General features: G+C 69.1%; 54 protein-coding genes (2 of these 54 only partly in view). 29 read left to right on the top strand and 25 right to left on the bottom strand.

Going from position 1 to position 55,683, the window contains the following annotated elements; all coding sequences use genetic code 11:
* The 5 genes in view from ACQW02_RS16060 to fabG are tightly spaced (at most 4 nt apart) and all read left to right on the top strand, a layout consistent with a single transcriptional unit that may run on beyond the window.
* A protein-coding gene (locus ACQW02_RS16060; protein ID WP_431280924.1) for an MMPL family transporter crosses the window boundary here: on the top strand, positions 1-622 show its final stretch. 1,718 nt of this gene lie to the left of the window's left edge; only the last 622 of its 2,340 coding nucleotides appear in the window; the start codon falls outside the window, past its left edge; its stop codon occupies positions 620-622.
* 4 nt (positions 623-626) lie between these two features.
* Complete coding sequence (locus ACQW02_RS16055; protein WP_431280923.1) at positions 627-1,811, top strand: beta-ketoacyl-[acyl-carrier-protein] synthase family protein; 1,185 nt, start codon at positions 627-629, stop codon at positions 1,809-1,811.
* The gene (locus ACQW02_RS16050; RefSeq protein ID WP_431280922.1) at positions 1,808-2,596 is read left to right on the top strand and encodes a beta-ketoacyl synthase chain length factor; all 789 of its coding nucleotides are present in this window, start codon (positions 1,808-1,810) and stop codon (positions 2,594-2,596) included. Before ACQW02_RS16055 ends, ACQW02_RS16050 begins: the two co-directional genes overlap by 4 nt.
* Positions 2,584-3,030 (top strand): phosphotransferase, encoded by a 447-nt coding sequence (locus ACQW02_RS16045; RefSeq protein WP_431280921.1) that lies wholly within the window; start codon positions 2,584-2,586, stop codon positions 3,028-3,030. Before ACQW02_RS16050 ends, ACQW02_RS16045 begins: the two co-directional genes overlap by 13 nt.
* On the top strand, positions 3,027-3,752 hold the full coding sequence (fabG, locus tag ACQW02_RS16040) for a 3-oxoacyl-ACP reductase FabG (RefSeq protein ID WP_431280920.1): 726 nt from the start codon (positions 3,027-3,029) through the stop codon (positions 3,750-3,752). Before ACQW02_RS16045 ends, fabG begins: the two co-directional genes overlap by 4 nt.
* 2 nt (positions 3,753-3,754) lie before the next feature.
* Here the strand turns inward: fabG and ACQW02_RS16035 are convergent, their stop codons facing one another.
* The 5 genes from ACQW02_RS16035 to ACQW02_RS16015 all read right to left on the bottom strand — a co-directional run bounded on the left by ACQW02_RS16035 (position 3,755) and on the right by ACQW02_RS16015 (position 8,459).
* Positions 3,755-3,961: a hypothetical protein gene (locus ACQW02_RS16035; protein ID WP_431280919.1), complete on the bottom strand. Its 207-nt coding sequence runs from the start codon at positions 3,959-3,961 to the stop codon at positions 3,755-3,757.
* A gap of 44 nt (positions 3,962-4,005) precedes the next feature.
* Positions 4,006-5,397: an FAD-dependent oxidoreductase gene (locus tag ACQW02_RS16030; RefSeq protein ID WP_431280918.1), complete on the bottom strand. Its 1,392-nt coding sequence runs from the start codon at positions 5,395-5,397 to the stop codon at positions 4,006-4,008.
* Between the two features lie 23 nt (positions 5,398-5,420).
* Entirely contained in the window at positions 5,421-6,491 is a 1,071-nt protein-coding gene (locus tag ACQW02_RS16025) for an NAD/NADP octopine/nopaline dehydrogenase family protein (protein WP_431280917.1), read from the bottom strand.
* Entirely contained in the window at positions 6,488-7,447 is a 960-nt protein-coding gene (locus ACQW02_RS16020) for a Bug family tripartite tricarboxylate transporter substrate binding protein (protein ID WP_431280916.1), read from the bottom strand. Before ACQW02_RS16020 ends, ACQW02_RS16025 begins: the two co-directional genes overlap by 4 nt.
* A 100-nt stretch (positions 7,448-7,547) precedes the next feature.
* A complete protein-coding gene (locus ACQW02_RS16015; RefSeq protein ID WP_431280915.1) occupies positions 7,548-8,459 on the bottom strand; it encodes a cation diffusion facilitator family transporter in 912 nt (303 codons plus the stop codon).
* 349 nt (positions 8,460-8,808) lie between these two features.
* Between ACQW02_RS16015 and ACQW02_RS16010 the strand changes: the two genes are divergently transcribed.
* The gene (locus ACQW02_RS16010; RefSeq protein WP_431280914.1) at positions 8,809-9,732 is read left to right on the top strand and encodes a dihydrodipicolinate synthase family protein; all 924 of its coding nucleotides are present in this window, start codon (positions 8,809-8,811) and stop codon (positions 9,730-9,732) included.
* 83 nt (positions 9,733-9,815) lie between these two features.
* On the top strand, positions 9,816-10,490 hold the full coding sequence (locus ACQW02_RS16005) for a TetR/AcrR family transcriptional regulator (protein ID WP_431280913.1): 675 nt from the start codon (positions 9,816-9,818) through the stop codon (positions 10,488-10,490).
* Here the strand turns inward: ACQW02_RS16005 and ACQW02_RS16000 are convergent.
* Genes ACQW02_RS16000 through ACQW02_RS15990 form a run of 3 tightly spaced genes read right to left on the bottom strand, consistent with a single transcriptional unit; the run spans position 10,487 to position 13,054 of the window.
* Entirely contained in the window at positions 10,487-11,584 is a 1,098-nt protein-coding gene (locus tag ACQW02_RS16000) for a Gfo/Idh/MocA family protein (protein WP_431280912.1), read from the bottom strand. The genes ACQW02_RS16005 and ACQW02_RS16000 overlap by 4 nt on opposite strands.
* A 13-nt stretch (positions 11,585-11,597) precedes the next feature.
* Positions 11,598-12,587, bottom strand: coding sequence for a Bug family tripartite tricarboxylate transporter substrate binding protein (locus ACQW02_RS15995; protein ID WP_431280911.1), 990 nt, complete (start codon positions 12,585-12,587; stop codon positions 11,598-11,600).
* A gap of 35 nt (positions 12,588-12,622) precedes the next feature.
* Complete coding sequence (locus ACQW02_RS15990; protein WP_431280910.1) at positions 12,623-13,054, bottom strand: hypothetical protein; 432 nt, start codon at positions 13,052-13,054, stop codon at positions 12,623-12,625.
* Between the two features lie 106 nt (positions 13,055-13,160).
* On the opposite strand from ACQW02_RS15990, the gene ACQW02_RS15985 reads away from it, so the two are divergent.
* Both ACQW02_RS15985 and ACQW02_RS15980 read left to right on the top strand, forming a co-directional pair.
* A complete protein-coding gene (locus tag ACQW02_RS15985; RefSeq protein ID WP_431280909.1) occupies positions 13,161-14,384 on the top strand; it encodes an FAD binding domain-containing protein in 1,224 nt (407 codons plus the stop codon).
* Positions 14,385-14,413: 29 nt separating this feature from the next.
* Positions 14,414-15,448 (top strand): Gfo/Idh/MocA family protein, encoded by a 1,035-nt coding sequence (locus ACQW02_RS15980; RefSeq protein ID WP_431280908.1) that lies wholly within the window; start codon positions 14,414-14,416, stop codon positions 15,446-15,448.
* 138 nt (positions 15,449-15,586) lie between these two features.
* Here ACQW02_RS15980 and ACQW02_RS15975 read toward each other — a convergent pair whose 3' ends face one another.
* Complete coding sequence (locus ACQW02_RS15975; protein ID WP_431280907.1) at positions 15,587-16,345, bottom strand: IclR family transcriptional regulator; 759 nt, start codon at positions 16,343-16,345, stop codon at positions 15,587-15,589.
* A 119-nt stretch (positions 16,346-16,464) separates the two neighbouring features.
* Here ACQW02_RS15975 and ACQW02_RS15970 point away from each other — a divergent pair, with 119 nt between their 5' ends.
* Genes ACQW02_RS15970 through ACQW02_RS15955 form a run of 4 tightly spaced genes read left to right on the top strand, consistent with a single transcriptional unit; the run spans position 16,465 to position 20,412 of the window.
* The gene (locus ACQW02_RS15970; protein WP_431280906.1) at positions 16,465-17,457 is read left to right on the top strand and encodes a Bug family tripartite tricarboxylate transporter substrate binding protein; all 993 of its coding nucleotides are present in this window, start codon (positions 16,465-16,467) and stop codon (positions 17,455-17,457) included.
* Positions 17,454-18,329, top strand: coding sequence for an FAS1-like dehydratase domain-containing protein (locus tag ACQW02_RS15965; RefSeq protein ID WP_431280905.1), 876 nt, complete (start codon positions 17,454-17,456; stop codon positions 18,327-18,329). The genes ACQW02_RS15970 and ACQW02_RS15965 overlap by 4 nt, the downstream gene beginning before the upstream one ends.
* Positions 18,326-19,540: a CaiB/BaiF CoA transferase family protein gene (locus ACQW02_RS15960; protein ID WP_431280904.1), complete on the top strand. Its 1,215-nt coding sequence runs from the start codon at positions 18,326-18,328 to the stop codon at positions 19,538-19,540. Before ACQW02_RS15965 ends, ACQW02_RS15960 begins: the two co-directional genes overlap by 4 nt.
* Positions 19,537-20,412 carry an HpcH/HpaI aldolase/citrate lyase family protein gene (locus tag ACQW02_RS15955; protein WP_431280903.1) on the top strand — a complete coding sequence of 292 codons (876 nt, stop codon included), beginning with the start codon at positions 19,537-19,539 and terminating at the stop codon, positions 20,410-20,412. Before ACQW02_RS15960 ends, ACQW02_RS15955 begins: the two co-directional genes overlap by 4 nt.
* A 3-nt stretch (positions 20,413-20,415) precedes the next feature.
* Here the strand turns inward: ACQW02_RS15955 and ACQW02_RS15950 are convergent, their stop codons facing one another.
* From ACQW02_RS15950 to ACQW02_RS15930, 5 genes are all read right to left on the bottom strand, one after another.
* Entirely contained in the window at positions 20,416-21,747 is a 1,332-nt protein-coding gene (locus tag ACQW02_RS15950) for an LLM class flavin-dependent oxidoreductase (RefSeq protein WP_431280902.1), read from the bottom strand.
* Positions 21,744-23,090 (bottom strand): LLM class flavin-dependent oxidoreductase, encoded by a 1,347-nt coding sequence (locus ACQW02_RS15945; RefSeq protein ID WP_431280901.1) that lies wholly within the window; start codon positions 23,088-23,090, stop codon positions 21,744-21,746. Before ACQW02_RS15945 ends, ACQW02_RS15950 begins: the two co-directional genes overlap by 4 nt.
* Positions 23,090-24,166 (bottom strand): ABC transporter substrate-binding protein, encoded by a 1,077-nt coding sequence (locus ACQW02_RS15940; protein ID WP_431280900.1) that lies wholly within the window; start codon positions 24,164-24,166, stop codon positions 23,090-23,092. The genes ACQW02_RS15945 and ACQW02_RS15940 overlap by 1 nt, the downstream gene beginning before the upstream one ends.
* Before the next feature lie 127 nt (positions 24,167-24,293).
* Positions 24,294-25,994 (bottom strand): ABC transporter permease, encoded by a 1,701-nt coding sequence (locus tag ACQW02_RS15935; protein WP_431280899.1) that lies wholly within the window; start codon positions 25,992-25,994, stop codon positions 24,294-24,296.
* Positions 25,991-27,076, bottom strand: a complete 1,086-nt coding sequence (locus ACQW02_RS15930; protein WP_431280898.1) for an ABC transporter ATP-binding protein — start codon at positions 27,074-27,076, stop codon at positions 25,991-25,993. Before ACQW02_RS15930 ends, ACQW02_RS15935 begins: the two co-directional genes overlap by 4 nt.
* Positions 27,077-27,273: 197 nt before the next feature.
* Between ACQW02_RS15930 and ACQW02_RS15925 the strand changes: the two genes are divergently transcribed.
* The 4 genes from ACQW02_RS15925 to ACQW02_RS15910 all read left to right on the top strand — a co-directional run bounded on the left by ACQW02_RS15925 (position 27,274) and on the right by ACQW02_RS15910 (position 31,622).
* Entirely contained in the window at positions 27,274-28,194 is a 921-nt protein-coding gene (locus ACQW02_RS15925) for a LysR family transcriptional regulator (RefSeq protein WP_431280897.1), read from the top strand.
* 216 nt (positions 28,195-28,410) lie between these two features.
* On the top strand, positions 28,411-29,379 hold the full coding sequence (locus ACQW02_RS15920) for a LysR family transcriptional regulator (RefSeq protein WP_431280896.1): 969 nt from the start codon (positions 28,411-28,413) through the stop codon (positions 29,377-29,379).
* 66 nt (positions 29,380-29,445) lie between these two features.
* On the top strand, positions 29,446-30,609 hold the full coding sequence (locus ACQW02_RS15915; protein WP_431280895.1) for an FAD-dependent monooxygenase: 1,164 nt from the start codon (positions 29,446-29,448) through the stop codon (positions 30,607-30,609).
* Between the two features lie 17 nt (positions 30,610-30,626).
* Entirely contained in the window at positions 30,627-31,622 is a 996-nt protein-coding gene (locus tag ACQW02_RS15910; RefSeq protein WP_431280894.1) for a Bug family tripartite tricarboxylate transporter substrate binding protein, read from the top strand.
* Between the two features lie 18 nt (positions 31,623-31,640).
* Here ACQW02_RS15910 and ACQW02_RS15905 read toward each other — a convergent pair whose 3' ends face one another.
* Complete coding sequence (locus tag ACQW02_RS15905) at positions 31,641-32,864, bottom strand: serine hydrolase domain-containing protein (protein WP_431280893.1); 1,224 nt, start codon at positions 32,862-32,864, stop codon at positions 31,641-31,643.
* 176 nt (positions 32,865-33,040) lie between these two features.
* Between ACQW02_RS15905 and ACQW02_RS15900 the strand changes: the two genes are divergently transcribed.
* Complete coding sequence (locus ACQW02_RS15900; protein WP_431280892.1) at positions 33,041-34,372, top strand: TrkH family potassium uptake protein; 1,332 nt, start codon at positions 33,041-33,043, stop codon at positions 34,370-34,372.
* Positions 34,365-35,030: a potassium channel family protein gene (locus tag ACQW02_RS15895; RefSeq protein WP_431280891.1), complete on the top strand. Its 666-nt coding sequence runs from the start codon at positions 34,365-34,367 to the stop codon at positions 35,028-35,030. Before ACQW02_RS15900 ends, ACQW02_RS15895 begins: the two co-directional genes overlap by 8 nt.
* On the opposite strand, the gene ACQW02_RS15890 is transcribed toward ACQW02_RS15895, so the two are convergent.
* On the bottom strand, positions 34,937-36,379 hold the full coding sequence (locus ACQW02_RS15890; RefSeq protein WP_431280890.1) for a tetratricopeptide repeat protein: 1,443 nt from the start codon (positions 36,377-36,379) through the stop codon (positions 34,937-34,939). The two genes, ACQW02_RS15895 and ACQW02_RS15890, sit on opposite strands and share 94 nt — an antisense overlap.
* A gap of 126 nt (positions 36,380-36,505) precedes the next feature.
* On the opposite strand from ACQW02_RS15890, the gene ACQW02_RS15885 reads away from it, so the two are divergent.
* On the top strand, positions 36,506-38,119 hold the full coding sequence (locus ACQW02_RS15885; protein WP_431280889.1) for a thiamine pyrophosphate-binding protein: 1,614 nt from the start codon (positions 36,506-36,508) through the stop codon (positions 38,117-38,119).
* A gap of 39 nt (positions 38,120-38,158) precedes the next feature.
* On the opposite strand, the gene wrbA is transcribed toward ACQW02_RS15885, so the two are convergent.
* The 3 genes from wrbA to araD all read right to left on the bottom strand — a co-directional run bounded on the left by wrbA (position 38,159) and on the right by araD (position 41,428).
* The gene (wrbA, locus tag ACQW02_RS15880) at positions 38,159-38,758 is read right to left on the bottom strand and encodes an NAD(P)H:quinone oxidoreductase (protein ID WP_431280888.1); all 600 of its coding nucleotides are present in this window, start codon (positions 38,756-38,758) and stop codon (positions 38,159-38,161) included.
* Positions 38,759-38,811: 53 nt separating this feature from the next.
* Positions 38,812-39,588 carry a DODA-type extradiol aromatic ring-opening family dioxygenase gene (locus ACQW02_RS15875; protein WP_431280887.1) on the bottom strand — a complete coding sequence of 259 codons (777 nt, stop codon included), beginning with the start codon at positions 39,586-39,588 and terminating at the stop codon, positions 38,812-38,814.
* A gap of 112 nt (positions 39,589-39,700) precedes the next feature.
* Positions 39,701-41,428: an L-arabinonate dehydratase gene (araD, locus tag ACQW02_RS15870; protein WP_431280886.1), complete on the bottom strand. Its 1,728-nt coding sequence runs from the start codon at positions 41,426-41,428 to the stop codon at positions 39,701-39,703.
* Between the two features lie 60 nt (positions 41,429-41,488).
* On the opposite strand from araD, the gene ACQW02_RS15865 reads away from it, so the two are divergent.
* The 6 genes from ACQW02_RS15865 to ACQW02_RS15840 all read left to right on the top strand — a co-directional run bounded on the left by ACQW02_RS15865 (position 41,489) and on the right by ACQW02_RS15840 (position 46,861).
* A complete protein-coding gene (locus tag ACQW02_RS15865) occupies positions 41,489-42,148 on the top strand; it encodes a GntR family transcriptional regulator (protein ID WP_431280885.1) in 660 nt (219 codons plus the stop codon).
* Positions 42,149-42,193: 45 nt separating this feature from the next.
* On the top strand, positions 42,194-43,159 hold the full coding sequence (locus ACQW02_RS15860) for a Bug family tripartite tricarboxylate transporter substrate binding protein (protein WP_431280884.1): 966 nt from the start codon (positions 42,194-42,196) through the stop codon (positions 43,157-43,159).
* Between the two features lie 11 nt (positions 43,160-43,170).
* Positions 43,171-43,875: a ribonuclease activity regulator RraA gene (locus ACQW02_RS15855; RefSeq protein ID WP_431280883.1), complete on the top strand. Its 705-nt coding sequence runs from the start codon at positions 43,171-43,173 to the stop codon at positions 43,873-43,875.
* A gap of 145 nt (positions 43,876-44,020) precedes the next feature.
* The gene (locus ACQW02_RS15850) at positions 44,021-44,668 is read left to right on the top strand and encodes a GntR family transcriptional regulator (RefSeq protein WP_431280882.1); all 648 of its coding nucleotides are present in this window, start codon (positions 44,021-44,023) and stop codon (positions 44,666-44,668) included.
* Positions 44,669-44,681: 13 nt separating this feature from the next.
* A complete protein-coding gene (locus ACQW02_RS15845; RefSeq protein WP_431280881.1) occupies positions 44,682-45,650 on the top strand; it encodes a Bug family tripartite tricarboxylate transporter substrate binding protein in 969 nt (322 codons plus the stop codon).
* A complete protein-coding gene (locus tag ACQW02_RS15840; protein ID WP_431280880.1) occupies positions 45,647-46,861 on the top strand; it encodes a mandelate racemase/muconate lactonizing enzyme family protein in 1,215 nt (404 codons plus the stop codon). Before ACQW02_RS15845 ends, ACQW02_RS15840 begins: the two co-directional genes overlap by 4 nt.
* Positions 46,862-46,865: 4 nt before the next feature.
* Here ACQW02_RS15840 and ACQW02_RS15835 read toward each other — a convergent pair whose 3' ends face one another.
* Entirely contained in the window at positions 46,866-47,987 is a 1,122-nt protein-coding gene (locus ACQW02_RS15835; RefSeq protein WP_431280879.1) for a hypothetical protein, read from the bottom strand.
* Positions 47,988-48,581: 594 nt separating this feature from the next.
* Between ACQW02_RS15835 and ACQW02_RS15830 the strand changes: the two genes are divergently transcribed.
* Together ACQW02_RS15830 and ACQW02_RS15825 are read left to right on the top strand one after the other, a co-directional pair.
* Positions 48,582-49,985 (top strand): hypothetical protein, encoded by a 1,404-nt coding sequence (locus ACQW02_RS15830; RefSeq protein WP_431280878.1) that lies wholly within the window; start codon positions 48,582-48,584, stop codon positions 49,983-49,985.
* An 88-nt stretch (positions 49,986-50,073) separates the two neighbouring features.
* On the top strand, positions 50,074-50,967 hold the full coding sequence (locus ACQW02_RS15825; RefSeq protein WP_431280877.1) for a GIY-YIG nuclease family protein: 894 nt from the start codon (positions 50,074-50,076) through the stop codon (positions 50,965-50,967).
* Here the strand turns inward: ACQW02_RS15825 and ACQW02_RS15820 are convergent.
* From ACQW02_RS15820 to ACQW02_RS15810, 3 genes are read right to left on the bottom strand one after another with little or no spacing between them, the layout of a single operon-like run.
* On the bottom strand, positions 50,881-52,008 hold the full coding sequence (locus ACQW02_RS15820; RefSeq protein ID WP_431280876.1) for an NAD(P)/FAD-dependent oxidoreductase: 1,128 nt from the start codon (positions 52,006-52,008) through the stop codon (positions 50,881-50,883). The two genes, ACQW02_RS15825 and ACQW02_RS15820, sit on opposite strands and share 87 nt — an antisense overlap.
* Positions 52,005-52,691, bottom strand: coding sequence for a methyltransferase domain-containing protein (locus ACQW02_RS15815; RefSeq protein ID WP_431280875.1), 687 nt, complete (start codon positions 52,689-52,691; stop codon positions 52,005-52,007). Before ACQW02_RS15815 ends, ACQW02_RS15820 begins: the two co-directional genes overlap by 4 nt.
* A complete protein-coding gene (locus ACQW02_RS15810) occupies positions 52,691-53,728 on the bottom strand; it encodes a type III polyketide synthase (RefSeq protein WP_431280874.1) in 1,038 nt (345 codons plus the stop codon). The genes ACQW02_RS15815 and ACQW02_RS15810 overlap by 1 nt, the downstream gene beginning before the upstream one ends.
* Before the next feature lie 125 nt (positions 53,729-53,853).
* On the opposite strand from ACQW02_RS15810, the gene ACQW02_RS15805 reads away from it, so the two are divergent.
* Positions 53,854-54,705, top strand: a complete 852-nt coding sequence (locus ACQW02_RS15805) for a DMT family transporter (RefSeq protein ID WP_431280873.1) — start codon at positions 53,854-53,856, stop codon at positions 54,703-54,705.
* On the opposite strand, the gene ACQW02_RS15800 is transcribed toward ACQW02_RS15805, so the two are convergent.
* On the bottom strand, positions 54,702-54,905 hold the full coding sequence (locus tag ACQW02_RS15800) for a DUF2783 domain-containing protein (RefSeq protein ID WP_431280872.1): 204 nt from the start codon (positions 54,903-54,905) through the stop codon (positions 54,702-54,704). The genes ACQW02_RS15805 and ACQW02_RS15800 overlap by 4 nt on opposite strands.
* Positions 54,902-55,683 carry the 3' end of an FAD-dependent oxidoreductase gene (locus tag ACQW02_RS15795; RefSeq protein ID WP_431280871.1) on the bottom strand. Its footprint extends 808 nt past the window's final position, so the window shows 782 of its 1,590 coding nt (coding positions 809-1,590); its start codon lies beyond the right edge, outside the window; it ends in the stop codon at positions 54,902-54,904. Before ACQW02_RS15795 ends, ACQW02_RS15800 begins: the two co-directional genes overlap by 4 nt.

Here is a 55,683-nt window from a genome sequence, read left to right as displayed (position 1 = left end):
CGCCGCAAGGTTGGCGCCGCTGCTGGCCCGGCACGATGGCGCGGTTTGGGGCATCGGCCCCGCGACCGGCGTCGGTGATCCGGTGGCGCTGGAAGCGGCCGCGGCGGCACTGGGCCTGCCCGGTGTGCTGTTCCTGGACGTGAAGCTGGAGATGGAGCGCCTGCTCGACGACTACGGGCAATCGACCATGGGCTGGGGGCTGGCGGGCGCCGTCCTGGTGCTTGCGCTGCTGATGGCCGGGCTGCGCGGCATGCGACGCGGCTTGGGTATCGCCGCGCCGATCGGTGGGGCAGTGATCGTCTCCCTCGCCGTGCTGACCCTGGCGGGGGAAGCGATCAGCCTGTTCCATATGGCTTCGCTGCTGCTGCTGGCAGGCTTGGCGATTGATTATTCCCTGTTTCTTGCCCAAAATAGCGGCAAGCAAAACGGGGACGTAAGTCCGAACGACGACAGCATAGGAGCCGTCTTGAACTGCGCCATGTCCACGTTGCTGACGTTTGGCCTGCTCGCGTTCTGTGAAACACCCGTGCTGCATGGGATCGGCCTGACGGTGGCGGCCGGCGTCGTGGCGGCGTTCCTGCTGGCCTGCGCGATGTCGCCCCGCGTGGCGCATGGGCGCTAGCACGATGTGGCCTCTGGCCATCGCGGCGCGCAGCACGGTCACGGCGCTGGGTGCCGGCACCGAGCCTTTGCGCGCGGCGCTGCACGCCCGGCGCGGCGGCTTGGCGCGCTGCGACTTTCCGGGCGGACCGGCGGCGACCTGGCTTGGCCAGGTGCCCGGGCTCGACAGCGCGACGCCGCCATTGGGCCTGCGCGCCTACGACTGCCGGAACAACCGCCTGGCCGAACTGGCGCTGCGCAGCGACGGCTTCGAGGAGGCCGTGCTGCGCGCCCGAGACCGCCATGGCGTCGACCGGGTGGCGGTGGTCGTCGGCACCAGCACGGCGGGTATCGAGGAGACGGAACAAGCCTATGCCCGGCGCGTTCCGGGCAATACCGCGTTGCCGGCCGATTTCGATTTCGCACGCACGCATGATCTACAGGCATTGCCCGACTACCTGCGCGCGAGGCTGGGGCTGCGCGGTCCGGCGCTGGTGATTTCCACCGCCTGCACCTCCGGCGCCCGTGCGATCATGCAGGCGGCGGCGCTGATCGGTGCCGGCGTGGTGGACGCCGCCGTGGCTGGCGGCGTGGACAGCCTGTGCCGATTGACGCTGCATGGTTTTGCCTCGCTCGAACTGCTGGGTCGGGGGCCGTGCCGCCCCTGCGCGGGGGACCGCGATGGCATCTCGATCGGCGAGGGGGCGGGGCTGCTGCTGCTGGAACGGGGCGTGAGGGACGATGCGCCGCTGCTGCTCGGTGCCGGCGCCAGCAGCGACGGGCACCACATGTCCTCGCCGCACCCCGACGGGTTGGGCGCGGTCAGCGCGATGCGCGCCGCGCTGGCGGCGGCGGGGCTCGGGCCGGAGGCGATCGACTACGTCAACCTGCATGGCACCGGCACGCGCGCCAATGACGCGATGGAGGACCGCGCGGTGCACCACGTCTTTGGCAACGCCGTGCCATGCAGTTCGACCAAGGGCTGGACCGGCCACACGCTCGGCGCATCGGGCGCCATCGAAGCCGTCATCGCCGCCATCTGCGTGGAAGACGGGTTGATCCCCGGCTGCCTGGGCGTCGAGGCCGCAGATCCCACGTTTCGCTGCCATATCGCGACCGGCAATGACGCGGCGCCACTCCGTCGCGTCATCAGCAATTCCTTCGGTTTTGGTGGCAGCAACTGCAGCCTGATCATCGGCCGCGCCGCATGAAATGCTGGATCGCCGGCGTCGCCGTGCTGGGGCCGGGACTGCCGGGCTGGGCGCTGGCCGAGCCTGTTCTCGCAGGCACGCAGCCCTGGGTCATGGCCGAGGCCACCGCCCCCCCGCCCGCCATCCTGGCCGCCACGGAGCGCCGGCGTACTGGCGCCACGGTTCGCTTCGCGCTCGCGGCCGCCACGGAGGCGACCGAGGCGGAGAGCGACCGCGCCGCGCTGGAAACCATCTTCGCCAGCGGCAACGGCGATGGCGCGGTGATCGCGGGCCTGCTGGGCGCGATGCATGACCCCGGGGGCGACGTTTCGCCCACGCAGTTCCACAATTCGGTGCACAATGCCGCGGCCGGGTATTGGCATATCGCCGTCGGCTCAACGATGCCGTCGCTGAGCCTCGGCGGGCACGATGGTGTGTTTGCCGCGGGGTTGCTGGCGGCCATGACCGCCGTGGTGTCGAGCGGGCGCGCGGTGTTGTTCTGCGCCTACGACACCCCGGTCCCGCCCCCACTGGCGGCGCTGCGGCAGACGGATTTCCCTTTTGCCGTGGCGCTCGTGCTGCGGCCCGGCGGGGGTGATGGCGCGCGCGCGATGCTCGACCTGCGCTATGTGGCAGGGGCCGCGCCGATGGCGCAACCAGAGGACGGGCTGGATGCGCTGGCCGGCGGCAATGCCGCGGCGCGTGCCATCCCGCTGCTGCGCGCCATCGCCGCGCGCCGGGCTGCGTCCGTCCGCCTGCCGTACCTGACGGACGCGCATCTGGAGATACTGGTTTGCCCGTGCTGAGCCCGCCGCTTGACCACGCGGCGATCGCCGGGCTGGTGCCGCACCATGGCGCGATGTGCCTGCTGGATCGCGCCATCGCCTGGGACGCGTCCCGCATCCTGTGCGAGACCGGACGCCATCGCGACGACGCCAACCCCCTGCGCCGGGACGGCATGCTGCCGGCGGTCTGCGGGTTGGAATTCGCGTTGCAGGCCATGGCGCTGCATGGCGCGGTCGGCGCGGCGGCCGCGCAATCGGTCGGCTTCGTCAGCAGCCTGCGCGACATCAGGATGAACGTGGACCGGCTGGACACCGTCCAAGCCCCGCTGTTGATCGAGGCCGTGGCGCTGGTCGCGGAGACGGGTGGCTTCATCTACCGCTTCGACATCACGGCGGATGGCCGCAGCCTTCTCAGCGGCCAGGCGGCGGTGATCCTGCCGGGAGAGGCCGCATGACGCCGCGTCGCGCATTGGTGACCGGCGGGTCCAGCCCGATTGGCGCCGCCATCTGTCGCGGCCTGTCGGCCGAGGGCCATGAGGTCCTGATTCACGCCCATGGCAACCTGGGCCGGGCCGAAGCGCTGGCGGCCGAGATCGTGGCGGCGGGTGGCCAGGCGCGGGCCTTTGCCTGCGACCTGACCGACATTCCGGCGACCGCCGCGGTGCTGGAGGCGCTGATCGCGGAAACCCCCGTCCAGGTGCTGGTCCACAATGCGGGCACCCATGACGACGTGCCGCTGGCGGGGATGTCGGAACAGCAGTGGCGCGGGGTGGTGGATGTCTCCCTGACCGGCTTCTTCGCCGTGCTGCGCCCGCTGATCCTGCCGATGATCGGCACGCGCTGGGGGCGGATCGTGGCGATCTCCTCCCTATCCGGCATCATCGGCAATCGCGGGCAGGTGAATTACGCGGCGGCGAAGGCAGGGTTGATTGGCGCGGTGAAGTCGATCTCGCTTGAATATGCGTCGCGCGGCGTAACCGCGAATGCCGTGGCGCCGGGTATCATCGCGACGCCCGCCGTCGATGCGGCGATGACGCGCCAGCGGATCGCGGAGATCGTTCCGGCGCGCCGCGCCGGCCAACCGGAGGAGGTGGCGGACCTCGTGTGTTTCCTCGCGTCCAGCCGCGCCGCCTATATCACAGGGCAGACCATCTCGGTCAGCGGGGGGCTGGGCTGAGGTCAGTTCGTCTTTTCGCGCACCCATTCGCCGGCGCGGTTGAGGGCGGCACCCGTGGAATCCGCGGCCCGGCCAAGTGCGGCACCGGTCTGGGTGCCGGCACGGTCCAGCGCCGCACCGGTGCGGGTCGCGGGCCTGCTGCTTTCGCAGCCGCCGACGGCCAGGATGCCGGTCACGGCCAGCGCCAAGGCACCGATCCTGCGGCCCATGGGGCCTGCCTTCGTGTGTCGCGTCATGGCGCCACGGTAGCACATCATCGCTCGGCGGCGACGGCCAAAGGAAGTGCTTCCGGCATGGCGGGTCCCAGACCGATCCTGTGTAGCGCCGAGAGCACGTGGAAGACGGCCTTGAACGACAGGATCGGCAGCACGGCGCGCGGATCCCCACGCAGGTTGCCGGCCAGCATGTTGATGATGCCGTCACGCATCCAAAGCCTGTTGCTGGGTGCCATGAACAGCGACCGCATGACAGGATCGTTGATGCGGTAGATCAGCCAGCTGATGCGATCCATCGCACGCGCCAGTTCCGTGTTCGTGCGCGCTGCCATCCGCTGGCCCCGAACCGGATCGTCGAGCCAGACGTCGGCGGTCCTGGCACCCAGTTCGCCGGCCGTCATGGCCATGAGCACGCCTGTCGAGAACATCGGGTCCACGAAGCCATAGGCATCGCCAATCATCAGGAAGCCATCGCCATGGCCCTGGCTGGCACGGTAGCTGTAGTTCCCGGTGCTGAAGATCTCCGACACGATCTCAGCGCCTTGGGTGCGGGCTGTCACCGTGGGACTTTGGGCGATACGTGCGAGGAACAGTTCCTGCGGCGAACCTTTGCGGCCTTTCCAGGCCGACTGGTTGCCGACGAAGCCGATGCTCATGATGTCGCCCTGCAGCGGGATAAGCCAGAACCAGCCATCTTCGGACAGGTGGATGCTGATATAGCCGTCCAACTCGCCATCACGCCGCGCGACGCCACGGAAATGCGCATAGATCGCCGCCGTGTTGTTGCGTTTGTTCATGTCTTTCACACGCATCCGTCCGGCCAGGAAGGTGTCGCGCCCCGATGCGTCAAGGACGTAGCGAGGGCGGAATTCCTGCGTCGCGTCGGACGCGTCGCGTGCATGGACCGTCGCGCGTTCACCCGCCGCGCCGAAGGCGATGTCGGTGACGCGCGTGTTTTCCAGCGTGACGGCACCGCGGCGGCGCGCATTGGCGAAGAGCAACGTGTCGAACTCCGCGCGCTTGACCTGCCATGCATGGGTCCGCGCCTTGTTCAGCGCCTGGGCAAAGGGAAAGGCGCAGCTACGCCCGGTGCGATCTGAGACGAATTCGGCACCGGGCTTGTGCACGCCGATGGCGCGCACCTCCTCCAACACGCCCAGACGCTCCAGGACGTCGAGGTTGCGGGGGAGGAGGCTCTCGCCAATATGGAAGCGTGGATGGGCTTCCTTTTCGACCAGGACCACGCTGCGCCCCGCCATGGCGAGCTGTGCGGCGGCGGTGGAGCCTGCGGGGCCACCGCCGATGACAAGGACGTCGGGTGCGGACAGGTCATTCATCCGTGCAAGCTCCACACTGGGGCTTTGTGCGTCAAGCATCTCGTTAAGGTGAGGGAACGTTGCGGCCTGCAACGCGCCGACCCCCGCCGGCAACGCGGCATTCGCGGAAAACCGTGCTACCCGCAGCGCGCGCGCAGCCCGGCGACGTCCATCCCCTCCAGACCCAGCCATGCGATCAGCGGGTTGCCCTGGCGCAGCTCCTTGCCGCTGGCGCAGGAGAGCAGGGTGAGGGCGGCCGAGATCTGCGGCGTCGGCACCGCCGCGATCCTGCCCAGCACCTCATAGACCGCGAGGCCATAGGGCATGTCCTCGTCCAGGTAGCGGTGATCCAGGCTGACCGGGCCGCGTGGGGCGCGTCCATCGGCCTCGATCGCCGCGGCGATGGCGGGCAGCGGGCCTTCCGGCACGTGGTAGGAGAGGTGGTAGTGCCGCGCCAGGCTACGCACCGGTTGCCCAAAAACCGTGGCGATGGCGATGCGTTCGGCGTCGATCGCCGCGGCGATGCGTCCGCCTGCTTCACCAAAATGCTCGAACAATTGCCAGGCTTCGTGCCGTTCTATGCGCGACAGGTTGGGGATCACCTGGCCGGCGTGGGCAACGGGGTTGATGTTGGACAGCAACGGCAGCAGCAGCGAGTCCACGGCCGAAAAACGGTCGCCGAACAGCGCCACGCAGGTCGCCAGCAGCGCGTCGCGGCGGTCGGCGGGCAGGGCGGCCGCCTCGAACCTCGCGCGCACAGTGCCGACCTGGATCTTACGTTCCGGCGTGATGCGCCCGGTGCCCAGGGTCGTGCCCCAGGCGACGATGCCGGGGGTCAGGCCGCGTGCTTCGGCCTGTTCCTTCAGCCAGAGCGGCGCCAGGGACAGCGCCCCGCCGCAGATCACCGTCTGCCCCGGCTGCAAAGCCGCCAGCACCGCCGGCAGCAGCAGCGGATAGGCGTCGCCCGGCACGGCCAGCAGCAGGATCGGCCAATCCGACAGGGCGGCGGCATCCGGCAGCAGCGCGACGCTGTGTTCGGCCACCAAGGCCCCAGTGCAGCGCAGCGCCAGCCGCCCGTCGGTGACGGTGCCATGGCGCGGTGCGCCGCGCGGCGACCAGATCGCGACCTCATGCCCAGCCTCGGCTGCCAGGGCGGCGCTGAGGCCGCCGATCGCACCGGCGCCGATGACGGCAAGACGCAGGCTCATGACGCGCTGATGTTGCGGCTGCGGATGATCTCGGCCCATTTGACCGTCTCCTCCCGCACATGGGCGGCGAGCACATCCGGGCCGCCGCCGATCACCTCGATATCCTCCACCGCCAGTTTTTCCCGGAGTTGCGGCTGGGTCAGCGCGGCGGCGGCGGCCGTGTGCAGCCGTGCGATTTCGGCGGGTGGCGTGGCCTTGGGGACGAACAAGGCATAGGCGGTCGTCGCCTCGAACTGCGGCAGGCCGCTTTCGGCGATCGGCGGCACCTGCGGCAGGGTCAGCGAGCGCGTGGTGCCGGTGGTGCCGAGCACGCGCACCGTCCCGGCCTCCACCAACGGGCGGACGGTGGTGGCGGACAGGAAGGCCGCGTCGATCTCACCGGTGTTCAGGGCCTGCATGGTCTGGCCGCTGCCGCGATAGGCGACAAGCGTGAACTGCGTGCCCGAATGGGCCATGAACAATTCGCTGGCGAGGTGGCTGGTCGCCCCGGTGCCGCCGATGCCCATGTTCAGCGCGGTGGGTCGCGCGCGGGCCAAGGCGATCAGCCCGGCGATGTCCCGCGCATCCAGGCGCGTATTGACGCAAAGCACCAGCGGGCTGCGCGCCAGCAAGGTGACGGGCGCGAAGGCGTTGTCGTGCACGTAAGGGATGTTGTTGTAGAGCGCGGGGGCGATGGCATAGGTGCTGTTGGTCGCCAATAACACGGTGCGCCCATCGGCTGGTGCATTGGCGACGAAGGCATGCCCGATGGTGCCGCTGGCGCCGGAGCGGTTTTCGATCACCACGGTCTGGCCCAGGCGCTGCTGCCAGACCTCGGCGAAGAAGCGGCCGACGACATCGGTGGATCCGCCAGGCGCCCAGGGGATGACCATGCGGAGGGGGGCGGCGGGCGTCTGGGCGCGGGCGGCCGGGGCCAGCAAGACGGCGCCCAGCAGGGCGCGGCGGTCGATCAACATGATGAAGGCTTTCAGAGAGGGCTTTGCATCGATGCAGGAATTGGGCTCCGAACCGCTCTGCCGTCAACCTCGGTCCCGCGCCCGTCCCGACGGTGGTTGGCTAAAGCCAGCGCGCGTCCATGGTGAATTCGATGTTCAGCCAGTGGCTTGGCGGTGCGGCGCCCAACCCCTCAACGATCTCGGCGCGTATGGAATCGAAGAAGGTCAGTGAGCGCATCTCCATCTCCGGCCCGGCCAGGAAGGTCATGTCCACGAATTGGGCACGGCCGGTCTTGGTGACGTAGGTGCTGAAATCGGCGAAGCCGTGCCGGGCGGCGACATCCCCGGCGATCCGCTTCACCGCCTCGTCCATCTGTTGCGGCGCGACACCGAAAACCTCTTTCGCGGCACGCCAGCAGGCCATCAACGGCAGCGGGATGAGGACGCAGGTCAGCAGGGCCAGGATCGCCGGATCGAGGTAGGGCACGAGATGTTCGTAGGCCGTCCCGCGCAACAGCCCCACGCCGAGGAAGGCGCTTCCGAGGGCGAGGCTGAGGAGCCCACCGGCAAGCCACCCGCGCGCATCCATCGCCAGGAGGTCCGAACCCAACCTCCGGGCCTTGGCCCGCATGACGACGTAGAGCCCGAGGCTCACCGTGCCGGCCGCAAGCGCGTACCAGGCGCCGGGACCGAAGGAGACGGTCCTGCCGTTGCCGAGGAGGTCGTTCAGCGCGCCGAGGAAGGCGTAGCTGCACGAGGTGGCCAGCACGAGGCTGTTCAGCAGGACCAGCATGGGCTCCAGGTGCCAGAACCCGAACTGGAAGCGGCGCGTGCTGCCGCGCGCCAGCAATGCCGAGACGCCGAGGGCCAGCGCCGTCATCGCCGCGTCGATCAGGGAATAGACGCCATCGAAGAGGATGGAACTGGAATTGATCAACAGGCCGCAGGCAATGCCCGCCGCGCCGATCAGCACCGTGACGGCGACCGAGAAGGTCAGGACACGTTGTTCGTGGAGGAAATCATCATCCTGCAAGACGGCACCGGTCGGAAACGTGGAGAGCCTTCATAGGCTGATCGGGCCGCTGGAAGAAGGCCGGGTTCTATGAGGGGCGGTTTCAGGGGCCGACCCGCCGTGCCAGGCGGCCGTGGCCCTGATCCCCCCGCGTGACCCGTGTAGCGCGTAGGCCGCCAGCGGGCCCGTTGAGGCGTTGATCACGACACAGGCCGAACCCACGCACCAGGAGGGATTGCCCAGGCACGGCATCTCATCTTGCCACGACCCTCCGATGACCCTAATCACCGTCGATGAAGAATGATCAATCGATCACTTTTCATCCGGGGGACACGTCCTCCGAACACGCATGTTCTCGCCGGAGCCTCGCATGCCGCTCGATCACACAGCCCATGGTGTCTACCCCATCGCACCGACCCCCTTCACCGAGGCGGGCGCCATCGATCTGGCATCGATCGACAGCCTGATGGAATTCTACCGCGGCTGCGGTTGCACGGGTGTCACCGTCCTCGGCCTGCTGGGCGAGGCCACGAAGCTGGACGCGGAAGAGGCGTTGATCGTCGCGTCCCGCTACATCCAGCGTGCCGAGGGCCTGCCCGTCATTGTCGGCGTTTCGTCCCCGGGCTTCGCCGCGATGCGTTCGCTCGCCCGCGCCGTGATGGATCGGGGTGCTGCGGGCGTGATGATCGCCCCGCCCGCGTCACTGCGGACTGACGATCAGATCGTCGGCTACTACGCCCAGGCCGCCGAGGCGATCGGGGCTGACGTGCCCTTTGTCATCCAGGACTATCCGCTGACCTTTTCGGTCGTCATGTCGCCCCGCGTCATCCGCCGCATCATCACCGACAACCCGTCCTGCGCCATGCTGAAGCACGAGGATTGGCCCGGGCTCGACAAGATCAGCACGCTGCGCGGCTGGGAGGCGGAGGGTATGCGCCGGGTGCCGATACTCTGCGGCAATGGTGGGCTATTCCTTGATTTCGAAGCAGAACGCGGCGCGGATGGGTCGATGACCGGCTATGCATTCCCCGACATGCTGGTGGATGTGGTGCGGATGGCCGCGGCCGGGCAGCGGGATGCGGCGCATGACCTGTTCGATGCGCATCTGCCGCTGCTGCGCTACGAGCAGCAGCCTGGCGCTGGGCTGGCCATCCGTAAATATGTGATGGCCCGGCGCGGCATGATCGCCTGCGATGCGCAACGCCGGCCGAGCGCACCGATGAGCGCCACGACCCGCCAGGAAGTGGACTACCTGCTGGCCCGCCTTGCCCGCCACGACCCCCGGGCGGCCTGACCGCGGCCGGCCCTATGTCGTAGGCCCGGGGCCATGCTAGGCAGTCTGTGCGATCGGAACAGCAGCCTGGAGCCTATGAGACAGTGGCGGAGCAACCGACCAAGGCGAAACCCGCCCCGGCTCGCCCCCGCCGCACCGATGGCGAGGCGCGCGAAAAGGCCATCGTGAAGGCCGCCATTGCCCTCTTCGCCGAGGTCGGCTTCGGCGCCACCACGCGCGACCTGGCGGATCGGCTGGGCATGACGCAACCGCTGCTCTATCGCTACTTCGCCAGCAAGGATGCGTTGATCGAGCGCGTCTATGAGGAAGTCTTCGTCGCCAACTGGAAGCCTGGCTGGGAAGGCATCATCGCCGACAGGTCGCGGCCATTGCGCGAAAGGCTGACGGAGTTCTATCTGGACTACACGCATACGGTGCTGACCTACGAATGGATCAGGCTGTTCATGTTTTCGGGCCTGAAGGGGCTTGGGCTGAACACGCGGATCCTGCGGCTGATCCGGCGACGCATTTTCGATCGCGTTGTCCAGGAAACCCGCCATGCGCACGGACTGCCGCCGGCCACCGACGTGGCGACCCGCAAACGCGATGTCGAACTCGTCTGGGGGCTGCACGCCGCCATCTTCTATATCGGCCTGCGCCGCTTCGTCTTTGGGTTGAAGATGCCGAAGGATCTGGATGCGGTGATCGCGGATAAGGTCGGCGCCTTCCTGGATGGCGCGCCGGCGGTGATGGCGCGCGAACAACCGCCTGAAGCCTAACCCTCCAACGGCAGGCGTACGGGGCGGCCAAGTTTCGCCGATAGGTCGAGGGCCTTGGTCAGCATCAGGTTGCGATGCGCGTCGGCGGCGGTCGCATGCGGGCTGGCCACACCCATCGAAACCCGGTCGAGCCAGCCCAACGTCTCCTCCCGCATCGGCCCCCATAATTCGCCGAAGGCCATATCGCCCGGAGGATAACTGCCGAGGAAATCCACCAGCCGCCGCCCGTCGGGGCTGTAGCCCTCGGCCTGTGGCGCATCGACCGCCAGCACCATGTCGCGATGCGTGTCGTCGATGGTCAGCACGCCCTCGGTGCCGACGATTCCGATCTCAAGGCTATAGACCGCAGCCGGCCAGGAGACCGGCAAGGCCCAGGACATGCTGACGTGGAACATCGTGCCGTCGTCGAAGGTGATCAGGCCGGCAGTCGCATCGATTCCGCCGCAGATCGGCCCCAGCACGCGATCGTTGGACCGGGCATAGGCCTCGACCGGCGTCTTGCCCTCCATCATCCACATGACGATGTCGAGCGCATGGGTGCCGGAGATGACCATTGGCGAGACCGCCGCCGCATCTGCCGCACGACGATAGACATCGAGCGCCACCAGGCGGTTCATCAGCGTGCGCGACGTGACCAGTGTCACATCCCCAAGCGCGCCGGCGGCGACCCGCGCCTTGGCGGTCAGCCAACGGCGACGGAAGCGCTGGGTATAGCCGACGACCGCATCCGCACCGCCGGCCCGCAGCGCCTCCAGCACCCGCGCGCTATCCGCCAATGTGGTCGCAAGCGGTTTCTCGATCATCATCGGCAGGCCACGCGCGGCGGCTTCCAGCACCGGGTCCACATGCAGGTGCTCGTCCGTCGCGATGATGACGGCGGTGACCTCCGGCCGGGCGATCAGGGCCCGGAAATCATCGGTGACGACATCGGCACCGATCTCCCGGCCGGTCGCCTGTGCCCTGTCGGGACGAATTTCGGCCAGGCCGATCCAGTCCACCATCGGGTGGCGGGCGGCGAGCGCTCCGCGGAAGCCCCCCACCCGGCCGCCACCGACAATGGCCAGGCCGATACGCTTGCGGTCGGGTCGGGGCACGCGAAACTCCTTCTTAGCCGGTCAGCTCGATGCCGGTTTCGGCGATGATGCGGCGCCAGGTCGTGATCTCCGAATTTTGCCATTCCAGCGCTTCGGCCGGGCTGGCGCTGGGGGTGGCGCGGATCATCTGCCGCTGGAAGGCTTCGCGCACAGCGTCCGAGGCCAGCGCGCGCTGGGTCGCGGCATGCAGCGCGGACATCACATCCGGCGGCATGCCTGCCGGGGCGTAAAGCGCTAGCCAGGACACGGTGCCGATGCCGGGATACCCCGCTTCGGCCATGGTCGGCAGATCCGGGTATTCCGGCATGCGCCCATCGGAGAAGACGGCGATACCGCGGATCTGCCCGGTCGCGAGCAAGGGCTGCAACACGGCGGCGTTCAGTGAGATCAACTGTGCATCGCCGCGGATCAAGGCCGTGTTGATCGGCCCGGCGCCTTGCGGCATCGGGATATGCGTGAATTCCACGCCTTCGCGCTTGGCCAGCAGTTCCATATCGAAATGCGCATAGGTGCCGGCCCCTGGCGTGACGTAGCGGACCTCACCCGGATGGGCGCGGGCGTAGTCGATCACTTCCCGCACCGTGCGTGGCGCAAAATTGTTCGCCGTGCTGACCGCCACGACGGCGGGCAGGTCAGCGAGGCGTGAGATCGGCACGATCTCGCGGAACACATCGACCGGCGCGCGGCCACGGTAAAGCAACGGCGTCAGCATGTTCGTCGTCGTGTTACCGAGGATCAACGTATAGCCATCGGGCCGCGACCGCGCGACGAGTTCGGAGGCGATCATGCCACCCGCCCCCGGCCGGTTCTCCACCACGAAGGGCTGGCCAAAGATCTGGCGGAACTGTTCGGCGATCAGGCGACCGATGATGTCCGTGGCGCCGCCTGGGCCATAGGGATTGATGAAGCGGACGGGTCGCGATGGATAGCGATCCTGTGCGATGGCAAGCCGGGGCGCCGCGAGCGCCAAGGGCAGCCCGGCCAGGCTGCGTCGATTGAACATTTTTCTTCCTCCCTCGGTCTCGGACCACGCGCCCTTCAGGCTGCGTGGCGATGCACATTCGGCGGCAGCGGCAATGGCGCATTGGCGCTGTCGAGAAACTCGACCGTCGTGAAGATGAGTTCCGTGTCGCCGATGTTGTCGAGGTCGTGGAACTTGAACTCACCGGCACCATAGCGCGAATGCATCGTGTCGCCAGCAAGGACAGGGATCTCGATCATGCGACCATCCTGCAGGTGCGACCGCGCAAGCCCGCTGGTGACGGCGGACCAGAAGTAGTCGAGCACGTGGCGATGGAACGGCAGGCGCCCGCCGGGTGGCACCTGCACGCGCCACACCCGCACACGGTCTGTTTCCGACAGCAGCGTCGTCCCGACGCATGGATTGGCCTGGTTGCGATTGAACTCGGCACGCACCTGGTCCGGCCAGGCGGCGTAGGCCGGACCTTCGGCCCGAAGCGTCTGCAACATGCGTTTTCATCCCTTTTCGCCGGGTCCGTAAACCCGCTGTTGTCAGATGATAAACATCGCCATAGAATGATCAATAGATAATTTTTAGATCCATGGAGGCAGACGAATGATCCGCAGCGATCGTGGCAGCGCCATCGTCATCGGCGGCTCCATGGGTGGTGTCTTCGCCGCACTTCTGCTGCGTCGTGCCGGTTGGCGCGTCGATGTGTTCGAACGGGCAGCGGACCTCGCCGGCCGGGGTGCTGGCATTGTCAGTCACGACGAACTGGCCTGTGCGCTGCGCCTGGCCGGTGTCGACCCCGACGACAGCCTGGGCGTGCATGTGACGCGCCGACGTGCCTTCGCGCTGGATGGATCGGTGGTCGGCGAACGGCACCACCCGCAGACCGTGACCTCATGGGACCGGCTGCACGGTTTGCTGCGGCAGGCGCTGCCCGACGAACATTACCACCCCGCGGCCGATTTGCGGCATGTCGAGCCCCTGGCCGATGGCGTCGCCGCGGTGTTCCAGGATGGGCGGCGCATGGAAGCCGACATCCTGGTCGGTGCGGATGGATTCCGCTCCACCGTGCGCGGGCAGTTCTGGCCGCAGGTCCAGCCCGAGTACGCGGGCTACGTCGGCTGGCGCGGCCTGGTGCCGGAGGCTGCCCTGATCGACGCCCTGGGCCCCGGCTTTGCCGATTGCTTCGGCTTCTATTTGGCCCCCAGGCAGCAGATCGTGGGCTATCCCGTGGCGGGCATCGGCAATGACCTTCGGCCAGGGCACCGGCGCTACAACTTCGTCTGGTACCGCCCCGCGCGCAGCGAGGATGAGCTGCCCGACTTGCTCACCGACGCCACCGGCCGGCTGCATGCGGTCTCCATCGCCCCGCCGCTGATCCGGCCGGAGGTGACGGCGCGGCTGCGCGCCGATGCGGAAACCGCCCTGTGCCCGCAGTTCCGCGCCGTGCTGCGCGCCACGCCGGAGCCGTTCTTCCAACCGATCTACGACATCGCGTCGGAACGCCTTGTCGCCGGCCGCGTCGCATTGATCGGCGACGCCGCCTTCGTCGCCCGCCCCCATGTCGGCGCCGGCGTCACCAAGGCCGCCGAGGATGCCGTGGCGCTGGTCCGCACCCTGACCGCGGCCAGCGACATCGCCTCGGGCCTTGCGGCCTATGAACGCGACCGCCTGGCAACCGGGCTGCGGGTGGTGAACTGGGGCCGGCGGCTCGGCACCTATCTGGCACCGGGCCATGTGCCGGCCGATTTCCGCGAACGCTTCGCCGGCGAACCGACCGCCGAGGCCTTCATGAGCGAAAGCGCCTCGCTCGCCTTTCTCGCGGCCTGACACAACGCATCACGGGGGAATACATGAGCATGCAACAGATCGGCATCGGGATCATCGGCGTGGGTTGGGTGGGCGGCGTGCGGGCCATGGCGCTGGCCGACCATCCGCAGGTGCGGGCGCTGCATGTCTGCGACATCCGGCGCGATCGCCTGGCGGAGGTCGCGGCGCTCAGCCGCGCCGCCAGTGCTGTCGAGGATTATCGTGACCTGCTGGCCAATCCGGCGATCGAGGCGGTCTTCATCTCCACCACGCCGGAGAGCACGCATTACCCGATCTGCCGTGACGCCCTGCTCGCCGGCAAGCATGTCCTGCTGGAGAAGCCGCTGGCGCAGACCACGGCCGAAGCGGATGAACTGATCGCGATCGCACGCAAGCGTGGGCTGAAGCTGACGGTCGGCTATTCGCAGCGCTTCAACCCGCGCTTCGCCTATGTTCGCAAGGCGATCCGGGAAGGACTTATCGGCGAGCCGGTGACCTGCCTGGTCAGCCGCAACGTGACGCGGGAGCTGGGCAGCAAGGTGACCGGCCGCACCCGCCTGTCGCCCGCCGCGATGGAGGCGACGCACGACTTGGATTTCATGATGTGGTGCCTGCAACCGCTGAAGCCGATCCGGGTCTATTCCCAGGCATCGGGCAAGTTCATGCGCCGCACGAGCGAGACGTTGGACCATCAATGGGTGCTGGTCACGATGGACGACGGCACCACGGTCAACGTCGGTGCGGGCTGGATCCTGCCGCTCGGCTATCCCAACTATTCGCACACCTGGATCGAGGTCATCGGCACCGAAGGATCCCTGACGGTCGACGACAGCCACAAGGAAGTCGCGCTGAACACGGTGGCGCATGGCATCCGCTACCCGATGTCGTCGATGCCTGGCGAAGCGGTGGACCACGTCTTCGCGGGATCGATGGCGAACGAGACGCTGCATTTCCTCGACGCCTGCGCCCGCGACCGCGAGGTGCTGGTGAAGCCCGAGGAGGCGCGGTTGATCATGGACATCTACGAGGCCGCGGATCTGTCAGATGAGCGCGGCGAGGCCGTGAGCCTGCCACGAAACAGCTAGGGCACGGCCTTGCACCAATGCCGGTTGCCCGGATCATCCCTGCGGCGCCCAGGGACGGCTTCCCCGTCTCGCCGCGGCCTGGGCGTCGGCAAGCGTTGCGCACCCCCCAAACGCGACCCGCGGGCCGGGGCATGCAGGTTAACTGCGTGCGACCTCGAGCAAGCCGCAGACCTCCCGCAGTCGCGCCACCAGCTCCTCCCGCCGCTCCGCCAGCGCCTCGCAGGTCGCGCCCAGGCCGATCGCCAGCGGCGGCTGGCCTGGCAGATGCGGCAGGGGCATGGCCAGCACGCTCTGCCCGGTCACCATGGACCCGTCGCTCTCGGTCCATCCCCGCGCCAGGCTGGCGCGCAGATCGGCCAGGAACGCGGCGGGAACCACGCGCCGGGCGGGGTCGGGTTCCTCGGCATTGGCGCGGCGCAGCAGGCGCTCCACCTCTTCCTCCGGCTTCAGCATCAGCAGCGCCTTGCCGACCGCCGCGCGGGTGATGGGGCGCAGCATCCCGGCGCGCATCTTCTCCTGTTCGGTCACGCCGGGGCGGCGCAGGGTCAGGATGTATTGCACCGCGGCCTGGCGTTGCAGGCCGATCAGCACCGTCATGCCGGTGCGGGCGCGCAGATCATTCATCAGCCGCAACAGGCTGCTCTCGCCCAGCAATTGGTCCTGCAGCCAGCCGCCCAGCAGCATGACGCGCAGGGTGGGGCGATAGCGGCGGTCGATCGGGTCCTGTTCCAGGTAGCCGAGGCGCGCCAGCCCGGCGAGGAGGACGGAGGTGCTGGACAGCGGTGCGCCCAGGTGGCGCGCCATCTCCGCGACACCTGCCGGGCGATGGGTCTCGGCGAAGAATTCCAGCGCCGCGATGGTGCGCTGGGCGGATTTGACCGCGATGCCCTCCGCCATCTCGCCCTCCGACGACTTCACATATGTGAAGGGACAACGATCCGCCTGCCGTGGCAAGCATGCGGCAAGCGCGCCGGGCAGGAACCAGGCGCGGACCATGTTCGGAGGAGGTCCCCCCAATGAAATCCTTGCCATTTGGCCGCCGCACCGTCCTGGGCGCCGGCGTCGCGACGCTCGGCCTTGCCGCGCCCGGCATCGCCCGCGCCGAGTTTCCGGACCGCGCCATCCGCCTCGTCGTGCCCTATGGCGGCGGCGGGCAGACGGATGTGGTGTCCCGCATCATCGCGGGGGCCATGGCCCAGCGGCTGGGGCAGGGGATGCTGGTCGACAATCGGCCCGGCGCCGCCGGGAATTTCGCCGCCGAGATCACCGCCCGTGCGGCCCCCGATGGCTATACCATCATGGTCGGTTCCACCGGCGGGCTGGGGGGTGTGAATGCGGCGCTCTACCGCAACCTCAGCTACGACTGGCAGAAGGATTTTTCCACCATCGGGCTGTTCTGCACCACGCCAAACGTGGTGCTGATCAACACGGATACGATCCCGGTCCGCACCCTGGCCGAGTTCATCGACTTCGTCCGCGCCCGGCCCAATGCGCTGAACTTCGCCTCCTCCGGCATCGGCGCGACGACACACCTGTCGATGGAACTGCTGCTGGAGAAAGCCAATATCCAGATGGTGCACGTGCCCTATCGCCAGAGCACCCAGGGCATGACCGACCTGCTGGCCGGTCGCGTACAGGCGCGCACCCTGGGCCTGCCGGAGGCCGAGCCGGTGAAGGACGACCCGCGTATCCGCGCCCTGGCCGTGACCAGCGTCGAACGCAACCCGAACTGGCCCAATGTGCCGACCGTGGCGGAAACCCTGCCAGGCTATGTCGGCGTCAATGAATTCGCGCTGGCGGCCCCCGCCGCCACGCCGCCCGCGATCATCGCCCGGTTGAACAAGGCACTGAACGAATCCCTCGAAAGTCAGGCGGTCAAGGACGGCTTTGCCCGCGTCGGCGCCGAGGCCGCCGCGCCCAATACCCCGGAAAGTGCCGCCGCCTTCCTCCGGCAGCGTGGCGAGGTCTGGGTCACCTTGATCCGCCGCCTGGGGCTGTCGGCGGAATGAGCACCGCCGAGGACATCGCCGCCGCCATGCCGGAACTCTCCGGCTGGATCGGCCGTTCGCGCCTGGTGCCGGAGGAGATTTCCCTCGGTGCCGTGCGCCGGATCGCCGCGACCTTCGACCTCGATCCGGATGGGTTCATGCCGGGCGATGTGCTGCCGCCGCATTGGTACGGGCTGTTCTTCGCCGACATGCCGCGGCAATCGGTGATCGGGGTCGATGGGCATCCGAAGAAAGGCGCCTTCCTGCCGCCGATCCCGCTGCCGCGCCGGATGGGCGCCGGGCGGCGCGTGCAGATCATGGGGGGGCTGCGCGTCGGCGACGCCGCGGTGAAGAAGGTGGAGGTCGCGGCCATCACCCCCAAATCCGGCCGCACCGGGCAGATCGTGGTGCTGACCATGCGCCACACGATCCTGGTCGGCGACAACATCATCGCGGTGGATGATTTCGACGCGATCTATCGCGAAGGCGTGGCGCCGGGCGGCGTCGGCCCGGTGACGCAGCCGGTGAAGGCGCCGACCGATGGCGTCTGGGCGGAGGAGGTCTTCCTCGATCCCGTGCTGGTCTTCCGCTACGGCGCCATCACCTGGAACGCGCATCGCATCCACTACGACGCCGATTATGCGCGTGGGCAGGAGGGCTATCCGGCCGTGGTGCAGAATGGCGGGCTGACCATGCACCTGCTGCTGGATGCCGCGCTGAAGCGCGCGCCGGGGGCGCTGCGGCACTATACGGCGCGGCTCGCGCGTCCGCTGTTCGTCGGCGATACGGTCACCTTCCATGGGGCCGCGCCCGAGGGGGGGATGATGCGCGCCTGGGCCGCCGACAAGGACGGGCTGCTGGCGGCCGAGATGACCCTGGACTACGGCGCATGAGCGGCGGCCCGCTGGCGGGGGTGCGCGTCATCGACTTGACCTCCATCGTCGTGGGGCCGATCTGCACGCGGACGCTGGCTGATCAGGGGGCGGATGTCATCAAGGTGGAATCGCCCGGCGGCGACCTGCTGCGCTTCATGGCGCAGGGCAGCCGCACGCCCGGCATGTCGGGCAAGTTCATCAACTTCAACCGCAACAAGCGCTCCATCTGCCTGGACCTGAAGCACCCCGATGGCATGGTGGCGATGCGGCGCCTGCTCGCGACCGCCGATGTCTTCGTCAGCAACGTCCGCCCCGTGGCGCTGGAACGGCTGGGGCTGGACCATGCGACCCTGACGGCGGCCAACCCCCGGCTGATCCATTGCGGCATCCTCGCCTTCGGCAGCGACGGACGCTATGCGAACCGCCCCGCCTATGACCCGGTGATCCAGAGCCTGTCGGGTGTCGCAGCCACCTTCGACCGCGCGGTGGGCGAGCCGCGTTTCGTGCCGATGGTGATGACCGACCACATCACCGGGCTGATCGCCGCCCAGAGCATCGGCTTCGCCCTGTTCCGCCGCACCAGCACCGGCAAGGGCGAGGCGATAGAGGTGCCGATGTTCGAGAACATGGCGAGTTTCGTGATGAGCGAGCACATGGGCGCCGCGACCTTCGAGCCCCCGGTGGGGCCGACCGGCGACAATCGCCTGCTGAGCCCGGACTATCGGCCGCTGGCGACCAAGGATGGCTACATCACCGTGGGGCCGAATACCGACGCCCAGGCCTTCGCCTTCTTCGAGGCGATCGGCCAGCCTGAACTACGCGACGATCCGCGTTTTTGCTCCGCCGCCATGCGCACCGCCAATGCGCGCGAATATTTCACCATCCGTGCCGAGGGGCTGGCCAAGCGCACGACCGATGAATGGCTGGAGATCCTGGGCCAACGCGACGTGCCCGCCGCCCGCTACAATTCGCTGGAGGACCTGATGGTCGACCCGCATCTGCAGGATGCCGGCTTCTTCACCTTGGAGGAGCATCCCTCCGAGGGGCTGCTGCGCCGCACCCGCACGCCGAACCGCTTCAGTGGCGGCATGCGGCAGGATGCGCTGCATGCTCCGCGCCTGGGCGAACATACGCGGGAGGTGCTGCGCGGCGCGGGCTATGGAGAGGCGGATCTGGATCGGCTGGTCGCCGCCGGCGCCATCGTCGAACCCGAGAAGGTCTTCGCATGACCCCCGCCTGGCGCTCACTGCTGTTCGTGCCCGTCACCGCCGAACGTTTTCTCGCCAAGGCGCATACCCGCGGCGCCGATGGCATCATCCTGGACCTGGAAGACGCCATCCTGCCCGAGCACAAGGCCGCGGCGCGCGCCGCCGTCGCCGCCGCCGTGCCGCGCGTGGCCCAGGGTGGGGCCGATGTGGTCGTGCGGATCAACCGGCCGCTGGACCTCGCCATCGCCGACATCGCCGCCGCCGTGATGCCGGGAGTCGCGGCGCTGATGCTGCCGAAGGTGATGGGTGCGGATCACATCCGCCTGCTGTCCGAACTGGTGGCGGCGCGCGAGGCGGCCCTGGGCATGACGGAGGGACACACCCGCTTCATCGCCCTGGTGGAAACGCCGGCCGCGCTGCCGCATCTCTTCGCCATCGCCGCCGCCGATCCGCGCATGGCGGCGATGTCCGTCGGCGGCGAGGACATGGCGACGGAGCTTGGCGCCATTCCCTCGGCCGATTCCATGTATCCCTTCGCCATGATGGGCCTGGCCGCGTCGCGTGCGGCGGGTATCCTGCCGATGGGATCGATGGGCAAGTTCGCCGAGTTGAACGACCTCGACGCCTATCGCGCCGGGCTGCGGCGCGCGCGGGGCTTGGGTTTCGGCACGACCTCCTGCATCCATCCCGCGCATGTGCCGATCATCAACGAGGAATACGGCGCCTCGGTGGAGGAGTTGGGCCGGGCGCGGCGGCTGCTGGCGGCCTTCGACGCCGCGGCGGCCAAGGGGCTGGGGGCCGTCGCCTTCGAGGGCAGCATGATCGACCTGCCCATCGTGATCCGTGCGCGGCGGCTGCTGGAGCGGGCGAAGGCCTGGGAGGGAAAAGCTTAGCCGCTACAACGGCGGCAGGCCCAGGTTTTCGCGCAGGGTGGTGCCCTCATACGCGGTCCGGAAAATGCCGCGGCGCTGCAGTTCCGGGACAACGAGCCGCACGAAATTGTCGAGCGGCGTCGGGAAATAGGGCTGCAGCAGCATGAAGCCGTCCACGGCATCCGCGCGCAGCCATTCCTCCATCAATTCGGCCATCGCCTTTGGCGTGCCGACGAAGACCAGGTGGCCGTTGGCGGTGGCGAAGCGGCGGGCGAGCTGTCGGATGGACAGGTTCTCGCGCTCCGCCATCTCCAGCAGCATCGCCTGGCGGCCATGGGCGGAATTGCTCTGCGGCAGGGGTGGCAGGGGTCCGTCCAGCGGATAGGCGCGCAGGTCCACGCCGCCGGTCAGGCGCGAGAGCGTAGGCAGGATGATGCGGTCCACCATCATGGACATCAGGCGTTCCTGCATCGCCCGCGCGTCGGATTCCGTCTCCGCGACCAGGAAGTTCAGCCCGGGCAGCACCTTCAGCGCATCCGGGTGCCGGCCATGGGCGACGACCCGGGCGCGCATGTCGTCGCGGAAGGCACGGGCCTCCGCCACATCGGTCTGCGCGGTGAAGGTCAGGTCCGCTGTGCGGGCCGCGAGGTTGCGCCCGGGTTCCGACGACCCCGCCTGCGCCACAATCGGCCGGCCCTGCGGCGACCGCGCCACGTTCAGCGGGCCACGCACCTTGAAGAACGGGCCTTCGTGCCGCAGCACATGCAGCCCCGCGGGGTCGAAGTAGCGCCCGCTGTCCTTGTCGCGGATGATCGCGCCCTCGTCCCAACTGTTCCAAAGGCCGGTGACCACGTCGTAGAACTCGGAGGCACGTTCGTAGCGCACCGCATGATTGGCGTGCTCGTCCTGGCCGAAGTTGAAGGCCTCCTGCTCGAACTGCGAGGTGACGAGGTTCCAGCCCGCGCGGCCCTTGCTGATGGCGTCCACGGAGGCGAAACGGCGGGCGATGTGCCAGGGTTCGTTGTAGGTGGTGGTGGCGGTGGCCACCAGGCCGATGTGCTTGGTCACGACCGCCAGCGCCGCCAGCAAGGTCAGCGGTTCGATCCGCACGACGCGGGCGGCGCCGGTCTGCACCTCCAGGTCGTCCTTCGTGTCCACGGCGGCGGCGGCCACGGCGGCGGTGTCCTGGAAGAAGATCATGTCGAGCAGGCCGCGTTCGGCCATGCGCGCCATGTCGGCGTAATCCTCGAACTCCATGTCGGCGGGGCGTGCGTCGGGCATGCGCCAGCCGGCGTAATGCGATCCGGGCGGGGTGAAGAAGGCACCCAGCTTCAACTGGCGCGGCGGCGTTGTCATGGCGCGGCGTAGCGGTTGGCGGGGACGGAAATGCCCAGGTTCTCGCGCAGGGTCGCGCCCTCATACGCTGTGCGGAAGATGCCGCGGCGCTGGAGTTCGGGGATGACCTGTTCGGTGAATTCCACGAAGGGCACGGGATAGTGGTTGCAGATCACGTTGAAGCCGTCGCAAGCGTCGGCTTCCAGCCAGGACTGCATCTCATCCGCGATGTAGCTGGGCGTGCCGACGAGAACGCGGTGCCCGGCGGCCGATGCCATGTGGCGCGCGATCTGGCGCAAGGTCATGTTCTCTTTCTTCGCAAGGTCGATGGCGAGCTGTTGGCGGCTCTTGCCGGAATTGGTCGGCGGCAGCGGGGGCAGCGGGCCGTCGAGCGGAAAGTCGCGCAGGTCCAACCCGCCCGACAGGCGTGCCAACGAGGACAGCGCCACATCATCCGGCATCAGTTCCTGCAACTGTTCATGCTTGGCGCGTGCTTCGGCCATGGTGCGGCCAACGATGGGGGTCAGGCCAGGCAGGATCAGCAGGTCGCCAGGCTGGCGGCCATGTGCCGCCAGGCGGCCGTTGAGTTCGATGTAGAAGGCGCGTGCCTCCTCGATCTCCAACTGCGCGGTGAACACCAGGTCGGCGCTGCGGGCAGCGAGGTTCATGCCGGGACCGGAGGATCCGGCCTGCGCCACCACCGGGCGGCCCTGCGGTGTGCGCGGCAGGTTCAGCGGGCCGCGCACATCGAAATGCGCGCCCTTGTGTTCCAGGAAATGCATCTTGTCGAAGTCGAAATACATTCCCTCCGCCTTGTCGTAGAGGAAGGCGTCCTTCTCCCAACTGTCCCAGAGTCCCGCGACGACGTCGTAGAATTCCTCGGCACGCGCATAGCGCACGGCGTGGTCGGGGTGGTGCTTCAGGCCGAAGTTCGCGGCCTCATCCTCGAACTGCGAGGTGACGAGGTTCCAGCCGGCGCGGCCATTGCTCATGTGGTCCAAGGTCGCGAAGCGCCGGGCCAGGTTGTAGGGTTCGTTGTAGGTGGTGGTGGCCGTGGCGATCAGGCCGATGTTCTTGGTGATGGAGGCCAGGCCCGCCAGGGCCATGACCGGTTCCAGCGCGACCATGCGCGCCAGGCGCGCGCGGCTGCGGTCCCCGGCATGCATCGCATCGGCCCCCGCCACCGCGGCGGTGTCGCGAAAGAAGATCGCGTCGTAGAGCCCGCGCTCCGCCACCTTGGCCAATTGCATATAGGCTGCGAAATTCGTGTTCGCGTCCGGCACCGCATCGGGATGCCGCCACCCGGCGAGGTGATTGCCCGGCATCGAGAAGAAGGCCCCGAGCCGGAGTTTGCGCCGCGCCATCAGCGTGTGCCGAAGATGGTTCGCCAGCTTGTCAGGTAGGCGTCGCGCTGCGCGGCCCAGCGATCCAGCGGCATCGTCCAGACGCCGGCGGAGGTGGGCAGGGTGAAGCCGGGTGCGGTCGGCGCATGCGCATCCGGGTTCGATCCATAGATGCCGGAGGAGGCGAGGATGTTGCTGCCATGCAGGCTCGTCATCCAGTTGAGGTAGAGCCGCGCCGCATTGGGATGCGGGGCGGTCGTGGTGATGCCCCCGGTGGTGGGGTAGGCGCTGACGCCCTCCTCCGGGAAAATCCCGCGCAGCGGCGCGCCCTGGTCCAACTGGCTGCGGATGGAGGCGGGGGCGGTGAAGGTCAGCGCCACCTCGCCACGCACCAAATCGGTCAGCAGCGGCGTCGAGCTTGGGTAGATCTTTGGCCGCTGGGCCGCGAGGCCGCGCAGATAGCCCTCACCGAATTTTTCGCGGAGGAAGGCATAGGCGTTGAACAGCGCGCCACCGCTGTCGATGCTCGGCAGGCCGAGGCGGCCGCGCCAGCGGGGATGCAGCAGGTCCTGCCAGTTCTTCGGGTGTTCGTCCGGTGTCACGACCTCTGTGTTGACGCAGAGGACGTAGGGGGTGCGGAAGATGGAATACCAGATGCCGTCGGCATCGCGCAGTTCCGGCGCCATGCGGTCGAACTGGGGCACCTTGTAGGGCTGGCGCAGCAGGCCGCGGTCGGCCCAATCCTTGGCCATCAGCACTTCGGTGGTGTCCACCCAATCGGCCGTCAGCCGGCCGGCGGCGAATTCGGCATTGGCGCGGGCGAAGATGCGGGGCGAGATCAGGTTGATGTAGTCGATGCGTATGCCCGTCTCGCGCTGGAAGGCATCGCCGGCGACCTGCCAGTTCCGGGTGGGCAGCGAACCATACATGGTCAGCACCCCCTCCGCCTTCGCCGCGGCCAGCAGGGTCGCATCGGCGATGGTTTCGCCACCGGCCACCAGCGCCTGGGCGCGGGCGACATGGGGGGCCATCAGCGCGGCGCCGGCACCGAGCGCGATCACGCCACGGCGGCCCGGCCGCCATTCTGTCTTCGTCATCGCTGCTGCCTTTCGGGTTGGGGTTAGAGCGTGACGGCCCTAGGCGCGAATGCGCCGCCGGGCTGAATCACGCGACAAAACAACAAGCTAGACCGCGATGCGTGAGCGAATGCGAACGCATCGCGGTCTAGAACGACGTCCGCATCCACCGGCGCCCGATCAGGGTCAGCACCAGCAGAAGCGCCGTATAGACAAGGCTGATGGAGGCCACGGTGCTCCATAGCCCCTGCTCGTAGGCTTCGTAGATCACGACAGACAGGACGCGCGTGTTGGTGGTGTAGAGCAGGAGGGAGGAGGTCAGTTCGCGCGTCGCCAGCACGAGCGTGAGAAAGGCCGACGATACCACCGCGCCGCGCATCAGCGGCAAGGTGATGCGCACGACGGCGCGGGCCCGCGTGGCGCCGGAGACCATCGCGGCTTCCTCCAGATCATCGTGGATCTGGCTGATGCTGGCACTGATGGCGCGGACACCCTGCGGCATCAGCCGGCCCGTGAAGGCGATGATCAGCACGAACAAGGTGCCATAGATCGGCAGCGGCACGGCGAGCCAGGTCCAGAGCGTGCCGATGCCCATGACCAGCGCCGGCAGGGCCAGCGGCACCATGGCCATGTATTCCAGCGTCTGCCGGCCAGGCAGGCGCGTGCGGGCGAAGACATAGGCCAGGATGAAGTACAGCGTGGTGCCGAGGATGGCGGTGGCGACGCCCGTGATCAGCGTGTTCGCCACGGCGTGGCGCACGTGTTCGTCCAGCAGCGTTGCCCGCAGCGTGTCCAGGCTGAAGGCGGCCGGGTTGAACAGGGCCGCCACGTCGCGGATGAACATGCCCTGCCGCAACGCGCCGATCGCCAGCGCCATCAGCGGCAGCCCCATCGCGATGAAGGCGTAGAGCAGCACCAGGGCCAGGGCCGGCCAGCGGAACCGCCCGAGCCGCATGAGCTGCGGCCGCATCCCCTTGCCGGTCACGGTGCGGTAGTCGCGGCCCTTCAGCAGCTTGCGTTGCCAATAGACCAGGACGGAGACGAGAGCCGTCAACAGGATGCCGACCGCCGCGGCCTGGTTCGGTTCGCCCGGCACGCGCGTCATCAGGTTGAAGATGCGGGTGGAGAGCGTCTCGATGCCGACGGGGCCGCCCAGGATGGCGGGGACGGGAAATTCCTCCGCCATGGCGACGAAGCTCAGCAGGATCGCGCCCAGCAGGGCGGGGCGCACCAGCGGGAAGGTGATCCGCCGCAGCATCCGCCCGTTGGACGCACCATGCACGCTGGCGGCCTGTTCCAGGTCCGGATGGATCAGCGACAGCGCGCCATAGAGCAGGATGTAGGAGTAAGGAACGTAGTAGAGTCCATGCACCAGCGTGATGCCGGCGAGCGAACGCATGTCGATCTGCCAGTCGAACCCCATGCCGCGCAGGATGATGTTGATATAGCCGCTGCGCCCCGACCCCAGCACCGCCCAGGTGACGGAGGCCACGACGAGCGAGACGAACAGCGGCATCAGCCCCACGAGATGCACGAGCGGCTTGCAGGGAATATCCGTCCGCGCGGCCAGCCAGGCGAGGCTGCAGCCGATGGCCACCGCGATCACCGTGCCGCCCGCGGCGATGACCAGCGTATTGCCGATGGCGATGCCCAGTTCCGGCACGAACAGGGCGCTGTAGTTGCCGAGCGTGAAGCGCCCCGCCGGCCCGCCGGAGAAGGGGACCTCCGTGGAGAAGGAGGCGATTGCCGTCATCGCCAGGGGGGAGAGCACCAGCACGGCGATGATCGCCAGCAGCACCCCCATGACCGACACCCGGCCGAGCCGCCCGAGAGCGAGGGAGCCGATCATGTCTGGGGCAGCAGCCGCAGCGCGCCTGGCGCGGGTTCGACCACCACGGTCGAGCCCTTGACCAGCCCCGGCACCACCTGGTCGGTCAGCGCCTCCCACACCTCCCCGCCCGTGCTGCGCACGCGGTAGAGCGTGGTGGCGCCGAGGAAACTAGCCAGCGTGATTTCGCCCAGGATCGCGTCGGGGCTTTCGTCGGCGGTGGCGCTGCGAAGGCCCAGTTGCTCCGGCCGGACGCAGAGGCTTGCCGGTGCGCCGCGTGGCGGCAGATCACCGCTGGCGTGCAGGCGACGGCCGGACGCGAGGGTCACCTCGGCCCCCCCATCCACCGCGCGCCATTCCGTGGCCGGAAAGATGTTGGAATAGCCCAGGAAGGCCGCGATGGCGGCGCTGCGCGGCGCGCGATACAGGTCCACCGGCCCGCCGGTCTGCCGCACGCTGCCGTGTTCCATCACCATGATGCTGTCGGCTAGCGCCAGCGCTTCCTGCTGGTCGTGCGTCACGTAGATGCCCGTGATGCCGAGTTCGGACTGCAATTCCCGCAGTTGGACGCGAAGCCGGTCGCGCAGCCGCGCATCCAGGTTGCTCAGTGGCTCGTCGAACAGCAGCACGGCGGGGCGCATCACAAGGCTGCGCGCCAGGGCCACGCGCTGCATCTGCCCGCCGCTGAGCGCGCTGGCGCCGCGCTTGGCGTAGTCGGCCAGGCCGACCTTCTCCAGCATCTCCATCGTCCGGTCGCGTAGTTCGGCCTTCGGCGTCTGCTGCATCTCGAGCGGGAAGGAGACGTTCTCAAAGACCGTCAGGTGCGGCCAGATGGCATAGGACTGGAACACCATGCCGATGCGGCGGCGATACACCGGCACGTCGATGCCGGCCTTGCGGTCGAAGACCGTGGTGCCGTGGATGCCGATCACACCCTCGTCCGGGCTTTCCAGCCCGGCGATGCAGCGCATGGTGGTGGTCTTGCCGCAGCCGGATGGGCCGAGCAGCACGAGCATGGAGCCGGCGGGCAGGCTGATATCCACGCCCGCCACCGCGGTGGCCGAACCGAAGCGTTTGATGAGCCCCGAGACTTCGATGCTCATCGACGCATCGGGTCGGGTGGTCCGGGCAGGGCTATGACGATCATCAGGGCGGCTCTCCTTCGGTGCCGCATTCCGGCTTCGCCTCCCAGCACATATCGCGATTGTTGGCAGGATCATTCGGCACGCCGGACAGGTTGCCAAATATAAAATTAGGCGGAAGCTATAAGGCCTACTTATGCACTTGCCTCTGGGGCGCCATGAACCTGCGTCAGCTTGAGATCATCCATGCCGTTCTTCGGACCGGTTCCGTGACGGATGCCGCACGGGCGCTGCGTATTTCGCAGCCCGCCGTCAGCATCGCGCTGCGCCAATACGAGGACCGGCTGGGAGCGCGCCTGTTCGAGCGCCGCAAGGGCCGCCTGGTGCCGACGGCCGAGGCACGGGAGCTGTTTCCCGATGTCGAGGACATCTTCGATCGCCTTGGCATCGTGCATCGCAAACTGCAGGACATCGTCTCCGGCCAGAGCGGATCGCTCTGCATCGTCAGCACCGCGGCCATCCTCAGCAGCGACCTGGCCGAGGCCATCGCGCGCTACCGGGAAAACTGGCCCGGCGTGCGCATCGAGATCCGCCGCATGACGACGACGCAGGTGATCGAACGCGTGGCGCGGGGCGATGCCGAACTCGGCCTGGCGCATCTGGAGGCGCGGGAGGAGGAGCTGGCGGCGGAGCGGCTGGCGGATATCCAGGTGGTCTGCGCCCTGCCGGCCGGCAACCCCCTGGCCGCCCGGCGGGTCGTGCATCTGCGCGACCTGGCCGTCCTGCCGCTGATCACCTACGGCCCCGACAGCAATATCGGCGTGCCGGTGCGGCGGGCCTTCGCGGCACTCGGCCTGACGATCCGGGATGAGGTCACGATCAATGACGCACCGACCGGGCTACAGTTGGTGCAGGTGGGCGTGGGCGTGGCGCTTGTGGGCCACCTGGCGTCGTGCGCTGTCGCCATGGCGGGGGTGGAGATCCGGCCCATCTGGCCCGCCATTCCGGTGCCGGTGCTGCTGCTGACGCGGCAGGATCGGCCAGTGTCGCGGAATGCGCAGCGGATGGTGGACCTGTTGCGCCGGATCCGCGCGCCATCGGCCGAACTGGCGGTGGAGGCGGCGGCGTCGCTGGGCTGAGCGACGCTTGCCCGACGGCATTCGCTCCGGGGCGCTGGACCACAGCGCCGGCACCGCCCGACCTGCGTGCCGGCCGACGCCCTTGTCGTGGCGTCGCGCTGGACTTGCGCCGTCGAACCGGCACGATTGGCCAGCAGACAGTCAGGATACGGCATGATCGAACGGCACAGCCGGACCGCGTTCCAACCCGCGCCCCACCGCGGTATCGTCTGATCCATGGATTTACGGGAACTGCGCAGCTTCATCCATGTCGCCAGGCTCGGCAGCGTCTCCGCCGCGGCGAAGGAACTGCACATCGCGCAGCCGGCACTCAGCCGCCAGATACGCAAGCTGGAGGAGGAACTGGGGGTCCCCCTGATGCATCGCCGCGCCCGCGGCGTGGAGCTGACGGCGGCCGGCGCCGTGGTGCTGCGCCGGGCGGAACTGCTGCTGCGCTCCGCCCGGCAGATCAAGGATGAGGTCGCGGAACTGGAGCGGTCGGTCGCAGGCCATGTCGTGATCGCCGTGCCGCCGACCACCGGCGCGCTGCTGATGCCGCGCTTCCTGCAGCGGATGCACCGGGACCACCCCAATATCTCGATCCATGCCATGGAGGGGGTGAACGCCACGCTGCTCGACTGGGTGACGACTGGCCGCGCCGATCTCGCGCTGATGCATGACCCGCCCGACCGGCACGTCCTGGCGCGCGAAACCTTGTTGCGGGAGGCGCTGTACCTGGTCGGCCCAGCCGGCACGCCGCCGCGTGCGGCGCCCTGCCGGGTGCGGGACCTGCAAGGGCTGCGGCTGATCCTGCCGGCGCATCCGCATGTGACGCGGCTGATGCTGGAACAGGCCGCCGCCGAGGCCGGCATCCGGCTCGACATCGTGCTGGAGGCGGATGGCGTCGCGCTGACCCGCAACCTGGTCGCCGCCGGCTTCGGCCATGGCGTCCTGACCATCGCCACGGTGCGCGAGGCGGTGGGCCGCGGTGAGGTGACGGCCACGCGGCTGCTGGCCCCTGGCCTCGACAACGCGCTCTGCCTGGTGCGGCTGCGGGAGGTTGCGCCCGCGCCAGCGCGTGGCGTGGCCGAGGACATCCTGCGTCAGGAGGTGGCGTCGCTCGCCGCCCAGGGGGCCTGGGATGAGATGGCTGCTGCCATGCCAGAGGGTGACCCACCCATGCCCCCGCGGCATGGGCGTCGATGACGAGACGGTATTGTTCAGCGGCGTCCTGGCTTTGTAGGTAGCCCCGACACGCGAAGGGGAACTGCCATGCAGAGCAGGGGTCACATCGGCATCATCGGCGCCGGGCTGGGCGGGTTGGCCGCCGCCACGCTGCTGCGGCGCGGCGGCTACCGTGTCACCGTCTTCGAGCAGGCGCCGGCTTTCGCGCGCGTCGGCGCCGGCATCCAGATGGGTGCCAATGCCATGAAGGCCCTGCGCGCCATCGGCCTGGACGCCGAGGTGCGCCGCATCGGCTTCCGCCCCGATAGCCTGCTGAACCGCGACCACGACACCGGCGCCATCACCAATGAATTGCCCGGCGGCGATGTGCTGGAGGCGCGCTACGGCGCACCGCATATGTGCCTGCATCGCGCCGACCTGCATGCGGCACTGGCGGCCGCGGTGCCGGCCGAGGATCTGCACCTCGGCCGCAAGCTGGCCGGCATCGACCAGGACGCCGCCGGTGTCACGCTGCGTTTCACCGACGGTGCGCGGGAGAAGGTGGATGCCGTGATCGCCGCCGATGGCGTGCATTCCGTGGTGCGGGAGCGGATGCTGGGCAAGGAGGCGCCGCGCTTCACCGGCCGCGTCGCCTACCGCACCGTCTTCCCCGCGGCGCTGCTCGGCCCGCAGCGCCTGAACAATTCCCGCACCAAGTGGTGGGGGCAGGACCGGCACCTGGTGATGTACTACATCACCGCCGCCCGGGATGAGGTGTATTTCGTCACCAGCCAGCCGGAGGATCCGTCCTGGATGACGCCGGAATCCTGGTCGGCGCGGGGCGATGTCGGGGCGCTGCGCGAGTCCTTCTCGAACTTCCACCCGGAGGTGCGCCATGTGCTGGCGGCCTGCCCGCAGGTGTGGAAATGGGCGCTGCTCGCACGCGACCCGTTGCCCCGCTGGGTGGAAGGCCGCGTGGCACTGCTGGGCGACGCCTGCCACCCGATGTCGCCCTATATGGCGCAGGGGGCCGCCATGGCGCTGGAGGATGCGGTGATCCTGGCCCGCTGCCTGGGTGAGGCCGGCATCGACGGTATCGAGGCCGCCTTCCGCCGCTATGAGGCGAACCGCAAGCCGCGCGCCACCGACATCCAGAGCCTCTCGGCCGAGAACACCTTCCTGCGCCGGCCAGGCGGCACCGACTGGGTCTATGGCTACGACGCGGCGACAGCGCCGCTGGACGAGCCGGGGACGCGGCGCCAGGTCGCCTGAACGGAGGAGGGAACACCATGACCAACAACGACACCACCGGGCTGACGCGGCGCCATCTGCTGGCTGGCGGCAGCCTGCTCGCCAGCGGCCTGGCGACACCGGCGCTGGCCCAGATGGGCGCGCTGCCGGACCGGCCGATCCGCATCGTCTGCCCGCATGGGCCGGGCGGTGCCTCCGACACCTGGGCACGCATCGTCGCCGAGCCGATGGCCGCGGCGCTGGGCCGGACCGTGGTGATCGAGAACAAGCCGGGCGCGAGCACCATGCTGGCGGCGGAGACGGTGGCGCGGGCGCGGCCGGATGGCACGACCTTGCTGATGGGCTCCGTCACCACCCTGTCGATCAACCCGAGCCTGTTCCCGAATATCCGCTACGATGCGGCGAAGGATTTCGCGCCGCTGTCGATCGTCGCCACCGCGCCGATGGCGCTTGCCGTGCCGAACAACCTGCCGGCCCGCAACGTGGCGGAGCTGGTGGCGCTGGCCAAGGCGCGGCCGGGCGCGCTGAACTATGGCTCGCCGGGTGCGGGCACCTCACCGCACCTGACGGGCGCGCTGTTTGCCAGCATGACCGGGATCGACGTGGTGCATGTGCCCTATCGCACCGCCGCGGAATCCGAACTGGCGTTGATGCAGGACGAGATCCACTTCGCTTTCAGCGGCGGCTACCTGCCGGGCATCCGCGCCGGCCGGGTTCGCGGCCTGGCTATGACCAGCCTGCGCCGGTCCTCGCTGGCGCCGGATCTGCCGACGGTGGCCGAGCAGGGCCTGCCGGAGTTCGAATCCTCGGTCTGGAACGGCCTGCTCGTGCCGGCCGGCACGCCGGAGGAGGCGGTGCGCGCCCTGGTCCAGGCCATCCGCACCGCCTGCCAGCGGCCGGAGGTGGCGCGCAGCTTCGCCGACATCGGCGCCGAGGTGGTCGGCTCCTCGCCGCAGGATTTCGCCGAAGCGATCACCGGCGAGCGCGTGAAATGGAGCCAGGTGATCCGCAACGCGGGGCTGCAGGGGAGCTGAGGGCGCGCCGCGCGGTGATCAGTCGATGACCGCCTGGTAACTCAGCACGCGCAATTCCCGGCGCAGCGGCAAGGCGGAGGATGGCATGAGCTGCGTCAGCAGGATCACCGCCATCTCCTCCGCCGGGTCGATCCAGAAGGCGGTGCTGGCGGCCCCCCCCCAGGCGCATTCGCCGGGCGTGCCCAGGATCTGCGCCCGTGCGGGATCGAGCGTCACCGAAAAGCCAAGGCCGAAGCCGATTCCCTCGGCGGTGGATTCCGACCACCTCGGCTGGCCCATCGCCGCCATGTCGCCGCGCAGATGGTTGGTCATCATCAATTCGACCGTCTTGCGGCCGAGGTAGCGCACCCCATCCAACGCGCCTTTGTTGAGCATCATGCGGCAGAACTGCCAGTAGTCGGCCGCGGTCGATACCAGGCCGCCGCCGCCCGAATGCACCGTGCGGGGGCGCAGGTAGCGGCTGTCCGCGGGGTCGTCGATCAGCGCCAGCCGGCCATCCGCGCCGCGCCCGTAATTGGCCGCGAGCCGTCCCGATTCGCCCGGCGGCACATGGAAGCCGGTATCGGCCATGCCCAGCGGGTCGATCAGCCGTTCCCGCAGGAAGGCGGCGAAGGGCTGGCCCGACAGCACCTCCACCAGATACCCCAGCACGTCGGTCGAGACGCTGTAGTTCCAGGCCGATCCCGGCTGGGCGACCAGCGGTTGGGCGGCGACGCGCTGCACAACCTCGCCCAGGCTCGTCTCCGCCGTCTGGAAATCGAGCCCGAGGTCCCGGTACTGCGCATCCACCGCGGTCGCCTGCATGAAGCCATAGGTCAGGCCGGAGGTATGCGTCAGCAGATCGCGGAAGGTGATGTCCCGCATGGCCGGCACGGTATCGATCTTACCCCGCGCGCCACCGGTGCAGACGCGCTGGTTGGCGAAGAAGGGCAGGAAGCGCGTGATCGGATCGTCGAGTTGGAAGAGGCCTTCCTCATACAGCATCATGATGGCCACGCTCGTCAGCGGCTTGGTCATCGAATAGATGCGGTGGATCGTCCGCGGGGTCATCGCCGTGCCCCGCGCCAGGTCGGCGAGGCCGCTGCTGCCCAGGTGCACCACCTGGCCGCGCCGTGCGACCAGGGTGGTGAGCCCGGCCAATTTTCCGTCGTCGACCAGGCGCTGCCGCCAGGTGTCGATGCGTGCCAGCCGCGTGCCGGACAGCCCGACCGATTCAGGTGCTGCCGTCGAAATGCCGTCCATGATGTGCTCCCGTCCGTGATCGAGGCTGCGAACCCGGATCAAGGGACAAGGCAGCGGGCTGGGCAAGCCCCGGGTGCCCAAACTGTCGATATCGGCGGATACAATGCCGGGCCCGGCACGATTCCACCCAAGGGAGATCTGTTCTAGACAAACCCGGCGTGGGCGAAGGATGTGCCGTGCCGAAATCGCTGAACCATCCCGCCCGACTTGTACCGATCGCCTTCCTCTGCGTCATCATCCTGGGGACCGGGCTGCTGATGCTGCCGATCGCGCGTGCCGGCGCGGGCTCGGCGCCCTTCATGATCGCGCTGTTCACCGCGACCTCGGCTGTCTGCGTCACCGGTCTCGCGGTGCAGGACACGGCCACCTACTGGTCGAGTTTCGGCCATGCCGTGATCCTGGCGCTGTTCCAGATCGGCGGCTTCGGCATCATGAGCGGCGCCACCTTGCTCGGCCTGCTGGTCACGCGCCGGCTGCGGCTGAGTACCCGGCTTGTTGCCCAGGCGGAGACGCGGGGCCTGGCCTTGGGCGATGTGGTCGATGTGCTGAAGATGGTCCTGGCCGTCACCCTGGTCGTGCAGGCCGCGATCGCGGTGATCCTCGCCCTGCGATTGCACTACACCTATGGCGAGGCCTGGGCGGATGCGGCCTGGAATGGCGTCTTCCAGTCGGTTTCGGCGTTCAACAATGCCGGCCTTGCGACCTATTCGGACGGCATGGCCGGCTTCGCGCGCGATCCGGTGGTGCTGGTCCCGATCATGCTCGGCGTCATTCTGGGTGGCATCGGCATGCCGGTCCTGCATGACCTGCGGCAGGGATGGCGACGGCCGTCGCGCTGGTCGTTGCATACCAAGATCACGCTGATGGGCACCGCGGCACTGCTGCCGGCCGGCATGCTGGCGACCCTGGTTTATGAGTGGGGCAACCCCGCGACCCTTGGCGCGCTCGATCCCGCGGCGCGGATGCTGAATGCCGCCTTTCACTCCGTCATGGCGCGCTCCGGCGGGTTCAATGCCGTGGATGTGGGGCAGATGCGGACGGAAACGCTCTCCGTCACCTATGGCCTCATGCTGATCGGTGGCGGCAGCGCCGGGACGGCCGGCGGCATCAAGGTGGGAACCTTCGTCGTGATCCTGCTCATCATCTGGGCGGAAATCCGTGGAGAGCCGGATAGTGTGGCCTTCGGGCGTCGCGTCTCGTCCGAGGTCCAACGCCAGGCGGTCACGATCGTGCTGCTGGCGGTCGCGATGGTCGGGACCGGCACGCTGCTGCTGCTGACCGTGACCGGCTTGCCGCTGCAGGACGTGCTGTTCGAGACCATATCCGCCTTCGCCACCGTCGGCCTGTCCACGGGCATCACGCCGCAGCTTCCGCCGTCGGGCCAGGCGCTGGTCGCGCTGCTGATGTTCATCGGTCGCGTCGGCACCATCACGGTGGCGACGGGCCTCGCCTTGCGCGGACGGCAGAATGCCTACCGATATCCAGAGGAGCGCCCGATCGTTGGCTGAGAAACACAATGACAACAACGTCGTCGTCATCGGCCTGGGGCGCTTTGGCGGGGCGGTGGCGGAATCGCTCGTCCGGCTCGGGCATGACGTCCTCGGCATCGATGCGGATGCCGAACTGGTGCAGTCCTGGTCCGACCGGCTGACCCATGTCGTGCAGGCCGACACCACGAACGGCGAAACGTTGCGACGGCTGGGCGTGCAGGACTTCGGCCGCGCCGTGGTCGGCATCGGCACCGACCTGGAAGCCAGTGTCCTGACCGTGCTGGCGTTGAACGAACTCGGCGTGCCGGACATCTGGGCCAAGGCGCTCGGCCCCAAGCATGGCCGCATCCTGGAACGCACCGGCGCGCATCACGTGGTCTACCCGGAAGCGGCGATGGGTGAGCGCGTGGCGCATCTGGTCACGGGGCGGATGATCGACTTCATCGAATTCGATGACGGCTTCGCCATCGTCAAGACGCGCACCCCGCGTGAGGCTGTCGGCAAGACCCTGGGGGAATGCGCGCTGCGCAGCAAATACGGCGTCACCGTCGTGGGCGTGAAGCGGAAGCGCCAGGACTTCACCTATGCCCAGGCCGATACCCCCATCGTCGAGGGCGACCTGTTGATCGTCTGCGGTCCCACCAAGCTGGTCGAGGCTTTTGCCGGGATGACCTGACGTCCGCGCGGCGCCATGGCGCTGCGGATGGTCCGCGCGCAACCGGCCTCCCACGCGCCGAGCGCGCGGATCGCCTCGCGATCCTCCAGCAGCATCGCGGCGGTGATGATGCGGCCGGAGGCGAGGCAGGCATCGATCAGCAGCCGATCGAACAGGTCGCGCTGCGCGCCGCTGCCGCCGAGGTCACGCAGGGCCTGGCGCAGGGGCAGCAGCAGATCCACCGCGCCCGCGGGGTCGCCACCCCGCGCGAGGGCGATCGCCCGCGCCGCCGGCAGCCCGCAGCGTGCCAGCACCTCCCCCTGCGTGTCGGCCCCAGCCGCCGCCCGCAGCCGCAGGGCCTCCAGCTTGTCGGCCAGCGCCTGCCTGCGCCCGGCGGCACCCAGGGCCAGCACATGGTGCAGGTCGATGAAGGCCAGGCCCGGTTCCGCGCTTCGGCGTGCGGCGATATCTGCCAGCGCATCCCAGCGCGCCTGGCCGACCGCGATGCCCTGCGCCTCGATCCGCCACAGCAGCGATGCGGCATTGGCGAAATCGCGCACATCCTCGGCCGGGCGGTCGTGGATGCAGTGGTCGTGCAGGTCGAGCGCGGCCTCGACCTGGCCCAGGTGCAGATGGAACAGCGCCGCGTGCCACAGCACATGGCGCCCAAAGCCGCCGCCATCGGCCAGGTGGCCGCGCATGCCGCCGATCCAGTCCAGCCCTTCGCGCGCACGGCCCGCACCCTCCATCACATGCGCCACGGCATGGCCGCCCCAGAGGTCATCGGGGGCCGCCGCCACCGCGTCGCGGCCCAGGCGTTCGGCGGCGGCGGGTGCGCCGGTTTCCTCCAGCGCGAAGGCGTGCAGGCCCAGCATGTAGCCGAAGCCCGGCATGTCGGCGGTCCAGCCGGAGGCCGCCGCTGCCATCGCATCGCGCATGCCGCTGGCATCGCCCAGCATGAAGCGCAGCCCGTGCTCCAGCTTCAGCGCCATGGCGTCGCGCGGCGCGGCGCGGGTCAGGCGCCCCAGGTGCCCCGCCGCGGCAAGCATGTCGCCATCCTCCTGCCAGGCGGCCAGGGCGGCGACCAGGCCGCGTTCGCGCGCCGTGCCGCCGCGTTCGGCCAGGCCGGCGCGGGCGGCGGCCAGGTGGGTGGCGGCCGTTGCCTCCAACTCCTGCCGCGCCTGCATGCGGGCGGAAAAGCCGGCCAGGGCATGGGCCGCGACCAGGCCGGGATCGGCCGCCAGGCATCGCGCCAGATGCGCCGGGACATCGGCGCGATGGGCGAGCAGCGCCAGCACCGATGCCTCCAGGGCGGCCGCTGCGTCGGGGACGATGGTCGTGACCGGGATGTCGCGCGGATCGTGCAGCATGGGGAAATTCCTCGGGGGTGGCCTCGACAAGTGCTTCGCTGCCGGGGAACCCTGGGTTACGGCCGGCTAACCGCGCGGGTGCGGCCGCCGAAGCAGAGGCACCGCAGCCCAAGGAACCACCGCCCCGTGACCGACCGCACCGCCGATCTGCTCGCCCGCCTGCTGGCCGAGGCCGGCTGCCGCCACGCCTTTGGCATCCCGGGGGGCGAGGTTCTGACGGTGATCGATGCGCTCGGCGGCGCCGGCATCGAATTTTTCCTGGCGCGGCACGAGACGCCGGCGGGCTTCATGGCCGAGGGCGCGCATCACATGACCGGCGCCCCCGGCGTGCTGGTCACCACCATCGGGCCGGGCCTGGCGAATGCGGTGAACGTCATCGCCAATGCCCATCAGGACCGGGTGCCGCTGATCGTGGTGTCGGGCGGCGTCGATGGTGCGGAGGCCGCGACCTATACCCACCAGGTCATCGACCATGTCGCGCTGCTGCGCCCGGTCACCAAGGCGGCCTTCCACATCGCCACGGCCGAGGGCGCCGCGGCGATTTTTGCCAAGGCCATCGCCATCGCGCGCGATGCGCCCTTTGGCCCGGTCTTGATCGACCTGCCCGCCAGCGTTGCCGCCGCGCCCGCCAGGGGGGCGGTGGCTCTGCGCGCGCGCCCGGCGCCCGCCGCCCCGGCGGATGGGCCGTTGCTGGACCAGGCACGCGGCTGGATCGCCGCCGCGCGCCGGCCCTTGATCATCGCCGGCGTGGATGCGCTGAATGATGGGGCGGGGGCGGCGCTGACGGCGGTGGCGGAGGCCCATCGCATCCCGGTGCTGACCACCTACAAGGCCAAGGGGCTGTTGGACGAGGCATCGCCGCTCAGCCTCGGCGGCGGGGGGCTGTCGCCGCTGGCCGATCGCGCCCTGCTGCCGCTGGTGGCGGAGGCCGATGTCGTGATCCTGGCCGGCTACGACCCCATCGAAATGCGTGTCGGCTGGCGCGAGCCCTTTGCGCCAGGGGCCAAGGTGATCGCCCTGGCCTCGGCGCCGCCGACGCATGGGGTGCATCGCAGCGACATCGATTTCCTGGGGGATGTCGGGGCGGGGCTGGGGCGGCTGTTCGCCGGGCTTCGGGTCGATGCCACCTGGGATGCGGGGCGCTTCGCCGCGATGCATGCGGGGCTGCGGCGCGGCTTTGGCGCCGACGCCCCTTGGGGGCCGGCGGCCATCGTCGATGCGGTTCAGGCGGGCCTGCCCGAGGATACCGTGGCGACGGTCGATTCCGGCGCGCATCGCATCGTGCTGAGCCAGGTCTGGCGCTGCCGCCGGCCGCGGACGCTGCTGCAATCATCCGGCTTCTGCACCATGGGGCCGTCGCTGCCGCTGGCGCTGGGCGCGATGGTCGCCGAGCCGGGGCGGCGGGCAGTCTGCTTCATCGGCGATGGCGGGCTGGAGATGGTGATGGGCGAACTCGCCACGGCGCGCGACCTGGGGCTGCCGGTGATCATCGTGGTCTTCGTCGATGATTCCTACGCGCTGATCGAATTGAAGCAGGGCGGCATGCAATTGCCGCGCAAGGCCGTGCGCTTCAGCCGCACCGACCACGTGGCCCTGGCGGCGGCGATGGGCGGGCAGGGGCTTTTGGCCGCGACGCGGGCGGAGCTGGCTGATGCGCTGCGCGCCGGGTTGGCCGAGACGGCGCGCTTCACGCTGATTGCCTGCCCGATCGCGGCGGAAGACTACGTCGGGCGATTATAGGCGGTCCGGCAGCGCCTGGGTGGCGCTGCCGGGTCGCGGTCAGCCGAACAGCTTGATCGCGGTCTTGGCGACCAGCCCGCCCTGGTGGCGCGCGCCATCCAGTTCGATCTGGCTGGGCTGGCGCGAGCCATCGCCGCCCGCGATGGTCGTGGCGCCATAGGGGGCGCCGCCGACGATCTCGCCCAGGGTCATCTGGCCCTGGTGGCTATAGGGCAGGCCGACGATCACCAGGCCGAAATGCAGCAGGTTGGTGATGATGGAGAACAGCGTCGTCTCCTGCCCGCCATGCTGCGTGGCGGTGGAGGTGAAGGCGGCGCCGACCTTGCCGTTCAGCGCGCCGCGCGCCCAAAGCCCACCGGCCTGGTCGAGGAAGGCGGCCATCTGCGACGACATGCGGCCGAAGCGCGTGCCGGTGCCGACGATGATGGCGTCGTAGTGTTCCAGATCGGCCACGGCGGCGACGGGGGCGGCCTGGTCCAGCTTGAAATGCGCCGACTTGGCGATCGCCTCCGGCACGGTTTCCGGCACGCGCTTCACATCGACCTCGGCGCCGGCGGCGCGGGCGCCTTCGGCCATGGCCTGCGCCATCGTCTCGATATGCCCGTAGGCCGAATAATAAAGCACCAGAACCTTGGCCATGATGAACTCCTTTGTGGGTGGGATTGGGGACTTTGGCGCCGAAAACCGGTGCGTCAGTCGAAAGCGAAGACGTCCATCGCCAGGATGCCGTGGGTATGGCCGGCGTGGACGCGGCGGCCGGGCTGCGTGCCCGCGCCCATGGCGGCGAACAACGGCAGGAAGTGTTCCTCGGTCGGGTGCGCGCGCGCTGCTTGCGGGGCGAGGCTGCGATAGGCCAGCAGGTCCGCGGTGCGGCCCTGCGTGATCGCCTCACCGGCCCAGTCCCCGAAGGCGACGACATAGGGCAGCGGCGGCGCATCCACCGCCTGGCCGGCGAAGTCATGCAGATTATGGGTCAGGCTGCCGGAACCGATGATCAGCACGCCCTCCTCACGCAGCGGGCGCAACGCCTGGCCCAGCGCCAGGTGATGCGCCGGCCCGCCATGGTGCTGCACCGACACCTGCAGCACAGGCACCGTGGCGTCGGGATACATCAGCACGAGCGGCACCCAGGCGCCGTGGTCCAGGCCGCGCCTGGGGTCCGGATCGGCGCCGAGGCCCGCGGCCGTCAGCAACGCGGCGGTGCGGCTTGCCAGCGCCGGATCGCCCGGCGCCGGATAGCGCATCGCATGCAGTTCGCGCGGGAAGCCGTGGAAGTCGTGGATCGTTTCCGGCGAGGCCGCGGCGGTCACGCGCGGGCGCGCGGTTTCCCAATGCGCCGAGACGACGACGATCGCCGCGGGCTTGCCAAGTTCGCTGCCGTAGCCGGCAAGGAAATCGCGCGCCGGCGAAGGCTGCAGCGCCAGGGTGGGTGCGCCGTGCGAAACGAACAGCGCGGGCAGGGCGGGCATGTCTGTGAACTCCGTGACGGAAACGCTCCGTCATGGACAGACAGATGGACGCCCGGAGCCCGTTCCGGAAGCGCCCACCCTTGATGGCCTGTATTCGCCCGGTGAATGACGGTCAGTAGATGTCAGGCTCCGGCGTCGGTGCCGTGCCTTCGAGGAAGGCCATGTCGCAGCCCTCATCCGCCTGGCTGACCTGGTCGAGGTAGAGCGACGTCCAGCCGCGTGAATAGCGGCGCGGGCGCTGGACCCAGGCGGCCTGGCGGGTCGCCAGTTCGGCCTCGTCCACCAGCAGGTCCAGCCGTCGCGCCGCCACGTCCAGGCGGATCATGTCGCCCGAGCGCACCAGGGCCAGCGGCCCGCCGATGTGGCTCTCGGGCGCCACATGCAGCACGCAGGTGCCGTAGGAGGTGCCGCTCATGCGGGCGTCCGACACGCGCACCATGTCCGACACGCCTTCCTTCAGCAGCTTCTTCGGCACCGGCAGCATGCCCCATTCGGGCATCCCCGGCCCGCCCTGCGGCCCGGACTGGCGCAGCACCAGCACGCTGTCGGCGGTGACGTCCAGGTCCGGGTCGTCCAGGCGCTTCTTCATGTCGGCGTAATCCTCGAACACCACGGCGGGGCCGGTGTGCTGCAACAGCCGCGGATCGGCCGCCGAGGTCTTGATCACCGCGCCGCGCGGGGCGAGGGAGCCGTAGAGCACGGTCAACCCGCCGCTGGCCTGCAACGGGTCGTCCAGCTTGCGGATGACGGCGTCGGAGAAGACTTCGGCGCCGGCGATGTCCTCGCCCAGGGTGCGGCCGGTGACGGTTTTGGCTGTCAGGTCCAGATGGTCGCGCAGGCGTTCGAGGAAGGCGCGGCTGCCGCCGGCGTAGAAAAAATCCTCCATCAGATGCGTCGTGCCGTTCGGCCGCAGGTCGGCGATCAGCGGTACCCGCGCGGAAATCGCGTGGAAGCGTTCGAGGTCAAGTTCCAACCCCGCACGCCGCGCCATGGCGATCAGGTGCGGGATGGCATTGGTGCTGCCGCCAAAGGCCATGGTCGCGGCCACGGCATTGTCGATCGAACCCTGCGTCAGCATCTTTGCCGGCGTCAGGTCCTCCCAGACCATATCGACGATACGCTTGCCGCAGTCGGTCGCCATGCGCGGGTGTGCCGCATCGGGGGCGGGGATCGAGGATGCGCCAGGCAGACAGAATCCCATGGCCTCCACGGCCAACATCATCGTCGCCGCCGTGCCCGCCGTCATGCAGGTACCAAAGGAGCGGGCGATGCCGCCCTCCATTTCCTTCCACGCCTGTTCGGTGATGCGCCCGGCGCGGAGTTCGGCGTGGTATTTCCAGGTGTCGGAACCAGAACCCAGCGTCTTGCCGCGCCAGTTGCCGCGCAGCATCGGCCCCGCGGGCACGAAGATGAAGGGCAGGCCCGCCGACAGGGCGCCCATGGTCAGCCCCGGCGGCGTCTTGTCGCAGCCGCCCAGCAGCACCAGCCCGTCGCAGGGCTGCGAGCGGGCCAGTTCTTCCGTCTCCATCGCCAGCATGTTGCGATAGAGCATGCTGGTCGGCTTCATGTACTGTTCGGTCACCGGATGGGCCGGCAATTCCACCGGGAAGCCGCCCGCCTGCCAGACGCCGCGCTTCACCTCCTCCACCCGCTGCTTGAAGTGGAAGTGGCAGGGCGACAGGTCGGACCAGGTGTTGATGATGCCGATCACCGGCTTGCCGCGGAAATCGGATTCCGAAAAACCCATCTGCAACATGCGCGAGCGGTGGCCGAAGGCGCGAATGTCGTCGACGCCGTACCAGCGGTGGCTGCGGAGGTCCTCGGGCTGCTTACGGGCCATGTTTGGCGTTTCCCTCTTGGTCTTGTGCAACGTGTTTCAGACTGATATATCAGATTTCAGATGACGACCACCCTGGCCCCATTGGAAAATGACGCCTCCCTGGCCGATCGCGCCTATGGCCGGTTGCGGTCGGCGATCATGGTCGGCGGGTTGGAGCCAGGGGCGCGGCTGTCGATCCGCACGCTGGCGGCCGATCTTGGCACATCCGCCCAGCCCGTGCGCGAGGCGATCCAGCGCTTGGAAGGGGAGGGGTTGGTCGAAACCCGCCCCCGAAGCGGCAGCTTCGTCTCGGTGCTCGACCAGGCACGCCTGGTCGAGATGGGGCGCATCCGCGCGGCCCTGGAAGGCAGCGCCGCGGGGCTTGCAGCGCGGCGCGCCAAGCCCGCCGATGTCGCCGCCCTGCAGGCGCGGCTGGACACCATGCAGGCCGCGACCAAGGCCGGCGATGCCGCGGCCCTGTTCGACGCCAACGAAGCCTTTCACATCACGCTGCATGCGATCACCGGCAATGCCTTCCTGATCCGCAGCCTGCACGCGCTGCGCGCCTATTACCACCTGGGCCGGGTGCGGGTCCTGACGCGCCCGGGCCAGCCCGATGTGGCGCTGGCCGAACACGCCGCCATCCTGGCGGCGGTCGAGGCCGGCGATCCTGACTCCGCCGAAGCGCTGATGCGCGCCCATGCATCGCGTTCCCTGGCGGTGGCCTTCCCCGAATTCTAACGCCCGCACGCCCGCAAAGGGCGGCTGTTCCTGGAGAGAAACACCATGTCCCGAATAAAGGCCCTCATGCTGGCGGCGGCCTGTGCCGTGGCACCGCTGGCCACGCAGGCACAACCCGCCTGGCCGAGCCAGCCCATCCGCGTGATCGTGCCGTTTTCCGCCGGCACATCCGACACCATCGCCCGTCTGGTGGGTGCTGAGATGTCGCGTGCGCTCGGCCAGCCCCTGATCATGGACAGCCGCCCGGGTGCCGGCGGCAACATCGGATCGGAGGCCTGCGCGCGGGCCAACCCGGATGGCTACACGATCTGCCTGGGCACCATCAGCAGCCATGCGATCAACCCCGCGATCTACGGCCGCATGCCCTATGACGCGCTGCGCGACTTCGCGCCGATCACGCAGTTGTCGTTGCAGCCGAACGCGATCGCCGTGGCGACCGAATCCCCGATCCGCGACATCGCCGGGCTGATCGCCGCGGCGCGCGCGCGGCCCGGGGCGTTGAACTATGGCACGTCGGGCGTCGGAACCTCCGTGCACCTGGCCGGCGCGTTGTTCGCGCAGATGACGGGGACGCAGATCGAGCATGTGCCCTATCGTGGCAGCGCGCAGATCGTGACGGCGCTGCTGGGTGGCGAGTTGCAACTGGGTTTCGATAATTTCTCCTCCGTCTGGCCCTTCGCGCGGGATGGCAAGCTGCGGATCCTGGGTGTCACCTCGCTGACCCGCACGCCGGCCGCGCCGGACATCCCGGCCGTGGCCGAGACCCTGCCGGGCTTTGAAAGCCTGTCCTGGCATGGCTTCTTCGCCCCGTCCCGCGTGCCGCCCGCGATCGTCGAACGGTTGAACCGCGAAGCCATCGCGGCGCTGGCACAACCCAGTGTCGCCGCGCGTTTCGTCGACCTGGGGCTGACCCCCGTGGGGTCCACGCCCGATCAGTTCCGCGCCTTCATCGCCAGCGAAATCCAGCGCTGGGGCGCCGTCGCGCAGCAAGCGCAAATCCGCATCGAATAGGAAGCACCGACATGAACGAAAACACCCGCACGCTGCTGCTGGGCGTCTCCACGGCGACGCTCACGACCGTGCTGTTCAAGCACGGCTTCCGCAACGTCTTCCTGCAGGATGTGCGCCCGCTGAATCCGGATGCCGCGCGCGTCGTCGGCCCGGCCTATACGCTGCGCACCATTCCCGCGCGTGAGGATCTGGATGGGCTGGATGCCTTCCTCGACCCCGCGCATCCGCAGCGCAAGGGCGTCGAGGATTGCCCGCCCGGCAGCGTCTTCGTCATCGACAGCCGCGGCGATGCGTCGGCCGCCAGCGCCGGCGGCATCCTGGTCACGCGCATGAAAATGCGCGGTCTGGCCGGCGTGGTCACGGATGGCGGCTTCCGCGACAGCCCGGAAATCGCGGCGATGGATTTCCCCGCGTATCACACGCGGCCCTCGGCGCCGACCAACCTGATCCGTCACCATTGCGTCGACCTGAACCTGCCGATCGCCTGCGGCGGGGTCGCGATCTTCCCGGGCGACATCATGGTGGGCGATGGCGAGGGCATCGTCTGCATTCCGGCGCATCTGGCCGATACCGTCGCCGAGCAAGGTGCTGCGCAGACGGAATACGAGGATTTCGTGCTGTCGCGCGTGCAGGCGGGCCACACGATCCGCGGGCTGTATCCGATGACCGACGAATCCAACCGCGCGCATTTCGCGGCCTGGCGCGCGGCACGCTGATGCGTGACCTGGCCGCCGCCTGAGGCGACGGCCAGGTCAGCCCCGCACCGAGGGGCGATGCCCGTCGGCGATAAGGCTGTCCCAACATCCCGTGGGGTGATGCCTGGATATTGCATTTCATAAAATCGAATGTCTATAATGGGCGATGGCCGCACCCCCAGCCTCCACCCCCGCCTATGCCATCCTGCGCGATCGCATGCGCACGGAAATCCTGGCCGGGGACTGGCCGCCCGGCACCCATCGCACGCTGGCGGCGCTCGCCGCCCAGCACGGCGTCTCCCTGTCACCGGTGCGCGAGGCTTTGCTCGGCCTGGAAGGTGAGGGGTTGATCCAGATGCGCCAGCATCGTGGCGCCGTGGTGCCGTTGATGGATGCGGCGCTGATGGCCGACCTTTATGACGTGCGTGGCGCGCTGCAATCCGTCCTCGCCCGCCGCGCCGCGGAACGCGGCACGCCCGAGGCTTTCGCCGCCATGGCCGAGCATATGGAAGCCTACGCCGCCGCCGGTCGACGTGGTGATGCCGCGGCGGCCCTGGCCGCCAATGATGCTTTTCACAACGCGATCGAAGACGCGGCCGCCAATGCCCAGGCAAGCGCCCTGTACCGCGCCCGTTCGGCCTTCGTGAACACCGTGCGCTTTCGCCTGGGGTTCGGGCCGGCGCGCCTGGCCGAGGCCGATGCCGAGCACCGCGCCATCCACGCCGCCATCGCCGCCCGCCAGCCAGACGCTGCCGCGGCGGCCGCCTTTGCCCATGCCATGGGGGCCAAGAACGATCTGCTGAAGCGACTTTAACGGGAGGACCACAATGACCGCGATCACGCGGCGCGGCCTTTTGGCCGCCAGCCTTTTGCCGACCATTGCCCAGGCGCAACCGCAACAAGCCGGACCATTGCGGTTGATCGTCGGCTTTGCCCCGGGCGGCACCGCCGATGTTGTGGCACGCCTGGCGGCGGCCGAGATGGGCAGGACGCTGGGCCGGACCGTCGTTGTCGAGAACCGCTCGGGCGCCTCGGGCAACCTCGCGACGCTGGCCCTGCTGCAGCAGCCCGCGGACGGGACGACGATGGCGATGGCGGGGCTGCAATTGGTGACCAACCCCGGGCTGATCGGGCAATTGGGCTACGATCCCCGAACAGATCTGGAGATGGTCGGCCAATTGACCGCTCTGCCCGTTGTGGTGATGGCCAGCGCGCGTTCGGGCATCACGACGATGGCGGAGGCGATCGCCCGCGCCGGGGCCGGCGACGGCATCCGCATCGCGACGGCGGGGCTCGGCACATCGTCGTACCTTGGCGCGGAGTTGATGTTCCGCGCCCTGGGCGGCCGGTTCGAGGCTGTTCAGTACCGCGGCGGTGCCCCGGCTTTCCAGGCGCTGATGACCGGCGATGTGGAGATGATGTTCGACCTGGTCGCGGCCTACCAGGCCCCGGCCGCCGCCGAGGGGCGCATCAGGATGCTCGGCGTCATGCAGGCCGCGCGGACCCCGGGCCTGCCCGATGTCCCGAGCTTTGGCGAGCTGGGCCTGCCGCCCGCCGCGATGATGCGATCGTGGCAGGGCATCTGCGTCCGCGCCAGCACGCCGCCCGTGGTGGTTGCCGCGTTGCATGCCGCGACACGCGTCGCGGTGCAGGCGCCGGAGTTCCAGCAGCGGATGGCCAACCTCGCGATCGAGGCGACCGCGAGCCCCGATCCGGCGGCCTTTCAGAAGTTCTACATGGCCGAGTTGCAGCGCTGGACCGGCCTGATCCACGACGCCGGGATACGCGCGCAATGACCAGCCACAACAGCAATCCGAAGATCACCGCGATCCGCACGCACCTCATGCAGGCGGGGCCGCTGGGCGTGTCCGGGTGGACGGCCGATGTCCGCAACAGCATCACGACCGGCACGCGTTGCTGGCTGTTCGTGACGGTCGAAACCGATGCCGGCATCACCGGGTTGGGCGAAGGCAGCGGCTGGCCCCGCGTGGTCGCGGCCGCCGTCGAGGACCTGGCCCATGTCGTCATCGGCGAGGATGCCTTTGCCACCGAACGGCTGACCCAGCGGATGAGTGTCGCGATGATGGGCCACGGCATGAGCGGCGTGGTCGGGCAGGGCGCCATCGGCGCGATCGACATGGCGCTGTGGGATGTACGGGGCAAGGCCTGGGGGGTTTCGGTGCAGGCCCTGTTGGGCGGGACGACGCGTGACCGCATCCGCGCCTATGCCCATGCGGCGACCCCCGAACAGGCCCGTGCCGCGCTGGCCAAGGGCTACACGGCCATCAAGACCGGGGGCGTCGCGAACCCGGTCGAGAAGGCGACCGCGATCCGCGAGGCGATCGGGCCCGACGTGGATCTGATGATCGACCTGCATGGCCCGCCCTGGCTGTCGCTGCCGGATGCTATCGCCGCCTGTCGCGCGCTTGAACCGCTGGCGCCCTTGTTTGTCGAGGAACCGCTGGCGCCCGAGGATATCGCCGGCTACCGCCGCCTGCGCCAGGCGGTGACGGTGCCGCTGGCGGCGGGCGAGCGCCACGGCGGGCTGCATGGCCTGGCGCCACTGTTGCGCGACGGGTTGATCGATGTCGCCCAGCCGGATGCGGGTCGTGCCGGCGGGCTGACCGGGTTGCAGAAGATCGCTTCCTTCGCCGAGGCCTGTGGCGCCACCGTCGCACCGCACGCAGGCTCTCTGGGCCCGGTCGCCGAGGCCGCGGCACTGCATCTGATGGGCGCCATCCCGAACGCCCTGATCCTGGAGAAGATGGACCCCGACTGGCCCGGCCGGGCGGATGCCGTCACCATGACGCCGGTGCTGCAGCACGGCGCTTTGCTGATCCCCCCCGGCCCGGGGCTTGGCATCGGGATCAACGAGGCCTTCGTCGCAGCGCATCCGGCGACCCGCAACGTCGGCCTGCCGCGCGGCGGCTGGCCGGCGGGGACGGAAGCGGCGACGCTGTATGTCCAGCCACGCGAAGCGCGGGGGAAAGCCTATCCCCCGCGCTGATCGGCTACCGCGGTAGCGGCGACACCAGGCGAAAGCGCTGCGCGCGCTTGCCGGTATCGACTTCGGTCGTGAAGATATTGCCGCGGCTGTCCGATGCCATGTTGTGCACCCAGTGGAATTCGCCCGCGTTCCGCCCGCTGCGGCCGAAGCGGCCGATGATCTCGCCGGCCTGGCGGGCCAGAAGCCAGACGGTGTTGTTGCTGCCATCGGCCGCGAGCAGCACCGTCTGCGCCGGGTCGGGGCCGAATTCGATATCCCAGACCGACCCGCTGCCGAGCGTGTTGGTCGCGACAAATATTTCACGCACGAAACTGCCGTCGCGGCGGAAAACCTGGATACGGTCGTTGGCGCGGTCGCAGATATAGACCATCCCATCGCGCGCCAGCCGCACGCAATGCACCGGGTTGGCGAAGGATTGCGACGGCGCCTGCCCCGCGACATAGGCCGGCAGCGGCGCATCCGGCGGCGGCGCGCGACCATAGGCGCCCCAATGCCGCAGATAGGCGCCGGTCGTCGCGTTGAAGACGATGACGCGACGGTTCAGATAGCCATCGGCGACGAAGGCTTCATTGGTCGCGACATCGACCTCGATATCCGCGGGCCGGCCGAGCCGTGTCTGGTCATTGCTGCCGGCGGTCTGGCCGGTGACGCCGATCTGCATCACGAAGCGGCCGTCGCGGGTGAACTTCAGCAGCACATGGTCATTCGGGCCATTGCCGCCGATCCAGACGTGGTCGGAGGCATCGACATAGATGCCGTGCTCATTGGCGGGCCAGGACGGATGGTAGCCTGGCCCGCCCCAGGCCTGCACGACATTGCCGTCGGGATCGAATTCGATGACGGAGGGGGCGGGCACGCAGCATTCCGACCGCGGTGGCGTGAGCACGGCGCCGCGCTCATCCTCGGTCATGCTGCGGGGGCGGTGGATGACCCAGATGTGGTCGCGGCCATCGACCGCGACGCCGGCAGCCTGGCCGATGCCCCAGTTGTTCGGCAGGGGTTTTGGCCAGTTGGCGTCCACCTCGTAGATCGGCGCGGGGGGCAGCGGCACGGCCGGCGCCTGGGCGAAACTGGGGCTGCTCAGCGCAAGGACGGCGGCGCAGGCCAGGACAAGGCGATGGATCATCGTCGGGTGCCTCCCGGAGCCGTTGCGGCGCTCCTTGGGGTGGAGGCTCCGCCATGGCGGGCGGGGCGGTCAAGGCTTAGCCGGGCCCGCCCGTGATCGAGATGTGTCCGGCAGTCAGCGCGCGGCAACTGGACACGCGGCGGCGCCACGGCGGACAATTCAGGAGAGAGGTACAGAAATTTAAGTCCCGATATTTCGGTAATTCTGAACGGCGGAACGGTTTGGCAATGGCAGGTTGCTGAGACCAATCGGAGCCAATGTCGTGACCGAACCCAACCGCAACCCGCCCCTCAGCCACCACGCTCGAGGCCGCTGTCAAACCCGTGGCGTTCCGGCCAGGATCGCTTCGATGCTGATCCTGCACGCTGATCTCTCGGTCCATGCCGGGGGAGGCTGCGTCAGCCTGCGGCTTGGGCGCTATGCGGCGGCAACGCTCGTGGCCGACGGCGCGGACCACGCCATGGTCAGTCGGGCGCGACGCTTGGTCGTCGTGATGGGGGACCACGGGGCAATAACAATCTTACGCCCGCACGGCAGGGCGGGCCATCGCTACCGCCGTCAGTATCCGACCTACGCGCGAAGGGCGGCCTGAACATGGGTGAGGTTGTGTCCTTTCCTGACCGGCGTGGGCCGGACGAAGCGCGCCCTGCGATTGACACTCGTGCGGCCGAAGCGGCGCTACTGCGCCAGGTCATCAATACGCACCGGACTAGCTTCCCGGGCGACCAAGCCAAGACCGCCACCCAGAAGATCGACGGCTTCATCGACATCGCCGCCAAGACTCTGGGCCACGGTGGGGTTGGGACCGTCTGCCGCGCGATCTGGGCCAATGAGAACGAGACAAACCCGGCCCGGCGGCGGCGCGACATTCGGAACGCGAAGAAGCCAAAAAAGCTCCTCGAATGGGTGGAGCGAATCGGCAGAGCGATGGTCAGCATCAAGGGCGCTCATGTCATTGCTGAAAACGACATGCTGCTGGACGCCTTCCGCGGGACGTCGCTGGACGAGGAAGTTGCACGTCGGCTTTCTGGCAAAGGCCCGGAACCCGCTTTGGAGCAGTTCTGGACCTTGATAGCGGACACACTTCACTCTCTCGCGCGCGATGTGTGCCGTGTCGAGGGGCTAGAAGCGCATTTGGAGCGTATGGTCGCGCTTCATGGGACCTACGATCTTGGTGCCGATGAAATCCGTCCGTCGCGCTGTCGTCTACTCAGTCGGCCTTTGGCAAACTGGAACGAGTACGTCGGTGAGTTTCCGCCCATACCCTCGGTCCTCCTGTTTACGGAGCCGAAGTCCAACACGATTGAGCGCGAGTTGATCTTCGCCGATGGGGGGGCGGCATGGCCCGTTCGCGTCACGGTGCTGCGCGAAACCCGGCTGGCCATCGGTCCGGCCGACAATGTGCTGGTGCCGGCGCCGCTGTTCGAGTTCCGAAGCGTGCTGACCGTCATGAGCGCACATGGCCCGGTGCCCGTGCGCCGGCCTTGGGTCGATCTGGAAGACGCAGATCAGATCGAGGTCCAGTTCGACGGCCAGTGGCGGCCGGCAGAACTTGAGCTTTGTGTCGACGATCTGGCGTCCAGCCCGCTTGGAGGCAGCAAAATCTGCGGAACACTGTCGCTCCCGGGAGGCCTCGATGACTACGCGAGGTTCGAGAATCACTATGTCATCTGGCGTCCGGTGACGGCCGGAACCTGCCGCGAGTTGCTCCTGAGGCCGGACTCATCGGTGACGCTTGGTGCCTTCGCGGTCGCCGCTCTGGGCGCGCTGTCCAACGACCGCGACCGCCTGGCGCTCGAAACCTTCTGCCCGCGCGGCACTCTCGCCGAAGCGATCGAAAGCGCGCTGCACGTCGATGGCCCCAAGGGTCTGCCGGCGCTCTTGCGCGCAGAAGCGCACCGCATGGTGACGATGCTGCGCGCCTGGCACGAAGCCCGTGGCGCCGCGGCCGACGCGGCCCATCAGGGGCTGCGGAACAAGTGGAAAGATTGGTCATGAGAGGGGCAATGATGAGCCGCGTTTAGGTGGTCTACTTCTGGGCAATCGTCATCGTCATTCTCGTCAGCCGATGTGGAGCACCGTGAACTTGGACAACAACCGCACTTCCGCCCGCCGTTACGGCGAACTGGCCCGCTGGGCAGACCTGAAAATCACCAACCGCGAGGACGCGATGACGACCCTCTCCAGCAGCAGCGATCGTTTTTACGTCTATGTTCTTTGCGAGCCGGACGGCACACCTTTCTATGTCGGCAAGGGGCAGGGAAAGCGCGTGCTGCAGCACGAGGCGGACTCGTGGAACACCGCGGTTATGACTCACAAGCTCAACGTCATTCGCCGCATCCGGCGCGACGGCGGCACCGTTGGCTACGTCATCGACGGCTTTTTCGGGGATGAGGTTGCGGTCCACGCACGAGAGCGTGCTCTCATCGCCTACTATGGCCGCCACGATCTGCAGCAAGGTCCGCTGACCAACCAGATCGATGGGGGCGAAGGGGCAAACAACCCCTCGCCCGCTGCGCTGGCGCGCCATGCCGCGAGCCTTGGCGGCGATGCAGCGGACCCGGCGCGGCGAGTGGCCAATCGCTTCCTTGCTGGCATCGCAGGACAGCAGGACTCGGTGCCGATTAAGCCTTGGAGCGTCCTGCGCCTGCGCGCGCATCTGCTGCGCCCCAGCCCCAACAAGCCGGTTCCCCGGCCAACCGTGCGGATGGCCAAGGCGATCGCGGCCAGCGCCATCTCTAACTGCGCTATGCTGCACACCGGCGCGATCATTCCGCGTCGTCTGGTCATCGAAGGCGTGGAGTGCATCATCGAGAACGGCTGCGGCGGGGACATGATCCACGCCAGTATGGTCGAACCGGTCGAACCTCGAGCCAAGCCTCTGGACGAAACGCTACGTCTGACGGCTAAGGGCTTCGCTGCGGTGGTCGCCTTTATCGGGCAGGACAAGCTTGTGGACTACGGAATCCTTGAACCCTAGGCGGCCAAGCCGCGTGGCCAAGGCCACCCGCGCCATGGCCGGCGGCACCCAGCCGGCGATCCGCGTCGCCAGTCCGGGCGCGCGGCACAGGCCCGCCGCAGCCCAGCCCGCGCGCCGTATGGGCCGGACGGCCCTTGCGGCAAATGCCGCCTGGAACGTCGCGGCGTCGCGCCCCGCCAGCACGGCCTCGGCCGCCATGATGCCGGATGCCAGGGCGATCCCCATGCCTTCGCCGGCGAAGGAGGCGATGACGGCGGCCTGGTCCCCCAGGCGGAACAGTCCGGGCGGCGTGGTGCGGGCCACATGCCCATAGGGCACGCCCGCGATCGCTAGCGGCCGGGTCCACATCGGCCGCGCATCGCGCAGCATCGCGGCACCGTGTGCCGAAGCGCCCGCGATCATCGCCAGGAACGCGCCGGCATCGGCGGGCAGTAGCGCCCCCGGCCGGAACGCGGCGCAAAGCGTCAACCCCGTGCCATTCGGCTGCAAGCCGGCGTAGCCGCCGGGGAAGGGCAGCAAGGCGACCTCGGGCGCCGCATCGGCCGTCATGTGCAGTTTCAACCCGACCCAGGCCGCCCCCGGCCGCGGCGGCGCGCCGCGCAGCGCGTGCTTGCCGGTCGCGAGCAGCAGGATGGGGGCGGTGGCACCTTCGGCGGTCCAGCCTCCGCGCCCGGCCGCGATGCGGCGCACCGTCGCGGTGACCAGTTGGGCTCCGGCCGCGATGGCGGCCTGGCGCAGCGCCTGGTCCAAGACCTGGCGCGGCAGGCCGATGCCGGCGAAGGGCAGGGTGGCCCGCGCTGCCCTGCTGCCATGGGCCACGACCACCCGTGGGATCAGCGCGCCGCCAAGGGCGACCGGGTCCAGTCCCAGCCGGGCCAGGGCTGCCTGTGCCGTTGGACCCAGGAACTCGCCGCAGACGATCTCGCGCGCCTCGGCATCGCGTTCCAGCAGCAGCACGTGGCGGCCGGCCCGCGCCAGCATGATCGCGGCGGCACAGCCCGCCGGCCCGGCGCCGATGATCAGCGCCTCGGCGTCGGTCACATCGGTCCCCCTGTGACCGCCCAGCGATAGGGGAAGGAGGTCCGCACCTTCGCCGCCACCCCGGACTCGGCCAGGAAGCGTTGCCAATCCGCCCGGCGAAACGCCCTGCTGACCGAGGCGGTGCTGTCATGGACCACCATCGGGTCCAGCCGCAGCAGCCTGGTGCCGAGCCACAGCCCCGCCCAGGCCAGCGCATCGCGTTGCAGGTCCAGGATCAGCCAGCCCTTGTTCGCCCGGGCCGCCAGCCAGCGCAGCAATCGCACGACATCGGGGTCCGGCAAATGATGGGCGACCAGCGTGCACAGGATGATGTCGAATCGTTCCGCCTCCGGCAGGTCGAAGACGTCGGAGGTGACCCAGCGCGCCCGCAGCCCGGGATGCCGCCGCTGCGCGCAGGGGGCGGCATGCGGGCTGATGTCCAGCGCGGTCAGGTCGGTGGCGATGCCCCTGGCGCCGAAGAAATCCTGCACCGCCATCAGCACATCGCCGCCGCCGGCCCCGACATCCAGCACCGACACGGCGCGGTCGCCGGAAAAGCGGTCCAGAAACGCGTGCAGCGGCCGGTTGGCAAAAGTCCAGCGGTTCAGCCGCCCCAGGTCGCGCAGCGCCGTTTCCCAATCCGCCTCCGTCTCGGCCGGGTCGTCCATGCGTTCCGGCAGCATGCGGCGGGGGCCGATCCACATCAGACGACGACCCCCTGCAGCGCCTCGGCCGATAGCCCCGGGCCAAAGGCCAGCGCCGCCAGGGTTTGGCCAGGCATCGCCGCCGCCAGCATGTCGTGCAGCACGAACAGGATGGTGGCCGAGGACATGTTGCCCGCCCGCGCCAGCACCGCACGGCTGGGCGCGAGCGCATCCGGCGAGAGATCCAACGCTGCCTCGACCGCATCCAGGATGGCGCGGCCGCCCGGGTGCACCGCCCAGAGGTCGGGCTTGGCGCCGGGCAGCAGCACCGCCGCCGCCGCGGGCAACAGGCGCTTCAGGCTGGCGGGGACTTCGGTCGACAGATGCAGGTCGAAGCCGCTCTGGCCGATCTCCCAGACCATCTGGTCATCGCCCTCGGGCATCAGCGCGGTGCCGAAGCCATCCAGGCGCAGCCCTTCGGGATCCGCCGTCACCAGCGCCGCGGCCCCGCCATCGGCGAATTGCATGTAGCCGAGCAGATGCCCCAGGTCCGTCCGGTCCTGCATGTGCAGGGTGCCGAGTTCCAGGGTCACCACCAGCACGCGGGCGGCGGGATTGGCCCGCACCGTCTCGGCCGCGCTGCGCAGTGCGATGATGCCGGCCTGGCAGCCCATGAAGCCGAGCATGGTCCGGTGCACCGACGGCCCCGCGCCGATGTGCCGCTGCACCGCCTGGTCCAGCCCGGGCGCCCGCAACCCGGTGCAACTGGCGACCACGATATGGGTGATGCCGCTGACCGGGCCGAGGCTTTCCAGCGCCTGGAACGCCAGCAACGGGGCCTCCCGCGCATAGGTCGCCATGCGGGCTTCGGTCGTGGGCCAGGCGCCATCGGGGAAGAAGGAGCCCGGCGTTCCGGGCGGCGGGTCCGGCGACAGCACCGACCAGCGCTGGTCGATCCCCGATCGCGCGGCCAGACGGGCAAAACCGCGACGGGCGCGATCATCCGGCAGTAGCCTGGCGACCAGGTCGAGGAAAGGGGCGTGACAGGCATTCGGCGGCGTGGCGCAGCCGATGCGGTTCAGGTGGGCTGCATGCATCCAGCCCTAGATGGGTCGTATCGCCACGCCGCACACCCGGCGATCGCGTGATGATCGCCGCGCGGCGCTGCATCCATGTCGCGGCGCGTGTTGTGCCCCGGCATCCGTGGCAGGTAAGGGACCGCATGCCAGCCGCAATCCTCTTCATCCTGATCTGGGCCAGCGCCTTTACCGCCGCCGCCGTCGTGCTGCGCGAATGGCCCCCGTTCTGGGCGCTGGGCCTGCGGTTCGCGGTCGCGGCGCCGATCCTGCTGGCGATCGTGGCCTGGCGGTCGGCACCCTGGCCCGGTGCCGCGGATTGGCCGCGGATTGGTGCCATGGGGGCGCTTGGGGTCGCCGGATACCTGGGGTTTTCCTGGCTGGCGATGGCCCTGGTGCCATCAGGCCTGGTCGCGCTGATCGCCGCCACCGCGCCGCTGTTCGTGGCGCTGGGCGAGCGGTTCTTGCGCGGCCGGCATATGCAGCCGATGGCCTGGGTCGGGCTTGGCCTCGGTTGGGCCGGGGTGGCGGTGCTGGGCGGGGTGCGCGCCGCCGATGGGCTGGCTGGGGCCGAGGCGCTGGGGCTGGCTTTTGCCCTGGCCGGAGCGGCGTGCCAGGCCGCCGGCATCCTGATCTTTGCCCCGGCGCGTGGGCGGGTGGATCCCTGGGCAGCCAATGCGGTGCAGACGATCGTTTCGGCCGTCGTGCTGCTGCCGATGGCGCTGGTGCTGGAAGGCGCGCCGCCGGCGATGCCGGGGCCGGCGACCTTGGCGGGGTTGCTCTACAGCGTGGTGGTCGTGGGGGTCGCGGGCTATGCGCTGTGGTTCCTGATGCTGCGGCGCCTGCCGGCGGCGACGGCCGCCGCCCTGCAATTGCTGGCGCCGCCGCTGGCCGCGGTCTTTGGCTGGGCGCTGCTGTCGGAACGCCTGGGGGTGGCGGATCTGGTGGGTGGAACGGTCACCCTGGTGGGCCTGCTGCTGCTGTTCCGGGCGCGTTAGCGCGGAGTATCCGGTGCGCGGGCGAGGGCGATCGCCTCCATCACCACCGCCACATCGCCGATATGATTGGCCAGCAGCAGCACCAGCCGGGCATCCAGCCGGCGGGACGCGGCATCATCCAGGTCGCGATGCGCCGCGACCAGCGCTGCAAACAACGCGTCAGGATCGGTCAGGCGGGGCGAGGTGTCGAGCGGCATCATCCATGCCCCATCGCGCGCGCAAGCGCGGCCGCGACCAGCGCGCCTTCGGGCGCGCGCAACCGGGCCGCCACATGCTGGTCCGGCCGCATCAGCACGGCCATGCCCGGCGTGACGCCGAAGCGGGCGCGGACCAGCCCCGTGTGATCCTCCAGAGCGCCGCGGATCGGCGCATCGGCGATGAACAGCGGCGTCACGCCAAGCGGCAGGTCCAGCGGGCGTGGAGAGGAAAAAACCAGCAGGCAGAAGCCGGCGATGTGCCGCAGCAGCCAGTCCGGTTCGCCATCGCACAGCACAGGGGCGTCGGGGGCCGCGGTGCCGGGCGCGGCACCGCCGGTCACATCGTCCGGCGCGTTCAGTGGGCTGTCCATCAGCACGGCGGGGCGTGACAGCCGCCCGGAATTCACCAGCGGCCGCGCGAAGGCAAAATGCTCGGCCAGTTCCAGCACCGCGTCGCGATAGGCGCGGGCCGCTGGTGATTTTGGTGTGATGAAATCGGTCGCGCGGGTGGAATGCAGGATGTTCTCATCCGCTGCCGGCAGGCGTTCGGCGTCATAGCTCGCGATCAGCGCCTCGGGGGCTTGCCCGTTCAACACGGCGGCCAGTTTCCAGCCCAGGTTGTCGGCATCCTGCACCCCGCCATTGCCGCCGCGCGCGCCAAAGGGGCTGACCTGGTGCGCACTGTCGCCGACGAAGATCGTGCGCCCATGGACGAAGCGTTCCAACCGCCGGCAGCGGAACGTGTAGACGCTGATCCATTCGAGGTTGAACGCCACATCCG

The sequence above is a fragment of the Humitalea sp. 24SJ18S-53 genome (assembly GCF_050632385.1).
GTDB lineage: Bacteria > Pseudomonadota > Alphaproteobacteria > Acetobacterales > Acetobacteraceae > Humitalea.
This window is presented reverse-complemented; position numbering and strand designations above follow the sequence as displayed.

Bases quoted from the DNA above. Each gene is read 5' to 3' on its own strand.
- wrbA (WP_431280888.1), bottom strand. From the start codon at position 38,758: ATGGCCAAGGTTCTGGTGCTTTATTATTCGGCCTACGGGCATATCGAG.
- ACQW02_RS15845 (WP_431280881.1), top strand. From the start codon at position 44,682: ATGACCGCGATCACGCGGCGCGGCCTTTTGGCCGCCAGCCTTTTGCCG.
- ACQW02_RS15860 (WP_431280884.1), top strand. From the start codon at position 42,194: ATGTCCCGAATAAAGGCCCTCATGCTGGCGGCGGCCTGTGCCGTGGCA.
- ACQW02_RS15975 (WP_431280907.1), bottom strand. From the start codon at position 16,345: ATGGCGGAGGGCATCGCGGTCAAATCCGCCCAGCGCACCATCGCGGCG.
- ACQW02_RS15840 (WP_431280880.1), top strand. From the start codon at position 45,647: ATGACCAGCCACAACAGCAATCCGAAGATCACCGCGATCCGCACGCAC.
- ACQW02_RS15905 (WP_431280893.1), bottom strand. From the start codon at position 32,864: ATGGACGGCATTTCGACGGCAGCACCTGAATCGGTCGGGCTGTCCGGC.
- ACQW02_RS15950 (WP_431280902.1), bottom strand. From the start codon at position 21,747: ATGACAACGCCGCCGCGCCAGTTGAAGCTGGGTGCCTTCTTCACCCCG.
- ACQW02_RS15830 (WP_431280878.1), top strand. From the start codon at position 48,582: ATGGGTGAGGTTGTGTCCTTTCCTGACCGGCGTGGGCCGGACGAAGCG.
- ACQW02_RS15945 (WP_431280901.1), bottom strand. From the start codon at position 23,090: ATGGCGCGGCGCAAACTCCGGCTCGGGGCCTTCTTCTCGATGCCGGGC.
- ACQW02_RS15970 (WP_431280906.1), top strand. From the start codon at position 16,465: ATGAAATCCTTGCCATTTGGCCGCCGCACCGTCCTGGGCGCCGGCGTC.
- ACQW02_RS15910 (WP_431280894.1), top strand. From the start codon at position 30,627: ATGACCAACAACGACACCACCGGGCTGACGCGGCGCCATCTGCTGGCT.
- ACQW02_RS15980 (WP_431280908.1), top strand. From the start codon at position 14,414: ATGCAACAGATCGGCATCGGGATCATCGGCGTGGGTTGGGTGGGCGGC.
- ACQW02_RS15855 (WP_431280883.1), top strand. From the start codon at position 43,171: ATGAACGAAAACACCCGCACGCTGCTGCTGGGCGTCTCCACGGCGACG.
- ACQW02_RS16035 (WP_431280919.1), bottom strand. From the start codon at position 3,961: ATGGGCCGCAGGATCGGTGCCTTGGCGCTGGCCGTGACCGGCATCCTG.
- araD (WP_431280886.1), bottom strand. From the start codon at position 41,428: ATGGCCCGTAAGCAGCCCGAGGACCTCCGCAGCCACCGCTGGTACGGC.
- ACQW02_RS15875 (WP_431280887.1), bottom strand. From the start codon at position 39,588: ATGCCCGCCCTGCCCGCGCTGTTCGTTTCGCACGGCGCACCCACCCTG.
- ACQW02_RS15925 (WP_431280897.1), top strand. From the start codon at position 27,274: ATGAACCTGCGTCAGCTTGAGATCATCCATGCCGTTCTTCGGACCGGT.
- ACQW02_RS15915 (WP_431280895.1), top strand. From the start codon at position 29,446: ATGCAGAGCAGGGGTCACATCGGCATCATCGGCGCCGGGCTGGGCGGG.
- ACQW02_RS15940 (WP_431280900.1), bottom strand. From the start codon at position 24,166: ATGACGAAGACAGAATGGCGGCCGGGCCGCCGTGGCGTGATCGCGCTC.
- ACQW02_RS15805 (WP_431280873.1), top strand. From the start codon at position 53,854: ATGCCAGCCGCAATCCTCTTCATCCTGATCTGGGCCAGCGCCTTTACC.
- ACQW02_RS15835 (WP_431280879.1), bottom strand. From the start codon at position 47,987: ATGATCCATCGCCTTGTCCTGGCCTGCGCCGCCGTCCTTGCGCTGAGC.
- fabG (WP_431280920.1), top strand. From the start codon at position 3,027: ATGACGCCGCGTCGCGCATTGGTGACCGGCGGGTCCAGCCCGATTGGC.
- ACQW02_RS15990 (WP_431280910.1), bottom strand. From the start codon at position 13,054: ATGTTGCAGACGCTTCGGGCCGAAGGTCCGGCCTACGCCGCCTGGCCG.
- ACQW02_RS15930 (WP_431280898.1), bottom strand. From the start codon at position 27,076: ATGAGCATCGAAGTCTCGGGGCTCATCAAACGCTTCGGTTCGGCCACC.
- ACQW02_RS15800 (WP_431280872.1), bottom strand. From the start codon at position 54,905: ATGATGCCGCTCGACACCTCGCCCCGCCTGACCGATCCTGACGCGTTG.
- ACQW02_RS15890 (WP_431280890.1), bottom strand. From the start codon at position 36,379: ATGCTGCACGATCCGCGCGACATCCCGGTCACGACCATCGTCCCCGAC.
- ACQW02_RS15810 (WP_431280874.1), bottom strand. From the start codon at position 53,728: ATGCATGCAGCCCACCTGAACCGCATCGGCTGCGCCACGCCGCCGAAT.
- ACQW02_RS15865 (WP_431280885.1), top strand. From the start codon at position 41,489: ATGACGACCACCCTGGCCCCATTGGAAAATGACGCCTCCCTGGCCGAT.
- ACQW02_RS15935 (WP_431280899.1), bottom strand. From the start codon at position 25,994: ATGATCGGCTCCCTCGCTCTCGGGCGGCTCGGCCGGGTGTCGGTCATG.
- ACQW02_RS15985 (WP_431280909.1), top strand. From the start codon at position 13,161: ATGATCCGCAGCGATCGTGGCAGCGCCATCGTCATCGGCGGCTCCATG.
- ACQW02_RS16055 (WP_431280923.1), top strand. From the start codon at position 627: ATGTGGCCTCTGGCCATCGCGGCGCGCAGCACGGTCACGGCGCTGGGT.
- ACQW02_RS15920 (WP_431280896.1), top strand. From the start codon at position 28,411: ATGGATTTACGGGAACTGCGCAGCTTCATCCATGTCGCCAGGCTCGGC.
- ACQW02_RS15955 (WP_431280903.1), top strand. From the start codon at position 19,537: ATGACCCCCGCCTGGCGCTCACTGCTGTTCGTGCCCGTCACCGCCGAA.
- ACQW02_RS15960 (WP_431280904.1), top strand. From the start codon at position 18,326: ATGAGCGGCGGCCCGCTGGCGGGGGTGCGCGTCATCGACTTGACCTCC.
- ACQW02_RS16020 (WP_431280916.1), bottom strand. From the start codon at position 7,447: ATGTTGATCGACCGCCGCGCCCTGCTGGGCGCCGTCTTGCTGGCCCCG.
- ACQW02_RS15995 (WP_431280911.1), bottom strand. From the start codon at position 12,587: ATGTTCAATCGACGCAGCCTGGCCGGGCTGCCCTTGGCGCTCGCGGCG.
- ACQW02_RS15965 (WP_431280905.1), top strand. From the start codon at position 17,454: ATGAGCACCGCCGAGGACATCGCCGCCGCCATGCCGGAACTCTCCGGC.
- ACQW02_RS15850 (WP_431280882.1), top strand. From the start codon at position 44,021: ATGGCCGCACCCCCAGCCTCCACCCCCGCCTATGCCATCCTGCGCGAT.
- ACQW02_RS16050 (WP_431280922.1), top strand. From the start codon at position 1,808: ATGAAATGCTGGATCGCCGGCGTCGCCGTGCTGGGGCCGGGACTGCCG.
- ACQW02_RS15815 (WP_431280875.1), bottom strand. From the start codon at position 52,691: ATGTGGATCGGCCCCCGCCGCATGCTGCCGGAACGCATGGACGACCCG.
- ACQW02_RS16010 (WP_431280914.1), top strand. From the start codon at position 8,809: ATGCCGCTCGATCACACAGCCCATGGTGTCTACCCCATCGCACCGACC.
- ACQW02_RS16025 (WP_431280917.1), bottom strand. From the start codon at position 6,491: ATGAGCCTGCGTCTTGCCGTCATCGGCGCCGGTGCGATCGGCGGCCTC.